Annotated in this window: 53 protein-coding genes and 2 riboswitches (2 of these 55 running past the window's edge); of the genes, 37 read left to right on the forward strand and 16 right to left on the reverse strand. The window is 71.4% G+C overall.

The genetic code is table 11. From position 1 onward, the window contains the following. Nucleotides 1–974, reverse strand: the 5' portion of a protein-coding gene (locus ACSU6M_RS23745) for an ABC transporter ATP-binding protein (protein WP_437072147.1). Its footprint begins 853 nt before the window's first position; the window shows 974 of its 1,827 coding nt (coding positions 1–974); it begins with the start codon at nt 972–974; the stop codon falls past the left edge of the window. Next, complete coding sequence (locus ACSU6M_RS23750) at nt 971–2,626, reverse strand: ABC transporter transmembrane domain-containing protein (RefSeq protein WP_437072148.1); 1,656 nt, start codon at nt 2,624–2,626, stop codon at nt 971–973. Before ACSU6M_RS23750 ends, ACSU6M_RS23745 begins: the two co-directional genes overlap by 4 nt. 337 nt (nt 2,627–2,963) lie before the next feature. Here ACSU6M_RS23750 and ACSU6M_RS23755 point away from each other — a divergent pair, with 337 nt between their 5' ends. After that, a complete protein-coding gene (locus ACSU6M_RS23755) occupies nt 2,964–4,253 on the forward strand; it encodes a hypothetical protein (protein ID WP_437072150.1) in 1,290 nt (429 codons plus the stop codon). Between the two features lie 109 nt (nt 4,254–4,362). Further along, nucleotides 4,363–5,634: a hypothetical protein gene (locus tag ACSU6M_RS23760; protein ID WP_437072151.1), complete on the forward strand. Its 1,272-nt coding sequence runs from the start codon at nt 4,363–4,365 to the stop codon at nt 5,632–5,634. 3 nt (nt 5,635–5,637) lie between these two features. On the opposite strand, the gene ACSU6M_RS23765 is transcribed toward ACSU6M_RS23760, so the two are convergent. The 6 genes from ACSU6M_RS23765 to glgX all read right to left on the reverse strand — a co-directional run bounded on the left by ACSU6M_RS23765 (nt 5,638) and on the right by glgX (nt 14,030). Beyond that, on the reverse strand, nt 5,638–6,846 hold the full coding sequence (locus ACSU6M_RS23765; protein WP_437072152.1) for an MAB_1171c family putative transporter: 1,209 nt from the start codon (nt 6,844–6,846) through the stop codon (nt 5,638–5,640). Continuing rightward, on the reverse strand, nt 6,843–7,397 hold the full coding sequence (locus ACSU6M_RS23770; RefSeq protein WP_437072154.1) for a hypothetical protein: 555 nt from the start codon (nt 7,395–7,397) through the stop codon (nt 6,843–6,845). Before ACSU6M_RS23770 ends, ACSU6M_RS23765 begins: the two co-directional genes overlap by 4 nt. A gap of 73 nt (nt 7,398–7,470) precedes the next feature. After that, nucleotides 7,471–7,965, reverse strand: a complete 495-nt coding sequence (locus ACSU6M_RS23775; protein ID WP_437072155.1) for a hypothetical protein — start codon at nt 7,963–7,965, stop codon at nt 7,471–7,473. Between the two features lie 61 nt (nt 7,966–8,026). After that, a complete protein-coding gene (locus tag ACSU6M_RS23780; protein ID WP_437072157.1) occupies nt 8,027–9,883 on the reverse strand; it encodes an ABC transporter ATP-binding protein in 1,857 nt (618 codons plus the stop codon). After that, the gene (locus ACSU6M_RS23785) at nt 9,880–11,697 is read right to left on the reverse strand and encodes an ABC transporter ATP-binding protein (protein WP_437072159.1); all 1,818 of its coding nucleotides are present in this window, start codon (nt 11,695–11,697) and stop codon (nt 9,880–9,882) included. The genes ACSU6M_RS23780 and ACSU6M_RS23785 overlap by 4 nt, the downstream gene beginning before the upstream one ends. A gap of 86 nt (nt 11,698–11,783) precedes the next feature. Continuing rightward, nucleotides 11,784–14,030 (reverse strand): glycogen debranching protein GlgX, encoded by a 2,247-nt coding sequence (glgX, locus tag ACSU6M_RS23790; protein WP_437072160.1) that lies wholly within the window; start codon nt 14,028–14,030, stop codon nt 11,784–11,786. A gap of 154 nt (nt 14,031–14,184) precedes the next feature. On the opposite strand from glgX, the gene ACSU6M_RS23795 reads away from it, so the two are divergent. From ACSU6M_RS23795 to ACSU6M_RS23820, 6 genes are all read left to right on the forward strand, one after another. Then, entirely contained in the window at nt 14,185–15,423 is a 1,239-nt protein-coding gene (locus ACSU6M_RS23795) for an Ig-like domain-containing protein (protein WP_437072161.1), read from the forward strand. A 141-nt stretch (nt 15,424–15,564) separates the two neighbouring features. Then, nucleotides 15,565–16,800, forward strand: a complete 1,236-nt coding sequence (locus ACSU6M_RS23800) for a L,D-transpeptidase (protein ID WP_437072163.1) — start codon at nt 15,565–15,567, stop codon at nt 16,798–16,800. A gap of 158 nt (nt 16,801–16,958) precedes the next feature. Then, complete coding sequence (locus ACSU6M_RS23805) at nt 16,959–17,726, forward strand: enoyl-CoA hydratase/isomerase family protein (protein WP_437072164.1); 768 nt, start codon at nt 16,959–16,961, stop codon at nt 17,724–17,726. Nucleotides 17,727–17,905: 179 nt separating this feature from the next. Then, nucleotides 17,906–18,514: an ATP-binding protein gene (locus ACSU6M_RS23810; RefSeq protein WP_437072165.1), complete on the forward strand. Its 609-nt coding sequence runs from the start codon at nt 17,906–17,908 to the stop codon at nt 18,512–18,514. Between the two features lie 576 nt (nt 18,515–19,090). Then, nucleotides 19,091–19,858 carry a polysaccharide deacetylase family protein gene (locus ACSU6M_RS23815; RefSeq protein WP_437072167.1) on the forward strand — a complete coding sequence of 256 codons (768 nt, stop codon included), beginning with the start codon at nt 19,091–19,093 and terminating at the stop codon, nt 19,856–19,858. Then, nucleotides 19,858–21,054, forward strand: coding sequence for a hypothetical protein (locus tag ACSU6M_RS23820; protein WP_437072168.1), 1,197 nt, complete (start codon nt 19,858–19,860; stop codon nt 21,052–21,054). The genes ACSU6M_RS23815 and ACSU6M_RS23820 overlap by 1 nt, the downstream gene beginning before the upstream one ends. 3 nt (nt 21,055–21,057) lie before the next feature. On the opposite strand, the gene ACSU6M_RS23825 is transcribed toward ACSU6M_RS23820, so the two are convergent. Continuing rightward, nucleotides 21,058–21,672, reverse strand: a complete 615-nt coding sequence (locus tag ACSU6M_RS23825; RefSeq protein WP_437075327.1) for a GNAT family N-acetyltransferase — start codon at nt 21,670–21,672, stop codon at nt 21,058–21,060. Nucleotides 21,673–21,864: 192 nt separating this feature from the next. Between ACSU6M_RS23825 and ACSU6M_RS23830 the strand changes: the two genes are divergently transcribed. Then, complete coding sequence (locus tag ACSU6M_RS23830) at nt 21,865–22,077, forward strand: EF-hand domain-containing protein (protein ID WP_437075329.1); 213 nt, start codon at nt 21,865–21,867, stop codon at nt 22,075–22,077. A gap of 61 nt (nt 22,078–22,138) precedes the next feature. Here the strand turns inward: ACSU6M_RS23830 and ACSU6M_RS23835 are convergent, their stop codons facing one another. Then, nucleotides 22,139–23,062 (reverse strand): AraC family transcriptional regulator, encoded by a 924-nt coding sequence (locus ACSU6M_RS23835; protein ID WP_437072170.1) that lies wholly within the window; start codon nt 23,060–23,062, stop codon nt 22,139–22,141. Between the two features lie 125 nt (nt 23,063–23,187). On the opposite strand from ACSU6M_RS23835, the gene ACSU6M_RS23840 reads away from it, so the two are divergent. Next, nucleotides 23,188–24,180 (forward strand): zinc-dependent alcohol dehydrogenase family protein, encoded by a 993-nt coding sequence (locus ACSU6M_RS23840; protein WP_437072172.1) that lies wholly within the window; start codon nt 23,188–23,190, stop codon nt 24,178–24,180. Between the two features lie 108 nt (nt 24,181–24,288). Next, nucleotides 24,289–24,951 carry an NADPH-dependent F420 reductase gene (locus ACSU6M_RS23845; RefSeq protein ID WP_437072173.1) on the forward strand — a complete coding sequence of 221 codons (663 nt, stop codon included), beginning with the start codon at nt 24,289–24,291 and terminating at the stop codon, nt 24,949–24,951. An 88-nt stretch (nt 24,952–25,039) separates the two neighbouring features. On the opposite strand, the gene ACSU6M_RS23850 is transcribed toward ACSU6M_RS23845, so the two are convergent. The 4 genes from ACSU6M_RS23850 to gcvT all read right to left on the reverse strand — a co-directional run bounded on the left by ACSU6M_RS23850 (nt 25,040) and on the right by gcvT (nt 29,345). Further along, nucleotides 25,040–26,407, reverse strand: a complete 1,368-nt coding sequence (locus ACSU6M_RS23850) for an L-serine ammonia-lyase (protein WP_437072175.1) — start codon at nt 26,405–26,407, stop codon at nt 25,040–25,042. Nucleotides 26,408–26,468: 61 nt separating this feature from the next. Next, nucleotides 26,469–27,731 (reverse strand): serine hydroxymethyltransferase, encoded by a 1,263-nt coding sequence (gene glyA / locus ACSU6M_RS23855; protein ID WP_437072176.1) that lies wholly within the window; start codon nt 27,729–27,731, stop codon nt 26,469–26,471. Between the two features lie 8 nt (nt 27,732–27,739). After that, on the reverse strand, nt 27,740–28,117 hold the full coding sequence (gene gcvH, locus ACSU6M_RS23860) for a glycine cleavage system protein GcvH (RefSeq protein WP_437072178.1): 378 nt from the start codon (nt 28,115–28,117) through the stop codon (nt 27,740–27,742). Between the two features lie 109 nt (nt 28,118–28,226). Beyond that, on the reverse strand, nt 28,227–29,345 hold the full coding sequence (gcvT, locus tag ACSU6M_RS23865; protein WP_437072179.1) for a glycine cleavage system aminomethyltransferase GcvT: 1,119 nt from the start codon (nt 29,343–29,345) through the stop codon (nt 28,227–28,229). Between the two features lie 38 nt (nt 29,346–29,383). Next, nucleotides 29,384–29,496, reverse strand: a riboswitch (glycine riboswitch). Then, nucleotides 29,497–29,590, reverse strand: a riboswitch (glycine riboswitch). 178 nt (nt 29,591–29,768) lie between these two features. Between gcvT and ACSU6M_RS23870 the strand changes: the two genes are divergently transcribed. From ACSU6M_RS23870 to ACSU6M_RS23915, 10 genes are all read left to right on the forward strand, one after another. Continuing rightward, nucleotides 29,769–30,440 (forward strand): AAA family ATPase, encoded by a 672-nt coding sequence (locus tag ACSU6M_RS23870; protein ID WP_437072180.1) that lies wholly within the window; start codon nt 29,769–29,771, stop codon nt 30,438–30,440. A 77-nt stretch (nt 30,441–30,517) separates the two neighbouring features. Further along, nucleotides 30,518–31,282 carry an enhanced serine sensitivity protein SseB gene (locus ACSU6M_RS23875; protein WP_437072181.1) on the forward strand — a complete coding sequence of 255 codons (765 nt, stop codon included), beginning with the start codon at nt 30,518–30,520 and terminating at the stop codon, nt 31,280–31,282. A 169-nt stretch (nt 31,283–31,451) separates the two neighbouring features. Continuing rightward, a complete protein-coding gene (locus ACSU6M_RS23880) occupies nt 31,452–32,243 on the forward strand; it encodes an enhanced serine sensitivity protein SseB C-terminal domain-containing protein (protein ID WP_437072183.1) in 792 nt (263 codons plus the stop codon). A 329-nt stretch (nt 32,244–32,572) separates the two neighbouring features. Continuing rightward, nucleotides 32,573–33,580: an ABC transporter permease gene (locus tag ACSU6M_RS23885; RefSeq protein ID WP_437072184.1), complete on the forward strand. Its 1,008-nt coding sequence runs from the start codon at nt 32,573–32,575 to the stop codon at nt 33,578–33,580. A 70-nt stretch (nt 33,581–33,650) separates the two neighbouring features. Beyond that, nucleotides 33,651–35,450, forward strand: coding sequence for an ABC transporter substrate-binding protein (locus ACSU6M_RS23890; RefSeq protein ID WP_437072186.1), 1,800 nt, complete (start codon nt 33,651–33,653; stop codon nt 35,448–35,450). A 109-nt stretch (nt 35,451–35,559) separates the two neighbouring features. After that, nucleotides 35,560–36,558 carry an ABC transporter permease gene (locus ACSU6M_RS23895; RefSeq protein WP_437072188.1) on the forward strand — a complete coding sequence of 333 codons (999 nt, stop codon included), beginning with the start codon at nt 35,560–35,562 and terminating at the stop codon, nt 36,556–36,558. After that, a complete protein-coding gene (locus ACSU6M_RS23900; protein WP_437072190.1) occupies nt 36,555–37,649 on the forward strand; it encodes an ABC transporter ATP-binding protein in 1,095 nt (364 codons plus the stop codon). Before ACSU6M_RS23895 ends, ACSU6M_RS23900 begins: the two co-directional genes overlap by 4 nt. Nucleotides 37,650–37,663: 14 nt before the next feature. After that, nucleotides 37,664–38,788, forward strand: a complete 1,125-nt coding sequence (locus ACSU6M_RS23905; RefSeq protein WP_437072191.1) for an ABC transporter ATP-binding protein — start codon at nt 37,664–37,666, stop codon at nt 38,786–38,788. A 65-nt stretch (nt 38,789–38,853) separates the two neighbouring features. Beyond that, nucleotides 38,854–39,528, forward strand: coding sequence for a trimeric intracellular cation channel family protein (locus ACSU6M_RS23910; RefSeq protein WP_437072193.1), 675 nt, complete (start codon nt 38,854–38,856; stop codon nt 39,526–39,528). Nucleotides 39,529–39,553: 25 nt separating this feature from the next. Beyond that, nucleotides 39,554–40,399, forward strand: coding sequence for a thioesterase family protein (locus ACSU6M_RS23915; protein WP_437072195.1), 846 nt, complete (start codon nt 39,554–39,556; stop codon nt 40,397–40,399). A gap of 140 nt (nt 40,400–40,539) precedes the next feature. Here the strand turns inward: ACSU6M_RS23915 and ACSU6M_RS23920 are convergent, their stop codons facing one another. Beyond that, on the reverse strand, nt 40,540–41,172 hold the full coding sequence (locus tag ACSU6M_RS23920; RefSeq protein ID WP_437072197.1) for a TetR family transcriptional regulator: 633 nt from the start codon (nt 41,170–41,172) through the stop codon (nt 40,540–40,542). 145 nt (nt 41,173–41,317) lie between these two features. On the opposite strand from ACSU6M_RS23920, the gene ACSU6M_RS23925 reads away from it, so the two are divergent. From ACSU6M_RS23925 to ACSU6M_RS23935, 3 genes are all read left to right on the forward strand, one after another. After that, nucleotides 41,318–41,485 carry a hypothetical protein gene (locus tag ACSU6M_RS23925; RefSeq protein WP_437072199.1) on the forward strand — a complete coding sequence of 56 codons (168 nt, stop codon included), beginning with the start codon at nt 41,318–41,320 and terminating at the stop codon, nt 41,483–41,485. A 19-nt stretch (nt 41,486–41,504) separates the two neighbouring features. After that, entirely contained in the window at nt 41,505–41,771 is a 267-nt protein-coding gene (locus ACSU6M_RS23930) for a DUF4190 domain-containing protein (protein WP_437072201.1), read from the forward strand. A gap of 455 nt (nt 41,772–42,226) precedes the next feature. Beyond that, nucleotides 42,227–43,396: a cysteine desulfurase family protein gene (locus ACSU6M_RS23935; RefSeq protein ID WP_437072202.1), complete on the forward strand. Its 1,170-nt coding sequence runs from the start codon at nt 42,227–42,229 to the stop codon at nt 43,394–43,396. Nucleotides 43,397–43,402: 6 nt separating this feature from the next. On the opposite strand, the gene ACSU6M_RS23940 is transcribed toward ACSU6M_RS23935, so the two are convergent. Beyond that, nucleotides 43,403–44,077 carry an N-acetylmuramoyl-L-alanine amidase gene (locus ACSU6M_RS23940; RefSeq protein WP_437072204.1) on the reverse strand — a complete coding sequence of 225 codons (675 nt, stop codon included), beginning with the start codon at nt 44,075–44,077 and terminating at the stop codon, nt 43,403–43,405. Between the two features lie 60 nt (nt 44,078–44,137). Between ACSU6M_RS23940 and mnmA the strand changes: the two genes are divergently transcribed. The 13 genes from mnmA to gatB all read left to right on the forward strand — a co-directional run. Next, the gene (mnmA, locus tag ACSU6M_RS23945) at nt 44,138–45,271 is read left to right on the forward strand and encodes a tRNA 2-thiouridine(34) synthase MnmA (protein WP_437072206.1); all 1,134 of its coding nucleotides are present in this window, start codon (nt 44,138–44,140) and stop codon (nt 45,269–45,271) included. A 65-nt stretch (nt 45,272–45,336) separates the two neighbouring features. After that, nucleotides 45,337–46,158: a hypothetical protein gene (locus tag ACSU6M_RS23950; protein WP_437072208.1), complete on the forward strand. Its 822-nt coding sequence runs from the start codon at nt 45,337–45,339 to the stop codon at nt 46,156–46,158. Between the two features lie 42 nt (nt 46,159–46,200). Beyond that, nucleotides 46,201–46,740, forward strand: a complete 540-nt coding sequence (locus ACSU6M_RS23955) for a TIGR00730 family Rossman fold protein (protein WP_437072209.1) — start codon at nt 46,201–46,203, stop codon at nt 46,738–46,740. A 16-nt stretch (nt 46,741–46,756) separates the two neighbouring features. Then, nucleotides 46,757–47,446 carry an SDR family oxidoreductase gene (locus tag ACSU6M_RS23960; protein WP_437072211.1) on the forward strand — a complete coding sequence of 230 codons (690 nt, stop codon included), beginning with the start codon at nt 46,757–46,759 and terminating at the stop codon, nt 47,444–47,446. After that, nucleotides 47,443–47,838 carry a hypothetical protein gene (locus ACSU6M_RS23965; protein WP_437072212.1) on the forward strand — a complete coding sequence of 132 codons (396 nt, stop codon included), beginning with the start codon at nt 47,443–47,445 and terminating at the stop codon, nt 47,836–47,838. Before ACSU6M_RS23960 ends, ACSU6M_RS23965 begins: the two co-directional genes overlap by 4 nt. A gap of 136 nt (nt 47,839–47,974) precedes the next feature. Further along, nucleotides 47,975–48,982, forward strand: a complete 1,008-nt coding sequence (locus tag ACSU6M_RS23970) for a methionine synthase (RefSeq protein ID WP_437072214.1) — start codon at nt 47,975–47,977, stop codon at nt 48,980–48,982. 15 nt (nt 48,983–48,997) lie between these two features. Next, nucleotides 48,998–51,190: an NAD-dependent DNA ligase LigA gene (gene ligA, locus ACSU6M_RS23975; RefSeq protein WP_437072216.1), complete on the forward strand. Its 2,193-nt coding sequence runs from the start codon at nt 48,998–49,000 to the stop codon at nt 51,188–51,190. 260 nt (nt 51,191–51,450) lie between these two features. Beyond that, nucleotides 51,451–53,760 (forward strand): putative bifunctional diguanylate cyclase/phosphodiesterase, encoded by a 2,310-nt coding sequence (locus ACSU6M_RS23980; protein WP_437072217.1) that lies wholly within the window; start codon nt 51,451–51,453, stop codon nt 53,758–53,760. A gap of 159 nt (nt 53,761–53,919) precedes the next feature. After that, on the forward strand, nt 53,920–54,411 hold the full coding sequence (locus tag ACSU6M_RS23985) for a cupin domain-containing protein (RefSeq protein ID WP_437072218.1): 492 nt from the start codon (nt 53,920–53,922) through the stop codon (nt 54,409–54,411). A gap of 84 nt (nt 54,412–54,495) precedes the next feature. After that, the gene (gene gatC, locus ACSU6M_RS23990; RefSeq protein WP_031117542.1) at nt 54,496–54,792 is read left to right on the forward strand and encodes an Asp-tRNA(Asn)/Glu-tRNA(Gln) amidotransferase subunit GatC; all 297 of its coding nucleotides are present in this window, start codon (nt 54,496–54,498) and stop codon (nt 54,790–54,792) included. 4 nt (nt 54,793–54,796) lie between these two features. Then, nucleotides 54,797–56,290 carry an Asp-tRNA(Asn)/Glu-tRNA(Gln) amidotransferase subunit GatA gene (gene gatA, locus ACSU6M_RS23995; RefSeq protein ID WP_437072219.1) on the forward strand — a complete coding sequence of 498 codons (1,494 nt, stop codon included), beginning with the start codon at nt 54,797–54,799 and terminating at the stop codon, nt 56,288–56,290. Further along, on the forward strand, nt 56,287–56,526 hold the full coding sequence (locus ACSU6M_RS24000; RefSeq protein WP_043504295.1) for a hypothetical protein: 240 nt from the start codon (nt 56,287–56,289) through the stop codon (nt 56,524–56,526). Before gatA ends, ACSU6M_RS24000 begins: the two co-directional genes overlap by 4 nt. A gap of 15 nt (nt 56,527–56,541) precedes the next feature. Then, nucleotides 56,542–56,818: the 5' portion of an Asp-tRNA(Asn)/Glu-tRNA(Gln) amidotransferase subunit GatB gene (gatB, locus tag ACSU6M_RS24005; protein ID WP_437072220.1), read on the forward strand. Its footprint extends 1,238 nt past the window's final position; the window shows 277 of its 1,515 coding nt (coding positions 1–277); the start codon lies at nt 56,542–56,544; its stop codon lies beyond the right edge, outside the window.

A 56,818-nucleotide genomic window follows, 5' to 3' on the forward strand; every position in this document is an offset into this window, starting at 1 on the left:
TGGTCCAGCGGATCGGCGAACCGGTACATGTAGAGGGCCGCCGCCACCACCGAGCCGAGGCTCACCGCGTCATGGGCGTGCAGCACACCGCCGAGCAGCAGGACGCCGGCCACGGGCAGGATGTACGACAGCTCCACCGCCGGGAAGAACACCGACCGCAGGAACAGCGTGTGCTCGCGGGTGCGGCGGGACTCTTCGAGCGCGTCCCGGCTCGCCGCGATGCGGTGGGCGGCGAGGCCGAACGCCTCGACCGTACGGGCGCCGGCCGCCGTCGCGGAGAGGACCTCGGCCACCTGCGAGTTGGCCGCGCCCTCCTTGAGGTAGGCGTCGCGGGCCCTTCTCAGGTACCAGCGCAGCGCCCAGTGGACCGGCCCGAGGCAGAGGATGCCGACGGCGCCGAGGAGGGGGTCCACGGCGAAGACCGCGCCCAGGATGAACAGCGCCTGCACGGCATTGACCAGCAGGTCCGGCCCGGCGTCCCGCAGGGTGGCGCCCACCGCGGCCACGTCCGCGGTGCCGCGTGCCGTCAGATCCCCGGTGCCGGCCCGCTCCACCGTCGAGGAGGGCAGCGCGAGTGCCCTGTCGACGAACTGTTCGCGCACCCTCGCCAGCGTGCGCTCCCCGAAGCGGTGGGCCACATAGCGGGCCCAGCGGGTCAGCAGCAGCTGGGCCACCGCGCACAGCAGGATGGCCAGCGCCAGGCGGTCCACCACCGATACGCCGGCTCCGCCCCGTACCTCGTCGATGATCCGGCCCAGGAGCCAGGGGGCGGCGACCGCGGCCGCCGCGGCCGCGGCGTTCAGGGCGAGGGTGGCGGCGAAGGCGCGCCCGTCCGCGCGGACGAGGTCGAGTGCGGCGCGGCGTACCTGGTGCGCAGTGGCTACGGGGAGGGGGCCTGTGCCCTCGGCCGTCTGCCGCGTGCCGGTCCGTCGTGCCCTGTCGCGCGGTTCCCCGTGTCTTTTTCCTGCCGTCATCTCGCCACCAACGCCCGGTATCCGGGCTCCGTCCTCAGCAGTTCCGTGTGGGTGCCGGTGGCCGCGGTCTTGCCGTCGACCAAGTAGTGGACCGTGTCCGCCTGGTCCAGCACCAAGGGGGACGTCGTCGTCACCACCGTCGTACGGCCCCGGCGGGCCGCCTTCACGCGTTCCGCCACCTTCGCCTCCGTGTGGGCGTCCAGGGCCGAGGTGGGCTCCACGGCCAGCAGGACCTCGGGGTCGGCCAGGAGCGCCCGCACCAGGCGGATCCGCTGACGCTGCCCGCCGGAGAGACTGCGGGCCTGGGCGTCGATCGCCGAGTCGAGGCCGTCCGGGAGGCCCTGCACGATGTCCTCGGCGACCGCCGCGTGGAAGGCCGCGGTGTCGTCGCCGCCCACGACCTCCCTCAGCGGCCCCGCGAACAGATCCGCCTCCGCGTCGGCGAGGAGGATGCGGGAGCGGACCTGGGGCAGCGGCACGTCGCACAGGAGCACGTCGCCCCAGGTGACGTCCGACGGCGTGTAGCGGGCCAGCCGTTCGACGACCTCCGCCGCGTCGGAGGGGCGCCCGCCCGCCAGTGCCGTCAGCCCGCCGGGTCGCACCGTCACCCCCGAGGCCGGGTCGTGCAGGGCCGCCGGTCCGGCGGGGGCGTCGGACGTGCCGGAGTCCGGCGCGGGCTCCAGGCGCAGGAAGCGGACGACGCGGTCGGCGGCCACCAGCGCACGGCTGATCTGCCCGCTGCACTCGACGAGGAACGACACCGGCCACATCAGGGCCGCCACATAGCCGTACACCGAGACCAGTTCGCCGACCGTGATCTCGCCCCGCGCCGCCAGCCGCGCCCCGAACCAGGTCAGCACCGCGACGAACAGCACCGGCAGCCCGGCCCCCAGGGACTCCATCCAGCTGGTCACCGCGCCCACCCGGTAGCCCTGCGCCCGCAGGGACCGGGAGTCACGGCGGAAGGCGCCCGCGACCAGCTCCTTGCCGCCCAGCCCGCCCAGCACCCGCAGCCCGCCCGCGAGGTCGGCGATCCGCGCGGTCAGCACCCCCTGGCGCTCGCGGTACTCGGACTCACGGCCCTGGAGCCGTCTCATCAGCGGCCCCACGACCAGCGCCAGCACCGGCACCCCGAGCAGCACCAGCACCGCCAGCGGCGGCGACACCGACAGCAGCAGCGCCGCGACGGCCGCGAAGGCGATCAGCGCGCCGAAGCCCGGCCCCACGGCGGTCAGCGACGTGGCGATCGTCCGGACGTCGCCCACGCCGATGGTCACCACCTCCCCCGCGCCGGTCCCCCGGCGCAGCTCCGCGCCCAGCCGCACGCAGTGGTCCACGAGCACCTGCACCGTGCGGAAGTTGGCGTCCATCCGCACCCGGGTCATCGTGCGGTGCCGCAGGATCCCCACCCAGGCGGTGAGCGCGGCCACCGCCACCAGCGCCCCGCACCAGCCGGCCAGCGCCCCGAAGTCGCCCGTCTCCAGCCCCTCGTCGATCGCCCGTGACATCAGATACGGCGTCGCGGCCAGCAGCGTCATCCACACGCTGGCCAGCACGGCCCCCGCCGCAGACCGCCCCGCCTGCCGCATCACCAGCCACCACAAGTAGCGCCCGGCACTTCGGCAGTCGGGTGTGCCCGGGTCCTCGTACACGTTCCTCCCCCGCCCGTAGATCCCCCGTGATCGTAAGCACTGGACCTCGCGAAGGGCGGGTACCAGGGCTCGGTGCGCACCGACGGATGACAGAAAACTGAAAAAACAGAGCTGGACGGAAGGCGTGGAGGGGCTGCTGAGCTGCCGCAATCCACCCACTGATGGCTGAAGAATCCGCATATATCGGGCAGCTGATCTGCGCCGGTCCGGTCGTGATGTGAGAGCGGTGGTTTCAATAAAGATTGACTCCGCGCGGAGATCGTGTGAATGATGCTGCCGTGACAAGCCGTCACATCGGCATCTGAGGTCACATCTCAGCAACCGGGGGGAACTCTTCATGTCCACCACTCATGCCCTGAACCGCGCGCTGGTCGTCGCGGCGGCCGCCATGCTGGTCGCCGGCGTCGCGGCCACCACACCGGCCGTGGCCGCGCAGAACGACCCCGCTCCGCCGTCCGCCGCGATCGCGGCCATCGACAAGGGCGGTGCGGGCCAGGGCCCGTCCGTCGCGACAGCCGAGACGGCCGCCGGGACGGAGATCAGCCGCAGTGAGGTGATCCAGCGAGCGGCCTCCTGGGTCGGCCTCGGGCTCGTGTACAACTGGAACGGGAGGTACCAGGGCTACCGCACCGACTGCTCCGGCTACGTCTCGATGGCCTGGAACCTCGCCGCTCCCGGACTCGACACCACCAGCTTCGTCCCGAACGGTGTCGCTTCCTGGATCACCAAGGACGACCTGAAGCCCGGCGACGCCCTGCTCAACGACGCCGCCCTCGCCAACGGCCACATCGCCCTCTTCGCGGGATGGACCGACTCGTCGCGCACCTCGTACCACGGCTACGAGTTCACCGGCACCGGCGTGCACTACCGGACCATCCCCTACCCGTACTTCCCTGGGTACGGCACCTTCAAGCCGGTCCGCAACAACAGCATCGTCGACGATGTGGTCGATCCGGGTCCGGACAATGTGGGTGTCTACCGGCCGTCGACGCATGAGTTCCATCTGCGCAATGACGACGGCAGTCTGCGGAAGATCGGTTGGGGCACGGTGGGTGACCGGCCGGTGTCGGGCAACTGGGACGGTGTCGGTCCGGACAACGTGGGCATCTACCGGCCGTCGACGCGGGAGTTCCATCTGCGCAATGACGACGGCAGTCTGCGGAAGGTCGGTTGGGGCACGGTCGGTGATGTGCCTGTGTCGGGCAACTGGGACGGTGGGAGTGCCGACAATGTCGGTATCTGGCGTCCGTCCACCCATCAGTTCCATCTCCGTAAGGACGACGGCTCGCTGCTCGCTCAGATCACGTGGGGTGATGACGGGGACATCCCGGTGTCGGGGAACTGGGACGGCGGTCATGCCGACAATGTGGGTGTCTATCGGCCGTCGACGCGGGAGTTCCATCTGCGGATGGACGACGGGAGTCTGCGCAAGGTCGGTTACGGCACGGTGGGTGATCTGCCGGTGTCGGGTGACTGGGACGGGACGGGGCCGGAGAACCTGGGTGTCTGGCGTCCGGGCTCGCACCAGTTCCACCTCCGTGCGGCCGACGGCAGCCTTCTGGACCAGATCACCTGGGGCGACGACGGCGACATCCCCGTCTCCGGCAACTGGGACGCACGCAGCTGAACCCCCCCCCGAGCGGCACTCCCCGGTGGCGCGACGGCCTGTCGCGCCACCGGCGATCCGTATGTGACGCCCTCTCACCGCACCCGCACCGGAAGCAGAGCTCCTCACCGTGAATCGCACTGTGCGCCACCATCTCGCCGCCGTCGCCGCCACCACCGCCCTCGCCGCCGGTCTTCTCACCGCGGCGCCGGCCGCCCTGGCCGACGACAGGGTCGACCTCTCCGACCCGACCGCCGTCACCGCCGTCCCGGACTACTCCTGCGGACCGGTTCACGACTCCGACCAGACCCTCGCGAACCAGCTGAACGGCACACTGACCGGCACCCTGCGCGGCTACATGACCTCCTACCGGGTCTCGTGCGCCCGCGCGATCGTCAAGGCCGTGCGCGCCCGCGGCCTGTCCGAACGAGCCGCCGTCATCGCCGTCACCACCTCGATCGTCGAGACCACCCTGCGCAACAACCCCAACATGGAGGACCACGACAGCGTGGGCCTCTTCCAGCAGCGGGCCAGTTGGGGCTCCTTCGAGGAGCGGATGGACCCGGCCTGGGCGACCAACGCCTTCCTCAAAGCGATGCTCGAGGTGAGCAACTGGCAGACCCGGCCGATCGGCGAGGTCTGCCAGGCCGTCCAGAACTCCGCGTACCCCGACAGATATCAGCCCCAGGCGGCCGACGGTGCACGCATCGTCAGCGCCCTGTCCGATCCGGGTCCGGACAATGTGGGTGTCTACCGGCCGTCGACGCATGAGTTCCATCTGCGCAATGACGACGGCAGTCTGCGGAAGGTCGGTTGGGGCACGGTGGGTGACCGGCCGGTGTCGGGCAACTGGGACGGTGTCGGTCCGGACAACGTGGGCATCTACCGGCCGTCGACGCGGGAGTTCCATCTGCGTAACGACGACGGCAGTCTGCGGAAGGTCGGTTGGGGCACGGTCGGTGATGTGCCTGTGTCGGGCAACTGGGACGGTGGGAGTGCCGACAATGTCGGTATCTGGCGTCCGTCCACCCATCAGTTCCATCTCCGTAAGGACGACGGCTCGCTGCTCGCTCAGATCACGTGGGGTGATGACGGGGACATCCCGGTGTCGGGGAACTGGGACGGCGGTCATGCCGACAATGTGGGTGTCTATCGGCCGTCGACGCGGGAGTTCCATCTGCGGATGGACGACGGGAGTCTGCGCAAGGTCGGTTACGGCACGGTGGGTGATCTGCCGGTGTCGGGTGACTGGGACGGGACGGGGCCGGAGAACCTGGGTGTCTGGCGTCCGGGCTCGCACCAGTTCCACCTCCGTGCGGCCGACGGCAGCCTTCTGGACCAGATCACCTGGGGCGACGACGGCGACATCCCCGTCTCCGGCAACTGGGACGCACGCGTGTGACCGTCAGGTGACCCCACCGCCGTCGCCCGGCGCGCCGCTCACCGGTGTGCCGGGCGCGGCGTACAGGCCGTTCGCCACGGCCACCACCGCCGGCAGCTCGATGACCGCCGCGACCTGGGCGAACCAGCGGATCTCGTCGTCCATGTCCAGCGCCTCCCGCACCTGGGGCCGGCCCTCGGGAACCCCCTCCCGGCCCGCCAGCTCGGCCGTCAGGGCGTAGCGCATCAGCGCCGCCTCGACAGCGGGGGCGAGGCGGTCACCGTCGATCCTCGCCGCACGCAGGCCCGCCTCGGCGGCGGGCGGACGGTCGGCGCCGATATGCCGTTCGAGGGCGAGTGCGCTGTCCCGGATCTCGATCACGTACCGGTACAGCCGCAGGCGGGGGTTGTTGCGCCGCAGTTCCTCCGGCAGCGGCAGGACCACCTCCGGCGTCGCGGTCCGCAGCAACTCCCACAGCGGCGCGATCCGGTCGGCCTGCCGGGCGGCCACCCGCTTGCTCCGGTACTCGGCGAGCGCGGGCCAGAGGACCGCGAGCGCGAACAGCAGCCAGGTGAGTGCCAGCAGGACCTGGGTGGTTCCGGTGATCACGGCGGACTCCGGGACCGGCCAGCCGAAGTGCTGGGCCGTCACATACACGAGCCGGTGCAGCAGATGGACCCCGTTGAGCACGAGAGCGACCCGCATCAGCCTCAGTGACGTCCGGGCCGGGCCGGGTGCCGCGTACCTCCCCTGGGTCCAGCACAGCCGCGCGGCCACCACCAGGCCGATCGCGTTGTACCCGGCCTGCATCGTCCAGTAGGCGTACCCCGCCGTCGAGCCCTGGCTGTAGGTCAGCAGCACGACCTCACCGCTCGGCCGCGGCATCACCGCGAACGCGGCGGTCAGCGTGGCCGCCCCGGCCGCCCATCCGGCCACGGTCCACCGCGAGATCCGTCCCCGGGCCCGTCCCGTCGCCTCCCGTACGAACTCCAGGACGGCCGCCGTCCCGGCCAGCCCCACCACATGCACCAGCAGATTGGTGACGCTGGCGACGCCGATCACCGCGTCGACCACCCGGCGCACCGCCGGTGTCCCCAGCGTCACCGCCGTCGCCCAGCACGCCCACATGGCCGACAGCACCCGGTGGAGCCGCGGCGCGGACCGCCACTTGCCGAGGCCGTACAGGGTGAGCAGCCACAGCAGCGGCAGCATCACCAGTTCATACGGCCTCAATCGGCCCTCCATTCGTAGGACTCGGCGAAGGTGCACATCACCAGCGAGAGGGTGTCGGCCGTCGCCCGAGAGGCGGTCGGCAGCGCGGCCGGCACGGCGTCGAAGTGCTGCCACATCAGCGAGGCCAGCAGCTCGGCCTCCTGCTCCTGGCCGGTGGACGCCCGGGTCCGGTCCCGGGCCAGCAGCCGGGCCGCCATGGCCGGGTCGAGGTCGGGGAACAAGCGCCGCAGCGCCTCCGGGTCCGGCTCACCCTCCTGCCAGTGGTCCAGCAGGATGTGGGCCAGCTCGTGCAGCACGATGTGCGTCTGGTGGACGGGACTCGTCACCACCGAGTAGTAGACGTGGTCGACGTCGGCGAAAGCGATCCACACTCCGCAGATCCCCGATCCGCCGCCCTCCTCCTCGGGCAGCGGAATCAGCCGCAGCGGCCGCCCGCGTCGCCGGGCCACCGCGTCGGCCACGCTCTCGATCGTGAACGGCAGCGGAACGTCCAGCTGCCGGATCAGGTCGTCGCAGCGCGCCTTGAAACGACGCCAGACCTGTTCCTCCATGCGCGCCCCCCGCGTCCGCACAGCCCCCTGCACGCGGCCCCGTCCGCGCGCTGTGCCGAGTCTATGCGAACGGTCAGGCGGGATCCGGCCCCGTCACCTGCGACGAGACCGCCTCTTCGGTCTCCGGCACACCGCTGCGTTCGACCAGCGAGCGCACCATGTCCACGCCCTGCGCCGACATGGTCGCCACGGTGGCCGCGCGCAGCGCCACGGACCGCACATCGTTGGCGCGCATCGCCGCGATCAGCGCGAGCTGCGCGGTGACCCGGTTCGCCACCTCGTCGTCGATGAAATACGCCAGCGGGACACCGAAGAAGTCACCCAGCGCCCGCAGCGTGCCGACGGTGGGGTTGCCCGCCCGGCCCTTGACCAGCGTCCACAGCCGCCCCACCGAGATCTTCGGGTCGCCCGGCCCGGCCGAGGCGCGGATCCCGTCGACCACCTCCTGCAGGGTGTAGCGGCGGCCGAGCGGCTGCACATACGTGAACAGGAACTCGATCCGCTGTGCGAGCCGCTCCGTCTCGGGATCAGGCCGCTCCTCCGCCTCGGTTCGGTCCCGCTCGCTCATGCCGATCATCCCTCCGCCCGCCGGCCGGTCATCCACACTACCGCCGCCGGGCGGACGCCCCTCATGCCAGGCTGTCCCGCCACGCCCGGTGCAGGTCCGAGAACCGCCCGGTGCCCGCGACGAGTGCGGCCGGGGTGCCGTCCTCGACGATCCGGCCGCCCTCCATCACCAGCACCCGGTCGGCGATCTCCACCGTGGACAGCCGGTGCGCGATCACCACGGCCGTGCGGCCGTGCAGGACCGTCGCCATCGCCCGCTGTACGGCCCGCTCTCCGGGGATGTCCAGGGAGCTGGTCGCCTCGTCGAGGATCAGTACCGCCGGATCGGCGAGCAGCGCCCGTGCGAAGGCGACGAGCTGCCGCTGGCCGGCGGAGATACGGCCGCCCCGCTTGCGTACGTCGGTGTCGTAGCCGTCGGGCAGGCCGCTGATGAAGTCGTGGGCGCCGATGGCCTTGGCCGCGCGCTCGATGTCCTCGCGGTCGGCGTCGGGGCGGCCGAGGGCGATGTTCTCGGCGACCGTGCCGGAGAACAGGAACGCCTCCTGCGTCACCATCACCACCCCGCGCCGCAGTTCGGGCGCGGCCAGGTCGCGCAGGTCCACCCCGTCCAGCAGCACCCGCCCCTCGGTCGGGTCGTAGAACCGGGCGAGCAGCTTGGCCAGCGTGGACTTGCCCGCGCCGGTGGAGCCGACCACCGCGACGGTCTGCCCGGCCGGCAGGGTCAGGTCGAAGCGGGGCAGCACCTCGCCGCCGGTGCGGTAGGCGAACCGGACACCGTCGAAGACGACCTCGCGGCCCGGAAGCCCGCCCTTCGACGCAGGCAGCTGCCGGGGCTGCGCCGGTTCCGGCACCGTCGGCGTCTGGGCCAGCAGACCGGCGATCTTCGCCAGCGAGGCGGCCGCCGACTGGTAGGAGTTCAGGAACATGCCGAGCCGGTCGATCGGGTCGTACAGCCGCCGCAGATACAGCACCGACGCCGCCAGCACACCCAGCGCGAGCCCGCCGTCGGCGACCCGGTGGGCGCCCCACAGCACGATCAGCGCGACGGCCGTGTTGGCGACCAGCCGGGAGCCGACCACATAGCGCATCATCTCCAGCAGCGCGTCGCCGTTGCTGCGCTCGTGGCGCCGGTTCAGCACCCGGAACTCGGCGTCGTTGACCGCCTCGCGGCGGAACGCGCGCACCGGGCGGATGCCGTTCATCGTCTCCACGAACTTCACGATCACCGCCGCGATCGCCGTCGACCGCTCCTCGTACACCCGCGCCGCCCGCCGCTGGTACAGCCGCACCAGCCCGTACAGCGGCACGAACGACGCGACCGCGACCGCGCCCAGCCCGAGGTCCAGCCACAGCAGCAGGGCCGAGATGTACAGGAAGGACAGCACGACGCCGACCAGTTCCTGCAGCCCCTCGTCCAGCAGCTCGCGCAGCGACTCCACGTCGGTGGTGGAGCGGGAGATCAGGCGGCCGCTCGTGTAGCGCTCGTGGAAGTCCAGGCTGAGCGCCTGCGCGTGCCGGAAGATACGGCCGCGCAGGTCCAGCAGCACATCCTGGTTGACGCGGGCGGAGGTCACGATGAACGCGTACTGCAGAGCGCCCGCGGCGAGCGCGCACAGCAGATAGCCGGCGCCGACCGCGATCAGCGGCCCGTGGTCGTCGGCGCGGAAGGCGGGCACGGCCTCGTCGATGGCGTACGCCACCAGCAGCGGACCCGCCTGCACCGCCGCCTGCTGGAGCAGCAGCACCAGCGTGGTCAGCGCGACGCGGGCCTTCATCGGGGCGAGCAGCGAGCGCAGCAGCGCCCCCACCGCGCCCGGCGGGGAGGGCAGGCTGTCGCTGTCGAACGGGTCGTCGGTGCGCAGTCGTTCCTCGTCGTGGCTCGTGTCCTTGGCCGTGGGGCTCGCGGCGGTCGCCGTCATCGGTGGGCCTCCTCGTCCGCTCCGGACATCAGATGCGCGTACTCGGCGTTCGTGCGCAGCAGTTCGTGGTGCGTGCCGACGGCGGCGATCCGTCCGCCGGACAGCAGGGCGACCCGGTCGGCGAGCAGCACGGTGGAGGGGCGGTGCGCGACGATCAGCGCGGTGGTGTCGGCCAGCACGCGGCGCAGCGCCGCCTCCACGGCCGCCTCCGTGTGCACGTCCAGTGCGGACAGCGGGTCGTCCAGCACGAGGAACCGGGGCCGCCCGACGACCGCCCGCGCCAGCGCCAGGCGCTGACGCTGGCCGCCGGACAGGCTCAGGCCCTGCTCGCCGACCTGGGTGTCGGTGCCCTGGGGGAGCGCGTGCACGAAGTCCGCCTGCGCGATCTCCAGGGCCCGGGCGAGGTCGTCGGGGCCCGCGGTGTCCGGGGCGCCCATGAGGACGTTCTCCCCGACGCTCGCCGAGAAGAGGGTGGGTTCCTCGAAGGCGACGGCGATGAGCGAGCGGAGCTCGTCCCGCGGGATGGCGGTGATGTCGACGCCGTCGAGGGTGATCCGGCCGCTGGTCATCTCGTGCAGCCGCGGGACGAGTGCGGTGAGGGTCGTCTTCCCGCTGCCGGTGGCTCCTACGAGGGCCATGGACTCGCCGGGACGGATGTGCAGGTCGATGCGGTCGAGGACGGGGGGCGAGCCGGGCGGGGCGTCGGGGTAGCGGAAGGTGACGGCGTCGAAGCGCAGGCCCGTCGCGGCGGTGCCCGGCGCCCGAGGCCCTGCCCGCCGGTTCCGCCCTGCGGAGCGACCGTCCGCGGCGGTACCGGCGTCCTCCGGCTCGGCGTCCATCACCTCGAAGTACCGCTCCGTGGCCGTCGCCGCCTCCTGGCTCATCGCCAGCAGGAAGCCGATGGACTCCACCGGCCAGCGCAGCGCCAGCGCCGTCGAGAGGAAGGCGACCAGCGTGCCCGCGGACAGCGCCCCGTCGGCCACCTGCACCGCGCCGACGACGAGGGCCGCGCCGACGGCGGCCTCGGGCAGGGTGACGATGACCGCCCAGATCGCGGCGAGCAGCCGGGCCTTGCGCAGCTCCGTGCCGCGGAGCGTGCCGGACAGTTCACGGAAGGCGCGCGCCTGGCTGCGATGGCGGCCGAAGCCCTTGATGATCCTGATGCCGAGGACGGACTCCTCGACGACGGTCGTCAGATCCCCGACCTGGTCCTGGGCGAGCCGGGCCACCTCGGCGTACCGCTTCTCGAAGACCACGCACATCACGATCACGGGCACGGCGGGCCCCAGGATCACCAGCCCCAGCGTCCAGTCCTGCGCCAGCATGATGATCACGCCCACCAGGATCGTCACCCCGTTGACCAGCAGGAAGGTCAGCGGGAAGGCGAGGAACATGCGCAGCAGCATCAGATCGGTGGTGCCCCGCGACAGCAACTGGCCGGAGCCCCAGCGGTCGTGGAAGGCGACCGGCAGCCGCTGCAGATGCCGGTAGAGATCGGCCCGCATCGCCGCCTCCACCCCCGCCAGCGGCCGCGCCACCAACCACCGCCGCAGCCCGAACAGCAGCGCCTCGGCGAACCCGAGCAGCAGCAGATACAGCGCGCCCAGCCACACGCCCGCCGGATCGGCGTCGGCGACCGGACCGTCCACGACCCACTTCAGCACGAGCGGGATCACCAGCCCCACACAGGAGGCGAGGATCGCGATGAACGCGGCGCTGAACAGCCGTACCCGCACCGGCCGCACGTACGGCCACAGGCGCAGCAGACTGCGGACGGCAGAACGGTCCTCGGTGGTTGCACGTGTCGTGGGCATCAGCAGCGAGCGTACGGAACGCCACTGACACTGCCCACCGAGTTTCGGCCGGGCCGCTCTCCGCCGCTGGTCCTACGACCTGCCGTTCAGCCCACTTTCAGCAGCAGCACCGCCCGTCCCGGCACGGTGATCGGGGAGCCCGCCGGATACGTGGTGCCGGGGGCCTCGGCCTGGTCCTCGCGCGAGGTGTCGACGACCAGCTCGTACCTCCGCGCCCACGGCGGCCCCGGCAGCGCGAACTCCACCGGCCGCTCGTCCGCGTGCAGGACGGCGAGGAAGCTCTCGTCGAGGATCGGGTCCCCGCGTCCGTCCCGGCCCGGGATGTCCCGCCCGGACAGATACATGCCGAGGGTGGCGGCGGGCGCGTACCAGTCGCGTTCGGTCATCTCGGTGCCGCGCGGGGTGAACCAGGCCAGATCCCGCAGCCCGTCCGCCGAGTGCGCCCGCCCCGAGAAGAACGCGCGGCGGCGCAGCACCGGATGGCGGTGGCGCAGCGCGATCAGCCGGGACGTCAGGTCGAACAGCGCCTTCCAGCCGGGGTCCGACGGCAGGTCCCAGTCCAGCCAGCTGATCTCGTTGTCCTGGCAGTAGGCGTTGTTGTTGCCCCGCTGGGTGCGCCCCATCTCGTCCCCGGCCACCAGCATCGGCACCCCGGTCGACAGCAGCAGTGTCGTCATCAGGTTCCGCAGCTGGCGCCGCCGCAGGGCCAGCACCGCCTCGTCGTCCGTCTCGCCCTCGGCGCCGCAGTTCCAGGAGCGGTTGTCGTTCGTGCCGTCCCGGTTGCCCTCGCCGTTGGCCTCGTTGTGCTTGTGCTCGTACGACACCAGGTCCCGCAGCGTGAAACCGTCGTGCGCGGTGACGAAGTTGACCGAGGCGTAGGGCCGCCGCCCGCCCCAGGCGTACAGGTCGCTGGAGCCCGACAGCCGGTAGCCGAGGTCCCGCACGTCCGGCAGCGCCCCGCGCCAGAAGTCCCGTACGGCATTGCGGTACCGGTCGTTCCACTCCGTCCACAGCGGGGGAAAGGCCCCCACCTGATAGCCCCCCGACCCCACGTCCCACGGCTCGGCGATCAGCTTCACCCGCCGCAGCACCGGGTCCTGGGCGATGACCGCGAGGAACGGGGAGAGCATGTCGACGTCGTGCATGGAGCGGGCCAGGGCGGCCGCCAGGTCGAAGCGGAAGCCGTCCACGCCCATCTCGGTCACCCAGTAGCGCAGCGAGTCGGTGATGAGCCGGAGCACATGCGGCTGGACCACGTGCAGGGTGTTGCCGCAGCCCGTGTAGTCGGCGTACCTCCGCGCGTCCGACTGGAGCCGGTAGTAGCCGCGGTTGTCGATGCCCTTCAACGACAGCGTGGGGCCGTACTCGCCCGCCTCCGCGGTGTGGTTGTAGACGACGTCCAGGATCACCTCGATGCCCGCCGCGTGCAGCGCGCGCACCATCCGCCTGAACTCGCCGACCTGCTGGCCTCTCGTGCCGGAGGCCGCGTAGGCGGCGTGCGGGGCGAAGTAGCCGATGGAGTTGTAGCCCCAGTAGTTGCGCAGGCCCCTTCTGAGGAGGTGGTCCTCGTGGGCGAACTGATGCACCGGCAGCAGCTCCACCGCCGTCACGCCCAGCTTCACCAGGTGCTCGATCGCGGCCGGGTGCGCGAGTCCGGCGTAGGTGCCGCGCAGTTCCTCGGGGATGCCGGGGTGCAGCTTGGTGAAGCCGCGCACATGCACCTCGTAGATCACCGAGTCGGCCCACGGGGTCTTCGGGCGGCGGTCGTCGATCCATTCGTCGTCGGGGGCGTCGTCGTGGACGACGACACCCTTCGGTACGTACGGCGCCGAGTCCCGGTCGTCGCGGACGGTGTCGGCGACATGCTGCTCCGGCCAGTCCCGCACATGGCCGTAGACCTCGGGCGGCAGCCGGAAGTCGCCGTCCACCGCGCGCGCGTACGGGTCGAGCAGCAGCTTGGCCGGGTTCCAGCGGGCGCCGGTCCACGGGTCCCAGCGGCCCCGCACCCGGTAGCCGTAGCGCTGTCCGGGCAGCACGCCCGGCACGAAGCCGTGCCAGATCTCATGGGTCAGCTCGGTCAGCGGGGCCCTCCTCTCGCGCCCCCGCTCGTCGAACAGACACAGCTCGACGGCCTCGGCCCCGCCGGCCCACAGCGCGAAATTGGTGCCGGCCACCCCGTCCGGGCCCACCCGGAACCGGGCGCCCAGCGGGGTCGGCGCGCCCGGCCACACCGGTACGGCCGGGGCCCGCGCCCCGCGCCGTGCTCCCTCCACGAGGGCGGCCGCCCGCCCGTTCTGGGCGGCCACCGTCTCCTGCTCGGCTGCGCTCGACACGTGTGGGCCTCCCGCGGCTCGTCGGCACGACACGGGAGGAGCGCGTCATGCCCGCGCCCTTCCCTCGGCTCGTGTCGTCCCTTCCCACTGTTCTGCCCAGAGGTTGGCTCGCACTCACGTTTCCCCAGGGCGGGCCCCGTCGTTGGGCACGGATGTGAGGCACGTACATGGGCGCGCGCGGCGCGCGGGGGCCGCACTGGCCGCCGTACTGACATGGGCAGGACTGCTGGCCGGGGCCGCCGGCTGCACCGACGGCGGCGGGATGGACCGTATGCTCGGCAAACCCCGGGCCCCCGAGGACGTCATCCGGGTCACCCCCGAGGACGGCAGCCGGCTGGTGCGGCCCGAGGAGCCGCTGGCCGTCCGGGTGCCCGACGGGCGCCTTGAGTCGGTGAGGGTCGTCCGGTCGCAGGACGCCCAGGAGACCGAGGTCCCCGGCCGGATCTCCGCGGACGGCCTGAGCTGGCGGCCCGACGAGGAGCGGCTGGCGCTGGCCGCCGAGTACAGCGTCGACGTGGTCGCCCTCGACGGCCACGGCCGCCGCTCGGCCCGGCACACCAGCTTCACCACGTACGTCCCCGAGGAGCGGTTCATCGGGTACGTCACCCCCGAGCACCGCTCCACGGTCGGCACCGGCATGATCGTCTCCCTGGAGTTCAACCGCGAGATCGAGGACCGCGCGGCCGTCGAGCGCGCCGTACGCGTCACGGCGAAGCCCGCCGTGGAGATCCGCCCCCACTGGTTCGGCAAGGCCCGCCTGGACTTCCGCCCGGAGCACTACTGGAAGCCCGGCACCGAGGTCACCGTCGACCTGCGGCTCAGGGACGTGCAGGGGGCGCCCGGCGTCTACGGGCTCCAGTACAAGACGTTCACCTTCACCGTCGGCCGTCACCAGGTCTCCCTCGTGGACGCCGCCCGGCACACCATGCAGGTGCGGCGCGACGGCGAGCTGCTGGCCACCGTGCCCATCACCGCGGGCGCTCCGAAGACCACGACCTACAACGGCAAGATGGTGGTCACCGAGATGTACGAGGTGACCCGGATGAACGGCGCCACGGTCGGCTTCACCAGGAAGGACGGCAAGGGCGAGTACGACATCCCGGACGTGCCGCACGCCATGCGGCTGACCGAGTCCGGCACCTTCCTGCACGGCAACTACTGGGCGCCCGCCTCCGTCTTCGGCACAACCAACGTCAGCCACGGCTGTGTCGGCCTGCGCGACGACAAGGGCGGCGGCTCGGACACCCCGGCGGGCTGGTTCTTCGACCGCACCCTGATCGGGGATGTCGTCGAGGTGGTCAACAGCAAGGACAAGAAGGTCGCTCCGGACAACGGCCTCGGTGGCTGGAACATGGGGTGGAAGGAGTGGAAAGCGGGCAGCGCGGTCAAATAACACCTCAAGGGCGTCCGGTTGGGACCGAACGGTGACAATCACGCGACCTCGGTGCTCCTGAACAGGCGGTTAATATGCGCCAATGTGCGCGTGTGACGCGCTGTTCGCGGGCCCCACCAGGCCCGGGGAGGGGAGAGGGACTTGAACGTGCGACCGATACCGGGGGCGTCGGTTGGCGGACGCCGGCGGCGGCTGGGGGCCGTGTTCGCCGGCGCGCTGCTGCTGGCCGTGACCGCCTGCGGTGGTGGGGGATCGGATTCCGGGAAGGGCTCGGGGGACGGCAAGGGCAAGAACGCGGCTCCGGCCGCGACGGGGCAGTCGGAGGCCGTCGTCACCATCGCGCCGAAGAACGGCGCGACCGACGTGGACACGAGCGGCGAGCTGAAGATCTCCGCCGCGAAGGGCAAGCTGACCGAGGTCGTCGTCGAGGACGACAAGGGCAGGAAGATAGACGGCTCGATAGCCGCCGACGGCAGCGGCTGGACTCCCCGGACGCATCTGGCGGCCGCCACCAGGTACCGGGTGCACGCCGTCGCCAAGGACTCCGAGGGCCGCACCGCCGCCGAGGACTCCAGCTTCACCACGCTGACCCCGGACAACACCTTCGTCGGCACCTTCACGCCCGAGGACGGCTCCACCGTCGGCGTGGGCATGCCGTTCTCGGTCCGCTTCACCCGCGGCATCACCAACCCGGACGACGTCGAGAAGGCCATCCGGATCAAGACGGAGCCGGCCGTCGACGTCGAGGGCCACTGGTTCGGCAACGACCGCCTCGACTTCCGTCCGGAGCAGTACTGGAAGGCCGGCACCAAGGTGACCGTCGAGCTGAACCTCGACGGCGTCGAGGGCCGCGACGGCGTCTACGGCGAGCAGTCCAAGACCGTCTCCTTCACCATCGGCCGCTCGCAGGTGTCGATCGTGGACGCCGAGAAGCACACGATGAAGGTCATGCGCGACGGCAAGCTCCTCAAGACGATCCCGGTGACCACCGGCAAGCCCGGCTACGCCACCTGGAACGGCAAGATGGTCATCAGCGAGAAGTTCGCGGTGACCCGCATGAACGGCGACACCGTGGGCTATGACGGCGAGTACGACATCAAGGACGTGCCGCACGCCATGCGCCTGACCACCTCCGGCACCTTCGTGCACGGCAACTACTGGGGCGGCGACGCCTTCGGCAACTACAACGCCAGCCACGGCTGCATCGGCCTGCGCGATGTGCGCGGCGGCTGGGACAAGGACATCGAGGCCGCCTGGTTCTTCGACAACTCGATGATCGGTGACGTGGTGGAGGTCAGGAACTCCACCGACCCGACCGTCGACCCGTCCAACGGCCTCAACGGCTGGAACATGTCCTGGGCGGAGTGGACGAAGTAGGACCCCCGATCGCCGCGGACCCGGTGCTGTGACCCAGGCACCGGGTCCGTTGCCGTTGGCGGACGTGCTGTGCCTGCCGGGGGATGCCCCCCGGACCCCCGGCCGGTGTGACCGACCGCACCGGACCGGTTCGCGTTAGTCCCCGTTAACCTGCCTGCATGACCGTGAATCTCGAAGTGGCCGAGGGCGTCGGCACCCTCCGCCTGGACCGTCCGCCCATGAACGCGCTGGACATCGCCACCCAGGACCGGCTGAAGGAACTCGCCGAGGAGGCCGCGCGCCGCGACGACGTGCGCGCGGTGGTGATCTACGGCGGCGAGAAGGTGTTCGCGGCGGGCGCGGACATCAAGGAGATGCAGGCCATGGACCACACCGCGATGGTCCTGCGCGCCCGCGCCCTTCAGGACTCCTTCACAGCGGTGGCCCGCATCCCCAAGCCGGTGGTGGCCGCCGTGACCGGCTACGCCCTCGGTGGCGGCTGCGAGCTGGCGCTGTGCGCGGACTACCGGATCGCCGCCGACAACGCCAAGCTGGGCCAGCCGGAGATCCTGCTGGGCCTGATCCCCGGCGCGGGCGGCACCCAGCGGCTGTCCCGGCTGATCGGCCCGTCCAAGGCCAAGGACCTCATCTTCACCGGCCGGATGGTCAAGGCCGACGAGGCGCTGACGCTCGGCCTGGTGGACCGGGTCGTGCCCGCCGCCGACGTGTACACCGAGGCGCACGCCTGGGCCGCCAGGCTCGCCCAGGGGCCCGCCCTCGCGCTGCGCGCCGCGAAGGAGTCGATCGACGTCGGTCTGGAGTCGGACATCGACACCGGCCTCGCGGTGGAGCGCAACTGGTTCGCGGGCCTGTTCGCGACCGAGGACCGCGAGCGCGGGATGCGCAGCTTCGTGGAGGAGGGTCCGGGCAAGGCGAAGTTCCTCTAGGGTCCGTGTGAAACGCGTCGCAGGCACTTGCAATTGACGGAGTGTCTGATCCGGGTCCCTCGATGGGGCGGTTTATGGGAGCCTTAAAGCAGCCTTAAGCCTGTTGTGTCGAGGGAGCCCGTCCGTTGCCTCTGAGTGCCTCGTCTTCGCAGGTCAACGCGGGTACGGAGACCTCCGAAGTGCCTGCGGCATATGCCGATCGGATCCCGCGGACCGGTGGCTTCCGGGGGGCGTATTCCTCGGGAACGGCCCCGAAGGGCGCGCTGGGCGGCCATGATGGGGGCATGGCGGGGCTGGAGGGCATCGAACAGCCGCGGGGAGACAGCCGTGCGACGGCGGCGCGCTGGTCGCCTGCGGTGGAGGACGAACGGGCGCTCAAGGCGCTGGAGTTGTTCGGCAACCCGACGGAGGGCGAGGTTCCGCTGCCCTCCCGCCCGGAGTCGGCGGCGACGGCCCGCCGGCTGGCGCAGGTGGTGGTGCTCCGGCACTGGGGGCTCACGCCCAAGCTGACCGAGGACGCCGTGTTACTCGTGTCCGAGCTCGTGGGGAACGCCGTACGGCACACCGGGGCGCGGGTGTTCGGGCTGCGGATGCACCGGCGGCGCGGATGGATCCGGGTCGAGGTGCGCGACCCGTCACGGGGGCTGCCGTGTCTGATGCCCGTGCAGGAGATGGACATCAGCGGGCGGGGCCTGTTCCTCGTCGACAAGCTGGCGGATCGGTGGGGGGTCGATCTGCTGCCACGGGGCAAGACGACGTGGTTCGAGATGAGGGTGGCGGATCGCTGACTTCCGCGTGCGCGTGACGCGCGTCCGGCCGCGCAGGCCCCCGGAGCGCGGGACGCCGGACGCCGCTCCGCTCCACGAGGCGCCCCTGCCGCTCGCCGACCCGGTTTGATTCACGAGGCACCCACTGCGGCTCGCCGGTCCGGTCTGATTCACGAGGCGCCTTCTGCCGTTCGCCGGTCCGGTCTGATCTACGAGGCACCCGCTGCGGCTCGCCGGCCCGGCCCGATCCACGAGGCGCCCTCTGCCGTTCGCCGGTCCGGTCTGATCTACGAGGCGTCCCCTGCGGCTCGCCGACCCGGCCCGATCCACGAGGCGTCCCCTGCGGCTCGCTGGTCCGGTTTGATTCACGAGGCGCCCCTGCCGCTCGTCGGCCCGGTCTGATCTACGAGGCATCCCCTGCGGCTCGCCGGTCCGGCCCGACCCACGAGGCGCCCCTGCCGCTCGCCGGCCCGGTCTGATCTACGAGGCGCCCCCTGCCGCTCGCCGGCCCGGCCTGATCCGCGGAGGCCCCCCTAGGGCGCCGTACCGGGCCACCGTTCGGAGCAATCGCCCTGATTGCCCGTAACCACCCCTTAAATGGTCCCCGTGACCTTCAGGGACCGCCGCTCGGCCCTCCGTACCACCGCCGGGCTCGTCGCCACCACCGCCCTCACCGCGGGCTGTTCCACCGCACAGCCCCCGGCCGCCCCCGAGGCGCCCCGCCCCTCCCCGCGCCCCGCCCCCGGCCCCCGCCGCTTCCCCGCCCAGCCCCCGCAGATCACCCACGGCCCCCGCGACCGCCCCCGGGTCGCCCTCACCTTCCACGGCGGCGGCGACCCGGCCACCGCCCACGCCCTGCTGACCGAGGCCGAACGCCACCGCGCCCACGTTACCGTGCTGGCCGTCGGCAGCTGGCTGGACGAGAACCCCGCGCTGGCCCGGCGGATCCTCGCCGGCGGGCACGACCTCGGCAACCACACCCAGCGCCACCTCGACATCAACGCCATGCCCGAGGCGGAGGCGCTGAACGAGATCACCCAGTGCGCCCGCCGGCTCAAGCGGCTCACCGGATCCATCGGCAGCTGGTTCCGCCCCTCCCGCACCGCGCGCGCCTCCCCGCTGGTCGAGACGCTGGCCCGCCGCGCGGGCTACCCGCACGTGCTGTCGTACGACGTCGACTCCCTCGACTTCACCGGCCCCGGCGCCCCCGCCGTCGCCCGCACCGTGCTCGGCGCGATCCGGCCCGGCTCCGTGGTGAGCCTGCACTTCGGACACGCCGACACCGTCGCCGCCCTGCCCGCCGTACTGGAAGAACTCGACCGCCGCGCCCTGCGCCCGGTCACCGTCACGGAGTTGCTGACCTGATGCGCCGAAACCACCTGCCCCTCACCCGCGCCCTCCTCGCCGCCGCCGGCCTCCTCGGGCTCGCCGCCGTCGCCGCCTGCGGCACCGAGACCCGGGACCGCGGCGCCGACACGCCGGCCACCAAGGCCGCGGCCGTCCCCGCGCCGCCGAAGAAGAAGCAGATCCAGGGCCTGCCCGGCATGCCGCCGGTGCTCGACCCGAAGGACGTCTACGCCGCCGACCGCCCGAACCGGCTCTCCCCGGTCGTCAAGGACTTCCCGTCACGGGTCTACGTCCCCAACACCGAGTCCGACACCGTCTCCGTCATCGACCCCAAGACCTACGAGATCATCGAGACCATCCCCGTCGGACGGCAGCCGCAGCACGTCGTGCCGTCCTGGGACATGAAGACCCTCTGGGTCAACAACAACCGCGGCCACACCCTCACCCCCATCGACCCGAGGACCGGCAAGGCCGGAAAGCCGGTGGAGGTGCACGACCCGTACAACCTCTACTTCACCCCGAACGGCAAGTACGCGGTCGTCATGGCCTCCCTCGACCGCGAGCTCGTCTTCCGCCACCCGCACACCATGAAGCGGATCAAGACCGAGCCGGTCACCTGCTACGGCGTCAACCACGCCGACTTCTCCATGGACGGCAAGTACTTCATCGTCTCCTGCGAGTTCAGCGGCGAGCTGCTGAAGGTCGACACGCAGAAGATGAAGGTCGTCGGGCAGCAGAAGCTCCCCTTCGAGGGCGCCATGCCGCAGGACGTGAAGATCTCCCCGGACGGCAAGAAGTTCTACATCGCCGACATGATGGCCGACGGGATGTGGGTGCTGGACGGCGAGACGTTCGACGAGCCGGAGCTGGTGCCCACCGGCAAGGGCTGCCACGGGCTGTACGTCAGCCGCGACTCGCGCGAGATGTACGTCTCCAACCGGGGCGAGGGCTCCGTCTCCGTCTGGGACTTCGCCCGGAACAAGGTCGCCAAGAAGTGGCACCTCCCCGACGGCGGCAGCCCCGACATGGGCGGCGTCTCCGCCGACGGCAAGGTGCTGTGGCTGTCCGGGCGCTACGACGCCGAGGTGTACGCCATCGACACCCGCACCGGCAAGCAGCTCGCCCGCATCCCCGTCGGCAGCGGCCCGCACGGGCTCGCGGTGTACCCGCAGCCCGGCCGCTACTCGCTGGGCCACACCGGCATCTTCCGCTGACCCCTACCGGGTGCGCAGCAGCGCCTCCGCGCCCACCTGACGGTAACCGGCCGCCTGGAACGCCCGTACGCTGCGGGCGTTCCCCGGCGCCACCTGGGCCCACAGGGGCTCGCCGGCGAGATGCCGGGCGGCCGTCACCAGGTTCCGCCCCAGCCCCCGGTGGCGGGCCTCCTCGTCGATCTCCACCGACACCTCCAGACGCCCGGCGACCCCGCGGCCCATCACCAGCACACCGCCCTGTGCCGTCCACGCCCGCACGTCGTCGCGGCGCCGGCGGGCGTACGCGATCCGGGGGTGGGCGGGGTCGGCGATCTCCTTCAACGGCAGCGGCGGCTCGCCCGCCAGCGGGGAGCCGACCAGCACGGCGTCCACGCACTCGGTGACGCGTCCGGTGCGCTGAAGCAGGGCCGCCAGGAAGCGCGGGTTCATCGTGGCGGCCAGCAGGTCGCAGTCCAGGGCGCGCAGAGTCTCGTACACCCATGCCGGGTCCTCGTCGGTGAAGACCACGGAGTGGGCCGTGAAGGCCATGACCCCGGCGTCCCGCGGCGACGGCTGCGGCACGACCGTCGTGCCGCCGTCCGGTGGCGGGAAGACGCCGTTCGCCGCCGCGTCGAGCATGTCCCGCAAGCTGTCGGCCACACCGGCTCCCCGTATCCGCACCCACTGCCCGTCGCACCCATGATCGGCGACCCCACCGCCGCGGCTCCGCCCTGGGGTGGGCGCCGCACCGCACGCTCGTCCGGGCCGTTAGTCTGACCTGCGCCAGTACGACTGGTACGACAGCAAGGTATGACGAAGAGGGGCGGATCGGTGGCCGACATCGAAGAAGCACGCAAGCAGTTCGACCGCATCGACACGGACGGTGACGGCCAGATCACGGCCGCCGAGTTCAAGACCGCCCTCGCCCAGGGCGGCGACTGGAACGTCACCGAGGCCGTCGCCGAGGCGATCATCGCCAGCCGCGACCTGGACGGCGACAAGCTGCTGTCCTTCGACGAGTTCTGGGCCCACCTGAACAAGTGACGCGTGCGCGAAGGGGCGCCCGTGCCGAGGCGGAAACGCCTGGCCGGGCGCCCCTTCGGGGTCAGGACGCCCTGCGCCGGTACTGCCCCGGCGCCACCCCGAACTGGCGCTTGAACGCCTTGGCGAAGGCGAACTCCGAGGTGTAGCCCGCGCGCTGGGCGACCAGGCGCAGCGGCGTGTCGTCCTCGCGCAGGATCCGGCCGGCCGTCGTCATGCGCCACCAGGTGAGGTACGTCAGCGGGGGCTGGCCCACCAGCGCGGTGAACCGGCGGGCGAAGGCCGCGCGGGACAGACCGGCCCGCAGGCCCAGCTCGCCGACCGTCCAGGAGCGGGCGGGGTCCTCGTGCATGGCGCGCAGGGCCGCCGCGATGCCGGGGTCGGCGAGGGCGGCCGCCCACCCGGTGGGGTGCCCCGGACTCTCCTGGCCGTCGCGCTGCCACCAGGCCCGCAGGATGTAGAGCAGCAGGGTGTCCAGCAGGTTGGCGACGATGGTGTCCGAGCCGGGCTGCGGGTCCGCCAGCTCGGCGCCCAGCAGCTCCACCGCCGTGCGCAGCGCGCCGTACGCCCCGACCCGCGCGGGCAGATGGACCACCTCGGGCAGCTCGGTCAGCAGCGGATGCGCGCGGCTGCGGTCCAGCAGATAGGCCCCGCACAGCATCACGGTGTCCGGCGCCGCGTCCCGGCGCGGGGTGGGCACCTCGGGCCAGTGGCCCTGCCCGTCCAGGCGTACGTCCTCCAGCGGCGCGTCCAGGGAGCTGGCGATGGCGTGGCCGCGGCCGTGCGCCAGGAACGCCACATCCCCCGGTCCCAGCGCGACCGGCTCGCCCTGGGCCGGTATCAGCCAGGCCGAGCCGCGCAGCACCACATGGAACCCGGCCCCGCCGGCGGCCTCGAACCGCAGCCCCCAGGGGGCGTACTTGTCCCGCAGTCCCGAGTGCGGCCGGCCGGTTCGTATCGCGGCGATCGCGTCACTGAGCACGTCCATGCCCGTAACGCTAGGCGACGCGGGGGCACGGGGGCCGGGCGCGTCGCGGGCCGGAGACGATCGGACAGGAACCCGAGACAGTGGGGCATGGTTCGTCTGCGGGGGCGCTGCCTAGCGTTGACGGCATGTCAACGACCGCACGTACGGTGCTTTTTCATGAGATCGGCGGACCCGAGGTTCTCCAGGTGGAGGAGGTCGAGCTGCCCGAGCCGGGGCCCGGCGAGGTCCTCGTCCGGGTGGAGGCGCTCGCCCTCAACCGGGCCGAGGCGCTCTTCCGCTCGGGCGGCTACTTCTACCCGGCGACCCTGCCGGCCTCCCGCAACGGCTACGAGGCCGCGGGCGAGGTGGAGGCGGTCGGCGCGGGGGTGACCGCCTTCGCGCCGGGCGACCCGGTGCTGTCGGCCGCCAACCACGAGCTGAGCTCCCTCGGGGTCTACGGCGAGCGCATCCTGATGCCCGAGACCTCCCTGGTCCCGCGTCCCACGGGGGTGGACGCGGTGACCGCGGCGGCGGTCTGGGTGACGTACTCCACGGCCTACGGGGCGCTCGTGGAGCGGGCCGGGATGAAGGCGGGCGACCATGTGCTGATCACCGGTGGGTCCAGCGGGGTGGGCACCGCCGCGATCCAGGTGGCGCGCCGGGCCGGTGCGCTGCCGGTCGTCACCACCCGCACCGAGGCCAAGCGGCAGCGGCTGCTGGACCTGGGCGCGGAGCATGTGATCGTCTCCGAGGGCGAGGACGTGGTCAAGGAGACGAAGCGGCTCACCGCAGGGCGCGGCGCCGAGATCGTCCTGGACGCGATCGGCGGCGCCGAGTTCGCCGCGCTGGGGGACGCGGCCGTGGAGGACGGCACGCTGATCTGCTACGGCTGGCTGAACGAGCAGCCCGTGCTGCTGCCCATGCAGTGGCCGCTGACCGTGCTCGGCTACAACAACTTCGCCCTCACCGGGACCGCCGAGGGCCGCCGCCGTGCCGCCCACTACATCGGCTCCGGCCTCACCGACGGCACCCTGAGGCCGGTCGTGGCGGACGTCTTCGACGGCCTGGACGCCGTCCGGGACGCGCACCGGCTGATGGAGTCCAACACGCACACGGGCAAGATCGTCGTACGGGTCTGACGTCCCCGGCACCGGGGCGGCGGTGAGGAATAGCCCGCGCCGGGCCGGGGTTGACGCCCCCGGAAGATAGATGCAAGTGCATCGATCCACTCGGAAGGGCGACCTGTCATGAAGATCGGCATCATCGGCGCGGGCAACATCGGCGGCAACCTCACCCGGCGGCTCACCGCCCTCGGCCACGAGGTCGCCGTCGCCAACTCCCGGGGACCGGCGACCCTCACCGCCCTCGCCGAGGAGACCGGCGCCACGCCGGTGCCGGTCGAGGAGGCCGCCCGGGGTGCCGAGGTCGTCGTCGTCACCGTCCCGCTCAAGGCGGTCCCCGACCTGCCGGAGAACCTGTTCGCCGGGGCCGCCGAGGGCGTGGCCGTCATCGACACCGGCAACTACTACCCCCAGCAGCGCGACGGGCGGATCGCCGCCATCGAGGACGAGGGCCTGACCGAGAGCCGCTGGACGGCCCGGCAGCTCGGCCACACCGTGATCAAGGCGTTCAACGGCACCTACGCCCAGGACCTCCTCGACCGCCACCGCCCCGCCGGCGCCCCCGACCGCATCGCCGTGCCCGTCGCCGGCGACGACGAGGCCGCCAAGGCCAAGGTCCGCGCCCTGATCGACGAGCTCGGCTTCGACACGGTCGACGCCGGCGGCCTGGACGACTCCTGGCGCCAGCAGCCCGACACCCCCGTCTACGGCCTGCGCGGCGACGCCGAGGCGGTGCAGAAGGCCCTCGCGGAGGCGTCCCCGGAACGCAAGCCGGAGTTCCGCGCCTGATCCGGAACACGGACCCGGAGCACCGGCACCCGTGCGACGCGCCGCGCGGAACGGCGCCGGCTCAGCGCGGCCGGCGCCGGCCGGGTGCTCAGCACTCGATGATGTTCACCGCGAGGCCGCCGCGGGCCGTCTCCTTGTACTTCACCGACATGTCGGCGCCGGTCTCCTTCATGGTCTTGATGACCTTGTCGAGGGAGACCTTGTGGGAGCCGTCGCCGCGCATGGCCATGCGGGCGGCGGTGACCGCCTTGACCGCGGCCATGCCGTTGCGCTCGATGCAGGGGATCTGGACGAGCCCGCCGACGGGGTCGCAGGTCAGGCCGAGGTTGTGCTCCATGCCGATCTCGGCGGCGTTCTCGACCTGCTCGGGCGAGCCGCCGAGCACCTCCGCGAGCGCGCCCGCGGCCATGGAGCAGGCGGAACCCACCTCGCCCTGGCAGCCGACCTCGGCGCCGGAGATGGAGGCGTTCTCCTTGAACAGCATGCCGATCGCGCCCGCGGCCAGCAGGAAGCGGACCACGCCGTCCTCGTCGGCACCCGGCACGAAGTTGATGTAGTAGTGCAGGACCGCGGGGATGATGCCGGCCGCGCCGTTCGTCGGGGCGGTCACCACCCGGCCGCCGGCGGCGTTCTCCTCGTTCACCGCCATCGCGTAGAGCGTGATCCACTCCATGGCCAGCGCCTGCGGATCGCCCTCGGAGCGCAGCTTGCGCGCGGTCGTCGCCGCCCGCCGCTTCACGCGCAGGCCGCCCGGCAGGATGCCCTCGCGGGACATGCCGCGCGACACGCACGCCTGCATCACCCGCCAGATGTCGAGCAGCCCCTCGCGGATCTCCTCCTCGGTGCGCCAGGCACGCTCGTTCTCCAGCATCAGCGCGGAGATCGACAGACCCGTCTCCTTCGTCAGGCGCAGCAGCTCGTCGCCCGTGCGGAAGGGGTACTTCAGGACCGTGTCGTCCAGCTTGATGCGGTCCTCGCCGACCGCGTCCTCGTCCACGACGAACCCGCCGCCGACCGAGTAGTACGTCTTGGACAGCAGCTCGGCGCCCGAGGCGTCGTACGCCCAGATCGTCATGCCGTTGGCGTGGTACGGCAGCGCCTTGCGGCGGTGCAGGATCAGGTCCGCGTCGAAGTCGAAGGCGATCTCGTGCTCGCCCAGGAGCCGGAGGCGGCCGCGCTCCTTGATCGACTCCACCCGCTCGTCCGCCGTCTCCACGTCCACCGTGCGCGGCGAGTCGCCCTCCAGGCCCAGCAGCACCGCCTTCGGGGTGCCATGGCCGTGGCCGGTCGCGCCCAGCGAGCCGTAGAGCTCGCAGCGGACGGAGGCGGCCTTCGCGAGAAGGCCCTCATTGCGCAGGCGGCGGGCGAACATCCGCGCCGCGCGCATCGGGCCCACCGTGTGGGAGCTGGACGGGCCGATGCCGATCGAGAACAGGTCGAAGACCGAGATGGCCACGTCGACTCCTCAGAACTGGGGTGGCGGGGCACCCGGGATCGCCGGGTACCCCACCGGGGACTTACTTGTTCAGGCCGGGGTACAGCGGGTGCTTGTCGGCCAGGGCCTTCACCCGGGCCTTCAGCGACTCCACGTCGTACGACGGCTTGAGCGCCTCGGCGATCACGTCCGCGACCTCGGCGAAGTCCTCGGCCGTGAAGCCGCGGGTGGCCAGGGCGGGCGTGCCGATGCGCAGACCGGAGGTCACCATCGGCGGCCGCGGGTCGTTCGGGACGGCGTTGCGGTTGACCGTGATCCCGACCTCGTGGAGGCGGTCCTCGGCCTGCTGGCCGTCCAGCTCCGACTCCCGCAGGTCGACCAGGATCAGGTGCACGTCCGTACCGCCGGACAGCACGTTGACCCCGGCCTCACGGGCGTCGGCGGCCGTCAGCCGCTCGGCGAGGATGCGCGCACCCTCCACCGTACGACGCTGGCGCTCCTTGAAGTCCTCCGAGGCGGCGACCTTGAAGGACACGGCCTTGGCCGCGATCACATGCTCCAGGGGGCCGCCCTGGAAGCCCGGGAAGACCGAGGAGTTCAGCTTCTTGGCGAACTCCTTCTTCGCCAGGATGATGCCGCCGCGGGGGCCGCCGAGCGTCTTGTGCGTGGTGGACGTCACCACGTCCGCGTACTCGACGGGGTTGGCGTGCAGACCGGCCGCGACCAGGCCCGCGAAGTGGGCCATGTCGACCCACAGGTACGCCTCGACCTCGTCGGCGATCCGGCGGAACTCCGCGAAGTCCAGCTCGCGCGGGTACGCCGACCAGCCGGCGATGATCACCTTCGGGCGGTGCTCCTTGGCGAGGCGCTCGACCTCGGCCATGTCCACCAGGCCCGAGTCGTCCACGTGGTAGGCCACCACGTTGAACTGCTTGCCGGAGAAGTTCAGCCGCATGCCGTGGGTCAGGTGACCGCCGTGCGCCAGGTCCAGGCCCAGGATCGTGTCGCCGGGCTGGGCCAGCGCGAACAGCGCGGCCTGGTTCGCGGAGGCGCCGGAGTGGGGCTGGACGTTGGCGTACTCGGCGCCGAACAGCTCCTTGATCCGGTCGATCGCGATCTGCTCGGTGACGTCGACGTGCTCGCAGCCGCCGTAGTAGCGGCGGCCCGGGTAGCCCTCGGCGTACTTGTTGGTCAGGACCGAGCCCTGCGCCTCCATGACGGCCAGCGGAGCGAAGTTCTCCGAGGCGATCATCTCGAGCGTGGACTGCTGACGGACCAGCTCGGCGTCGACCGCGGCGGCGACCTCCGGGTCGAGCTCGTGCAGGGGCGTGTTCAGGACGGACATGTCTCTCCTCAGCCGGCGATGAAGGCGTCGTACTCGTCGGCGGAGAGCAGGTCGGCCTGCTCGTCGGCGACGCGTACCTTGAACAGCCAGCCGCCCTCGAAGGGGGCGGAGTTCACCAGCGAGGGGTCGTTGACGACATCCTCGTTGACCTCGGTGATCTCACCGGTCACGGGGGAGTACAGCTCGGACACCGACTTGGTCGACTCCAGCTCACCGCAGGTCTCGCCCGCGGTCACCGTGTCACCGACGGACGGCAGGTCGACGTAGACGACATCGCCGAGCGCGTTGGCCGCGTGCTCCGTGATGCCGACCGTCGAGACGCCGTCCTCGGCGGCCGACAGCCACTCGTGCTCCTTGCTGTAGCGCAGCTGCTGGGGGTTGCTCATGGCCTGAATTCTCCTGTACGCGGAAACGTGCTGATGACGGGGGGACTGCTGGAAACGTGCGTGAGCAGCGGAAATGTGCGCAGGGTCACGCACCGGCCGCTGACAGTGTCTACTTCTGGCGCTTGTAGAACGGCAGAGCCACGACCGCGTACGGCTCGTGGGTCCCCCGGATGTCCACGCCGACGCCCTCGGTGCCCGGCGCCGCGTGCGCCGCGTCCACATAGGCCATGGCGATCGGCTTGCCGAGGGTCGGGGAGGGGGCGCCGGAGGTGACCGTGCCGATCACCTCGCCGCCCGCGACGACCGCGTACCCGGCGCGCGGGACGCGGCGGCCCTCGGCGACCAGGCCGACGAGCACCCGCGGCGGGTTCTGCGCGGCCCGTGCGGCGGCCTCGGTGAGCGCCTCGCGCCCCACGAAGTCGCCCTCCTTGTCGAACTTCACCACCCGGCCGAGCCCGGCGTCGAACGGCGTCAGCTCCGCCGTCAGCTCGTGCCCGTACAGCGGCATGCCCGCCTCCAGGCGCAGCGTGTCCCGGCAGGACAGGCCGCACGGGATCAGGCCGACGCCCTCGCCCGCCTTGGTCAGCGCCTGCCACAGCTCCACCGCGTGCTCCGGCTTCACGAACAGCTCGAAGCCGTCCTCGCCGGTGTAACCGGTGCGCGCGATCAGCGCCGGGACACCCGCGACCGTGCCGGGCAGACCGGCGTAGTACTTCAGGTTGTCCAGGTCGGCGTCGGTCAGCGACTTCAGGATGCCCGGGGACTGCGGTCCCTGGACCGCGATCAGCGCGTACGCGTCCCGGTCGTCGCGGACCTCGGCGTCGAAACCGGCGGCGCGCTCGGTCAGCGCGTCCAGCACCACCTGGGCGTTGGAGGCGTTGGCGACCACCATGTACTCGGTCTCGGCCAGGCGGTAGACGATCAGGTCGTCCAGGATGCCGCCGTCGGCCTGGCAGATCATGGTGTAGCGGGCGCGGCCCACGCCGACGGCGGCGATGTTGCCGACGAGGGCGAAGTTCAGCAGGTCCGCGGCCTGCGGGCCGGTGACGGTGATCTCGCCCATGTGGGAGAGGTCGAACAGGCCGGCCTTGGTGCGCACGGCCACGTGCTCGTCGCGCTCGGACCCGTAGCGCAGCGGCATGTCCCAGCCGGCGAAGTCGGTCATCGTCGCGCCCAGCGAGCGATGCAGGGCATCGAGCGCCGTACGGCGCAGTTCGGTACTGCTCATCGGTCGTCGTCTCCCAAGGACATGACAGGCGAGGTCGTTCCTCCCCATCTGTCATCGGAACCTGAGAGGTTCGCCATGACCACGCACGGTGGCCCTGGCTTGCACCTTGGGTGGGGCCACCGCACGGCGGCGGCCCGCTTTTCAGATGTGCCTCGCCCGCGCGGTAACGGGGCCTGAGAGATTCAAGGGAGGGACTTGCTCCTTCGGCGCCCCAGCCAGGCTGGGAACTCTCCCGCGCGGATTCAAACGGCCGGTATGCAGTTGGCGGGCCCATCATTGCACGCATCCGCCGAGCACGGCAGGCCGCATCTGTAACCGGCCTGTGGCAGTACGCACACGAAATCACCGGCTCCGCCGCATTACCGTCTCTTTACACTCGATGGGCAGGGTCCCGGTGACCCGCCCCAGGGGAGGACGATCACGGTGAACAGGACCACCCCGTCGTACGCCACGACCCCGGCCCTCGCGCTGCCCGGACAGCCCGCCGCGCAGGCCCGGCCGGCCTGCACCCCGCACCCCGCACCCGTCGTCCGTGATCTGCGCGAGCGCTCCGGGCGCAGCCCGCGCGCGCTGCTGTTCGGACCGCACGACCTCGTCGTGATCACCGGCCTGCCGGGCAGCGGCAAGTCCACCCTGATGAAGCGCGCGGTGCACGGCGTCCGCATCGACTCCCAGGACACCCGCGACCGCTGGGACGCCCGCATGCCCCGCCTCCTGCCGTACGCCGTCTACCGGCCCCTGGTCCGGCTCGCGCACTACGCCGGGCTGCGCCGGGCCCTGCGCGGCGGCGAGGGCGTCGTCGTGCACGACTGCGGCACCCAGGCGTGGGTGCGCGGCTGGCTGGCCCGCGAGGCCCGGCGCCGCGGCGGCACCCTGCACCTGCTGTTCCTCGACGTCACCCCCGAGCAGGCCCTGGCCGGCCAGCGCGAGCGCGGCCGCGGTGTCTCGGCCTACGCCTTCCGCCGTCACCGCGCCGTCGCCGACCGCCTGCTGCGCCGGGCCCAGCGCGGTGAACTGCCCCGCGGCTGCGGCTCGGCGGTGCTCCTCGACCGGGACGCGGCCGACGCCCTGCACCGCATCGGCTTCACCGGCTGACGGGCCGACGGGGGCCGCGCCCGTACGGGTTAGCCTTTTCAGCCACAAGCAGGTTCCCGGCACGCGGTAGGCAGCAGATGGACTTCCCGGCGCAGGCACACCCCCACCCGCACGGCGGCGGATGGCCCGGCAACGAACTGGAGGAGGTGCTCTCCGCCTCCCTCGGCGTCCCGTCCGCCGGCGGCCGGATCGTCGAGGTCCTCGGCCGCAGCTTCGTTTGGGTGCCGCTGCCGGGCGGCGGCGGCCCCGACAGCGCCACGCTCGACCTGCCCACCCTGGAGATCGACGGCCAGGCGTACGTGCCCGTGTTCAGCTCCGAGGAGCAGTTCCGCCTGGGCGCGGGCCCCGCCATGTCGTACACCGTCGCCCCCGCCGTCGAGTTCGCCCGCGGTCTGCCCCCGCAGGCGGGCATCGCCCTCAACCCCGGCGGCGTCGTCGGCGTCCCCCTGCCGCCGCCCGCGGTCGCCGAGCTGTGCCGCGCCGGGCGCACCCCCCTCGACGGCCCCGCGAGCGGCGGCCGCGTCCGTCTCTTCGAGCCCGACTGGCAGGAGGACCCCGTCGACTTCCTCTCCGCCGCCTCCGCCGAGTTCGAGGCCATCGGCATCGTCCTCACCGCCCGCCGCTGCCTCGCCGCCGTCGAGACGGCCGACCCGGCCCTCTTCGTCGGCGTCGAACTCTCCCAGTGGGAGGGCGACCTGCGCACGGCCCCCCTGGACGCCCTGGGCCGGGCGCTGGGCAAGGTCCCGGTGCGCTGGCCGGTCAACCTGATCCTGCTGGACGTGGCGCAGGACCCGGTGGGGGACTGGATGAAGGCGAAGGTCCGCCCCTTCTTCCAGAAGTAGGGGGCCGTCTGCTGAAGCAGGGGGCCTTCTTCCGGAAGCCGGGAGCCTTCTGCCGGGAGCGGGGAGCCCGGAACCGCCCTCGAACTCCCCCCGAGCCGACTCCGGTCCTCCCCCCGGACGACATAACCTGGTTTCATTACCCGGTCGAAGAAAGAAGGGGCGTAACACAGTGAGCGCGAGCGGCACCGCCGCGACCGGCACGGTCGAGCACACGCTGCGCCAGGTCACCCCGGGGCGTTACGACGCCTACGAGGCGCTTCTGCGTGCCCTCGCGACCCCCGCCTCCGGCCAGATCTGGATGCTCCTGTGGCACGGCCAGTCCGGCTCCCCGGACGCCCAGTACGGCCGCATGGAGGTGGACGGCCACGCCTACGTACCCTGCGTGACCTCCGCGCAGGAGCTCGCCGCCAGCGGCTGGAACCGCTCGTACGAGGTCGTCGACGGACTCGACGTCGCCCGGACCCTGTACCCCGACCACTACGGCCTGTGGCTCAACCCGCACGCCCCCGGCGGCGGCGTCGGCGTGCCCTGGCTCGATCTGCGCCGCATCGCCACGGGCCTGGACCGCCAGCCCGCCGGCCCCCTGCGCCTGGCGGAACCCGGTATCGAGATCCCGCAGTTCTACGCCCTCCTCGCGCAGAACGCCCACCGCACCCCCGCCGTGCGCACCCTGCGCCGCGCCTGGGTGCAGCCCGCCCTCGGCGAGCCCTACCTCGCCATCGGCCTGGACGTGTACGACACCTCGCCCGCCGCGGTGGACTCGGTGCGCGCGATGATGCACCAGTCGATCCCCGCCGTACCCGACGGGCTGCCCGTGTCGACCGTGGCGATGTCCGACGAGTACTGCCCGGTCGCGATGTGGATGCGGGCCAACGCCCGCCCCTTCTACGACCGTGAGGCCCACGCGGCGCCCGCCCCCGCGGCGGGGTACGGCTACCCGCCGGTCCAGGGCGCCTACTGACGCCGTCTCATCCCGAAGGCGATGTCCGGCCGGACATCGCCTTCTGCGCGCGTAGACACGGACGGTATGGCCGCACCTGTCCGGCGCGCCCCAACTCGTCCTCGTCCGGCCGCCGTTATCGGCTGTCCGGATAACGGATCCCCCAGGACAGCATCACGTTTACGCATCCATTCACCGTCAAGTCTGGCAACAGATCGCCAAAGCGTTGAAGACTCCCGCACCAGGGGTGTTCGCCTAGGTGTTCGCCTCTGGATGTACGACGGACTGACAACGCCGCTACAGCGGCAAGTGCGGGCCGGCTACCGCCGGTTGAGAGGGGTCCCTGCCAGATGACGGCACCATTGCACGAGCCGACCGCCGAAGCGGCCCCGAGCGCGACCGAGGAGGCCGCGGCAGTCAGCGGCGGCGCCAAGGCCGTCCAGGGCCGCTCCCTGGGCCGGATCGCCTGGGAGCGTCTCAAGCGCGACAAGCTCGCTCTGGCGGGTGGCGCCCTGGTGCTGTTCCTCATCCTGGTCGCCGTCCTCGCCCCCCTGATCACCGACCTCGTCGGCCAGGACCCGGAGTCCCATCACGAGGACCTGATCGACCCGCTGTTCGGCACGCCCAAGGGCTCCTTCGGCGGCATCAGCGGCGACCACCTGCTGGGCGTGGAGCCCGTCAGCGGCCGTGACATCTTCGCCCGCATCGTCTACGGCGCCCGCATCTCGCTGCTCGTCGGCTTCCTGTCCGCCGTCGTCGCCGTGGTCATCGGCACCGTCCTCGGCATCCTCGCCGGCTTCTTCGGTGGCTGGGTCGACTCGACCATCAGCCGGGTGATGGACGGCCTGCTGGCCTTCCCGCAGCTGCTGTTCATCATCGCGCTGGTCTCCGTGATGCCGAGCGAGATGCTGGGCCTGGAGGGCACGAACGTCCGGCTGTTCGTGATGATCCTGGTCATCGGCTTCTTCGGGTGGCCCTACATCGGACGCGTGGTGCGCGGCCAGACCCTCTCCCTGCGGGAACGGGAGTACGTCGAGGCCGCCCGATCGCTCGGCGCCGGGCGGTTCTACATCCTCTTCAAGGAGCTGCTGCCCAACCTGGTCGCCCCGATCGTCGTGTACACGACGATGATGATCCCCACCAACATCCTCACCGAAGCGGCACTCAGCTTCCTCGGCGTGGGCGTCAAGCCGCCCACCGCCTCCTGGGGGCAGATGCTGTCGAACGCGATCGACTACTACGAGTCGGACCCGATGTACATGGTCGTCCCGGGTGTAGCGATCTTCATCACGGTTCTGGCCTTCAACCTCTTCGGCGACGGCGTGCGCGACGCGCTGGACCCGAAGGGCTCGCGCTGAACTGCCGTACCACAAGCGACCCGTGGCACCGGACACGGGATCTGTCATCACAACCGGAGGATCCGAGATCGTGACTACCCTACGCACCTCAGGGCGGCGCAAGCAGGCCATGGCCGCTGCCGCGGTGGTCGCCGCGCTGCTGACCACGGCGGCGTGCGGCGGCGGCGACAGCGACGGCGACAACGGCGGTTCCAAGACCGGCGCGGCCGGCTTCGACGCCGCCAACAACAAGGTCGCCCAGGCCTCGCTGGCCAAGAAGGGCGGCACGCTGAAGTTCGCCGGTGCCCAGGACGCCGACTCGTGGGACACCACGCGCGGCTACTACGGCTTCATGTGGAACTTCGCCCGTTACTACAGCCGTCAGCTCGTCACGAACAAGACCGAGCCGGGCAAGGCGGGCGCCGAGCTCACCCCGGACCTCGCCACGGGTCTGGCGAAGGTCACGGACGACGGCAAGACCTACACGTACACCCTGCGTGACGGCATCACGTGGGAGGACGGCAAGCCGATCACGTCCAAGGACATCAAGTACGGCATCGAGCGCGTCTGGGCGCAGGACGTGCTGGCCGGCGGTCCGACGTACCTGAAGGAGGTGCTCGACCCCAAGGGCGAGTACCCGGGTCCGTACAAGGACAAGTCCAAGGACAAGCTGGGTCTGAAGGCGATCGAGACGCCGGACGACAAGACCATCGTCTTCAAGCTCCCGAAGGCCAACTCGGACTTCGAGGAGATGCTGGCGCTGATCTCCGCCTCCCCGGTCCGTCAGGACAAGGACACCAAGTCCAAGTACGGCCTGAAGCCGTTCTCCTCCGGCCCGTACAAGTTCGAGTCCTACGACCCGGGCAAGTCGCTGAAGCTGGTCCGCAACGAGAACTGGAAGCCGGAGTCGGACCCGATCCGCAAGGCGTACCCGGACGCGATCACGCTCAACATCTTCTCGAACGCCAACGAGATGGACCGCCGTCTGATCGCCGGCGACTACGACCTGGACATCAACCAGACCGGCATGTCCCCGCAGGGCCGCACCATCGCCCTGAAGGAGCACAAGGCCAACCTGGACAACCCGGTCTCCGGTTACATCCGTTACGCGGTGTTCCCGCAGAGCGTGAAGCCGTTCGACAACGAGAACTGCCGCAAGGCCGTGATCGTCGGCGCCGACCACGTCTCGCTGCAGAACGCCCGCGGCGGCCCCATCGCCGGCGGTGACATCGGCACCAACATGCTGCCGCCGTCCGTTCCGGGCTCCGAGGGCCAGGCGTACGACCCGTACCAGCTGGCCGGCAAGAACAAGAGCGGCAACGTGGCCGAGGCCAAGAAGCTGCTCAAGGCATGCGGCAAGCCGAACGGCTTCAAGACCACCATCGCCGTGCGCAACAACAAGCCGGTCGAGGTGGCCACCGCCGAGTCGCTCCAGGCGTCGCTGAAGAAGATCGGCATCCAGGCCGACATCGAGCAGTACGACGGCTCGCAGACCTCCGGCATCATCGGCAGCCCCTCGAACGTGAAGAAGAAGGGCTTCGGCATCATCATCATGGGCTGGGGTCCGGACTTCCCGTCCGTGCAGGGCTTCGGCCTGCCGCTGTGGCACAGCAAGTACATCCTTGAGTCGGGCAACAACAACTACGCCCTGATCAAGGACAAGGCGATCGACGGCCTGTTCGAGGACTACGTCAACACGCTCGACGACGCCGAGAAGACCAAGATCGCCACCGAGATCAACCACAAGGTCATGGAAGGCGGCTACTACCTGCCCTTCGTCTTCGAGAAGTTCATCAACTGGCGCGGCAGCCGGCTGGCGAACGTCTACACCTCGGACGGCTACAGCGGCATGTACGACTTCGTCAACCTCGGCCTGAAGTCCGCGAAGTAACCGGCACACCCGCCGAACGGCACGAAAGGCAGGTGAAGGCCGGCGAGGCGTGATCCGCGGGCCACGGGACGACCTCCCGTGGCCCGCGGTCCGCCGCGGGCCGAGAGCTGTGCTCACTTACCTCATCAGGCGGTTGTTCGCCGCCGCAGTGATGCTCGTGGTCATCGTCATGGTGGTCTTCTGCATCTTCTTCCTCGTCCCGAAGTGGGCGGGCGTCGACATCGCCTCGAGCTTCGTGGGCAAGCAGGCCGACCCTGCGGCCGTGGAGGCCGTACGGGCGAAGCTGGGTCTGGCCGAACCGATCTACGTCCAGGTCTGGGAGTTCTTCAAGGGCATCTTCGTCGGGCGCACCTACTCGGGCGGCGGTGACGTCACCCAGTGCTCGGCGCCCTGCTTCGGCTACTCCTTCCGCACCGAGCAGGCCATCTGGCCGGTGCTCACCGACCGCTTCCCGGTGACCCTGGGACTCGCGCTCGGCGCCGCCGTGCTGTGGCTGCTGCTGGGTGTCTCCGCGGGCGTGCTCTCCGCCCTCAAGCGGGGCACCCTGTGGGACCGCGGCGCGATGCTCGTCGCCCTCGGCGGCGTCTCGCTGCCGATCTACTTCACCGCCATGCTCGCCCTCGCGATCTTCGACCACGGACTCGGCTGGATCGACGGCGAGTTCGTGCCGATGGAGGACGACTTCTTCGCCTGGTTCCAGAGCATGCTGCTGCCCTGGGTGACCCTGGCCTTCCTGTACGCCGCGATGTACGCCCGGATCACCCGCGCCACCATGCTGGAGATCATGGGCGAGGACTACATCCGCACCGCGCGGGCCAAGGGCCTCACCGAGAAGGTCGTCATCTCCAAGCACGCGATGCGCTCCACGATGACCCCGATCCTGACCATGCTCGGCATGGACCTCGGCGCCCTCATCGGCGGCGCGATCCTCACCGAGACCGCGTTCAGCCTGCCGGGCCTCGGCCAGGCGGTGCTCAACGGCATCCGCACCCAGGACCTGCCCATCATCCTGGGCGTCACCCTGATCACCTCTCTCGCGGTGCTCATCGCCAACCTCGTGGTGGACGTCCTGTACGCCGTGATCGACCCCCGAGTGAGGCTCGCATGACCGAACTCAGCAAGACCGGAGCCGCCGTCGGCGAGCCGGTCACCGGCAACGCCCCTTCCGCCTTCCTGGAAGTGCGCGACCTGAAGGTGCACTTCCCGACCGACGACGGTCTGGTGAAGTCGGTCGACGGGCTCAGCTTCTCGCTGGAGAAGGGCAAGACCCTCGGCATCGTCGGCGAGTCCGGCTCCGGCAAGTCCGTCACCAGCCTCGGCATCATGGGCCTGCACACGGCCGGCCAGTACGGCAAGCGCAAGGCGCAGATCTCCGGCGAGATCTGGCTGAACGGCACCGAGCTGCTGTCGGCCGACCCGGACAGGGTCCGCAGGATGCGCGGCCGCGAGATGGCGATGATCTTCCAGGACCCGCTGTCCGCGCTGCACCCGTACTACACGATCGGCCAGCAGATCGTGGAGGCGTACCGGATCCACCACGACGTCGACAAGAAGACCGCCAAGCGCCGCGCGGTCGAGATGCTCGACCGGGTGGGCATCCCGCAGCCCGACAAGCGCGTCGACAACTACCCGCACGAGTTCTCCGGCGGTATGCGCCAGCGCGCGATGATCGCGATGTCGCTGGTCAACAACCCCGAGCTGCTCATCGCGGACGAGCCGACCACCGCCCTGGACGTCACCGTCCAGGCGCAGATCCTGGACCTGATCCGCGATCTGCAGAAGGAGTTCGGCTCGGCGGTCATCATCATCACCCACGACCTGGGCGTCGTCGCCGAGCTCGCCGACGACCTGCTGGTGATGTACGGCGGCCGCTGCGTCGAGCGGGGCCCGGCGGAGAAGGTGTTCTACGAGCCCCGCCACCCCTACACCTGGGGTCTGCTCGGCTCGATGCCGCGCCTGGACCGCGACCAGCAGGAGCGGCTGATCCCGGTCAAGGGCTCCCCGCCCTCCCTGATCAACGTCCCGTCCGGCTGCGCCTTCAACCCGCGCTGCCCGTACGCGGACCTGCCGAAGGACGACGTCACCCGCACGGTCCGCCCCGAGCTGACCGAGGTCGGCAGCAAGCACTGGGCCGCCTGCCACATGACGCAGGAGCAGCGGGAGCGTATCTGGACCGAAGAGATTGCGCCGAAGCTGTGAGTGACGAGAAAGCGGTGACGATTCCCGCGCAGGGCGAGGGCTCCGAGGCCGAGCGTGAGGTGCTGCTGCGGGTCACCGGCCTGCAGAAGCACTTCCCGATCAAGAAGGGGCTGCTCAAGCGGCAGGTCGGCGCGGTCCACGCGGTCGACGGCATCGACTTCGAGGTCAGGTCCGGCGAGACGCTGGGCGTGGTCGGCGAGTCCGGTTGCGGCAAGTCGACGATGGGCCGGCTGATCACCCGGCTCCTGGAGCCGACCGGCGGCACGATCGAGTTCGAGGGCAAGGACATCACGCACCTCGGGGTGGCGGGCATGCGCCCGATGCGCCGCGATGTGCAGATGATCTTCCAGGACCCGTACTCCTCGCTGAACCCGCGCCACACGATCGGCACGATCGTCGGCGCCCCCTTCAAGCTCCAGGGCGTCCAGCCCGAGGGCGGCATCAAGAAGGAGGTGCAGCGGCTGCTGTCGGTGGTCGGGCTCAACCCCGAGCACTACAACCGCTACCCGCACGAGTTCTCCGGCGGCCAGCGCCAGCGCATCGGCATCGCCCGCGCGCTCGCGCTCAACCCCAAGCTGGTCGTGGCCGACGAGCCGGTGTCCGCGCTGGACGTGTCGATCCAGGCGCAGGTGGTCAACCTGCTGGACGACCTCCAGCAGGAGCTCGGCCTGACGTACGTGATCATCGCGCACGACCTCTCGGTCGTCCGGCACGTCTCGGACCGGATCGCGGTGATGTACCTCGGCAAGATCGTGGAGCTGGCCGACCGCGACCTGCTCTACAAGGCGCCGATGCACCCGTACACCAAGGCGCTGATGTCGGCGGTGCCGATCCCGGACCCGAAGCGCAAGAACGCCAAGAGCGAGCGGATCCTGCTCAAGGGCGACGTGCCCTCGCCGATCTCGCCGCCGAGCGGCTGCCGCTTCCACACCCGGTGCTGGAAGGCCACGGAGATCTGCAAGAAGACCGAGCCGCCGCTCGTCGAGCTGCGCCCCGGTCAGCGGGTCGCCTGCCACCACCCGGAGAACTTCGAGGACCAGCAGCCGCAGGACACGGTGCTGCTGAGCGCCGCGAAGGAGGCGGCGGAGCTGGTGCCGGAGGCGGAGACCGCGGACGTCACCAAGTCTGACAAGAAGTGAACCTGTGACCGAGCCCCTGCCTTGCAATGCAAGGCAGGGGCTCGTGCATGGGTGAGAATGTAAGGGTGCTTGAGCAACTCTTCAGCCCGTCCGTCCAGCACACGCTCGACCTGATCGGCATCTTCGTCTTCGCCATCTCCGGCGCCCTGCTGGCCGTACGCAAGAACTTCGACGTCTTCGGCATCGCCGTCCTCGCCGAGGTCACCGCGCTCGGTGGCGGGCTCTTCCGGGACGTGATCATCGGCGCCGTGCCCCCCGCGGCCTTCACGGACCTCGGCTACTTCCTCACGCCTCTGCTCGCCGCGCTGCTGGTCTTCTTCCTGCACCCCCATGTGGAGCGCATCCAGACGGGCGTGAACGTCTTCGACGCGGCCGGGCTCGGCCTGTTCGCCGTCTCCGGCACGATCAAGGCGTACGAGTACGGGCTGAACCTCACCGCGTCCGCCGCCCTCGGCCTCGCCACCGCGGTCGGCGGCGGTGTGCTGCGCGATGTGCTGGCCAACGAGATCCCGTCGCTGCTGCGCTGGGACCGCGACCTCTACGCGGTGCCGGCGATGGTCGGCGCCGGCATGGTCGTCCTGTGCATCCGCTTCGACGCGCTCACGCCGGTCACCTCGGGGCTCGCGGTGGTCACGGCCTTCGTGCTGCGGCTGCTGGCGATGCGCTATCACTGGCGGGCGCCGCGGGCCTGGAACCGCCGCTCGACGGTGACCGAGGACGCGGAGAAAGCTACCGCTTAGTAGTTTGCTGTTGTACGGTACCGCCATGGCTCAGGCATCCCAGGCGATCATCGGTGACAGCGAGTTCGACCGAGACACCGCGCTCACCCGGCGCTCCGAGGGCGTCTACGACATCGAGCTCTCGGCCGGCTGGACCATCATCAGCGCGGTCAACGGCGGCTATCTGCTCGCCGTCCTCGGCCGCGCCCTCGCCGACGCCCTGCCGCACCCGGACCCGTTCACTATCTCGGCGCACTACCTGACGGCGTCCCAGCCGGGCCCCGCGGTCGTCCGCACCGACGTCGTCCGCACCGGCCGCACCCTCTCCACCGGCCAGGCATCCCTCTTCCAGTACGACGAGCGGGGCGAGGAGGTCGAGCGCATCCGCGTCCTCGCCTCCTACGGCGACCTGGCTTCCCTGCCGGACGACGTCCGGACGACGGCGAAGCCGCCCGCCATCCCGCCGATGGACCAGTGCTTCGGCCCCGAGGACGGTCCCGCCCCGGTGGACGGCAGCTCGGCCATCGCCGACCGCCTGATGCTCAAGCTGGACCCGTCCACCCTGGGCTGGGCCCTCGGGCAGCCCTCGGGCAAGGGCGAGATGCGCGCCTGGTTCGGCCTGGCCGACGGCCGCGACATGGACCCCCTGTCGCTCCTGCTGGCCGTGGACGCCCTCCCGCCGACCGCCTTCGAGATGGGCATCAAGGGCTGGGTCCCCACGGTGGAACTGACGGTCCACGTCCGGTGCCGCCCGGCCCCGGGCCCGGTGCGGGTGTCCATCACGACGCGCAACCTGGCGGGCGGCTTCCTCGAGGAGGATGCGGAGGTCTGGGACAGCGAGGGCCGCCTGGTGGCCCAGTCGAGGCAGCTGGCCAGGGTCAGGCTGAGCTGAGGGTCCGCTGGGGGCGCCGGGCGACTGCCGCGTAGTCAGGGGCGCGGGGCTGTATCGATGTGCGGCTCCGCCGCGTGGGCGCGACCAGCCGCGACGGACCCGCACCCGCCGACGCACGATCGAGTCACCTCGATGGGCGGTCAGTCCAGCCAGTGCGCCCGCCCCGTACTGATCAACCGCAACTGCCGCTCCGCGACCTGAGAGATGAGCCGCCGCTCCTCCTGCGAGGCCCGCCTCTCGTGGGCCTCCAGGAACAGCGACGCGGTGATCAGCATCTGGTCGACGTAGAGACCGGCCAGCATCAGCAGATCCTCGTCGCTCCAGCCCGCCGAGACCGGGTCCTTGGCCAGCTCGGCCTTCACCTCCTCGGTGAACCTGAGGAGTTGCCCCCGGATGGCCTCCCGTACCGACTGCACCCCGCCGTGCCGCTCACGGGCGATGAACCGGACGTGTGCGGGGTACGCGTCCACATGTCCGGCGATCAACTCCACGGTGCGGGCGATGCGTTCGTCGCTGTCGCCCGTCGTGGACACCGTCGCCCGCACCGTCGCGTGCAGGCTGCCCAGCGCCTCCTCGACCAGCGCCACGCCGAGGTCCGCGGTCGAGCGGAAGTGCCGGTAGAACGCGGTCGGCGCGACCCCGACCGCGCGGGTGACCTCGCGCAGTCCCAGGCTGCTCAGGCTCTGCCCCTCCAGCAGCTCCAGGGCCGCGTCCAGGAGGGCCTGACGGGTCTTCTGCTTCTGGGCCTGCCGGATGCCGAGGGTGTGACTCATGCCATGCAGTTAACAACTGTTCTCTGGAATTGGGAAGTCGTGAGATGCGTTAGACTCGAAAGTCAGTGAACAACTGTAACTACAAACGTTCACCGAAGCTTCGGGGGTCCGTCCCCCGGAAGCGTTCCGGAGGGGGAATCCGTCCATGCTGTTCCTCGTCGCCGCACTTCTGCTGCTCGGTGTCCTGACGGGCACCGTCGCCCACGCACCGCTCTCCTTCAGCCTCGTCGCGGCCGCCGTGATCGCCGTCTGGCTCGGCGTCTTCGCGCTGCGCGAGCGCCACGGCCGCCGTCATCACACCTCCACCCACTGACCTCCGGGAGCCGATCGTCATGCAGTTGACCGCACCGGCCACCGGCCGGAACACCGCCCGCGACCACGACGGCATGGCCGTCGCGTCCTTCGTCCTCGGCCTGGTGGGCCTGCTCGTCTTCAACGTCGTCCTCGGCCCGGTCGCGATCGTCCTGGCGGCCGTCGCCCTGCGGCACGGGACCGCCCGGCGGGGCCGGGCCCTCCTGGGGCTCGGCCTGGGCGTCGCCGACCTCGTGGTGCTGGCCGCGTTCATGCAGGCCGACAACGCGATCTCGTGGAGCTTCTGAGGCGCTTGCCGGCACGGCTTCCGGGCTGGTCGCCGGGGGAGCTGCCGAGTCGTCGGCCGGCGTAGCCTGCGAGTCGCTTGCCGGGGGAGTCCGCGAGCCGTTTGCCGGGGGAGCGTGCGAGTCGCTTGCCGGGGGAGCCTGCGAGTCGTGTGCAGGCTTGGCGTCCGACTTGCTTGCGGGGGCCTCCGAGTCGTCTGCCGGCTCAGCGTCCGAGCCGCTGCCGGGGGAGCCTCCCAGTCGTCTGCCGGCCCAGCGTCCGAGCCGCTGCCGGGGGCAGCCTCCCAGTCGTCTGCACCGGCCCAGCGCCCGAGTTGCTTGCCGGGGGAAACTCCCAGTCGTCTGCCGACTCGGCATCCGAGCCGCTTGTCGGCGTAGCCTCCGCGTCGCTTTCCGGCCGTGCGGCTGAGGCACCGCACGCCGGGCCCTCGGGCCCGCCCCGTAGAATCGGCGTCACCATGGCTTACCTCGACCACGCCGCGACGACCCCGATGCTTCCGGAGGCGGCAGAGGCCCTGACCGCCCACCTGGGGGTCACCGGCAACGCCTCGTCCCTCCACGCCTCGGGGCGCCGGGCCCGCCGCACGGTCGAGGAAGCCCGCGAGACGCTCGCCGAGGCCCTCGGCGCCCGCCCCAGCGAGGTCGTCTTCACCTCCGGCGGCACCGAGTCCGACAACCTCGCGATCAAGGGCCTGTACTGGGCCCGCCGCGACGCGGACCCGGCCCGCACCCGCGTCCTCGCCAGCCCCGTCGAGCACCACGCCGTGCTCGACGCCGTGCACTGGCTCGGCGAGCACGAGGGCGCCACCGTCGAGTACCTGCCCGTCGACCGCTACGGCCGCGTCCACCCCGACGCCCTGCGCGAGGCCGTCGCCCGCAACCCCGACGACGTCGCCCTCGCCACCGTGATGTGGGCCAACAACGAGATCGGCACGGTCCTGCCGATCCGTGAACTGGCCGACGTGGCAGGGGAGTTCGGGATCCCGCTGCACTCCGACGCGGTCCAGGCGTTCGGTCAGGTTCCGGTCGACTTCGCCGCCTCGGGCCTCGCCGCGATGACCGTCTCCGGCCACAAGATCGGCGGCCCGTACGGCATCGGCGCGCTGCTCCTCGGCCGGGAGTACAGCCCGGTGCCCGTGCTGCACGGCGGCGGCCAGGAACGGCACGTGCGCTCCGGCACCCTCGACGTGCCCGCCATCGCCTCCTTCGCCGTGGCCGGACGCCTCGCCGCCGAGCAGCGCGAGTGGTTCGCCCGTGAGATCGGCGCCCTGCGCGACGACCTGGTCACCGCGGTCCGTGCGGCCGTACCCGACGCGATCCTCGGCGGTGACCCGTCACCGGAGGGACGCCTGCCGGCCAACGCCCACTTCACCTTCCCCGGCTGCGAGGGCGACTCCCTGCTGCTGCTCCTGGACGCCCAGGGCATCGAGTGCTCCACCGGCTCCGCCTGCACCGCCGGGGTGGCCCAGCCCAGCCACGTCCTCCTCGCCACCGGCACCGACCCCGACCTGGCCCGCGGCACCCTGCGCTTCTCCCTCGGCCACACCTCCACCGAGGCCGACGTGGAGGCCGTCGCCAAGGCGATCGGACCCGCGGTGGAGCGGGCACGGGCGGCGGGGCTGACCTGAGCCGGGTCAGGCCCCGGCGGGCGCGGGTGCCGTGCGCGCTCTTCGCACGAGCGCCAGATACCGGTCCCAGTCCCAGTGCGGCCCCGGATCGGTGTGGTCCGTGCCCGGCACCTCCACATGCCCGATGATGTGCTCGCGGTCCACCGGGATGTCGTACCGCCGGCAGATCCCCGCCGTCAGCCGCGCCGAAGCCGCGTACATCGCGTCCGTGAAGTCCTGCGGGCGGTCCACGAACCCGGCGTGCTCGATGCCCACACTGCGCTCGTTGTAGTCGCGGTTGCCCGCGTGGTACGCCACGTCCAGCTCACGGATCATCTGGGCGATGCGGCCGTCCTGCCCGACCACGTAGTGGGAGGCGGCACCGTGCCCCGGGTCCTGGAACACCCTGACCGCGCTGTCGAAACTGCCCTGGGTGACATGCACGACGACCATGTCTATGGAGAAGTCGTCCGGCCGGTCCGCCCACCGGAAGTTCGCCGAGGAGGCCGCCACCCAGCGCGCACCCCGGAAGTCGACCGCACCCTCCACCCGCGGCTTGCGCACGCCGGGCACCCGGTACCACAGCCGCGACAGCTCGTCGCGCGCGAGCACGGCGCCCGTGCCCAGCGCGGCCGCCGCCCCGCCCACGATCAGCGAACGCCGCCCGAGCCGCCGGCCCGAGCCGCCCTTCGTCTCCTCCATGTGATCCACAACGGATACTCGCGGGCCACGGTTCCCGCGCCCCCGTACCCTGGAAGGGTTATGACTGACACCCCGCAGCGCCCCCGCCCCCTCCGCGTCCTCGCCGCCATGTCCGGCGGAGTCGACTCCGCCGTCGCCGCCGCCCGCGCGGCCGAGGCGGGCCACGACGTGACCGGCGTCCACCTCGCGCTCTCCGCGAACCCGCAATCCTTCCGCACGGGCGCGCGTGGCTGCTGCACCATCGAGGACTCCCGCGACGCCCGCCGCGCCGCGGACGTCATCGGCATCCCCTTCTACGTCTGGGACCTCGCCGACCGCTTCCGCGAGGACGTGGTCGAGGACTTCATCGCCGAGTACGAGGCCGGACGCACCCCCAACCCCTGCCTGCGCTGCAACGAGAAGATCAAGTTCGCGGCCCTGCTCGACAAGGCGCTCGCGCTCGGCTTCGACGCCGTGTGCACCGGCCACTACGCCAAGGTGATCGTCAACGCGGACGGCACCCGCGAGCTGCACCGCGCCTCCGACATGGCCAAGGACCAGTCGTACGTCCTCGGCGTCCTCGACGACAAGCAGCTCGCCCACGCGATGTTCCCGCTGGGCGACACGGTGACGACCAAGGAAGAGATCCGCGCGGAGGCCGAGCGCCGCGGCCTCGCGGTCGCCAAGAAGCCCGACTCGCACGACATCTGCTTCATCGCCGACGGCGACACCCAGGGCTTCCTGGCGCGTCGCCTCGGCAAGGCCGAGGGCGACATCGTCGACGAGTCCGGCACCAAGCTCGGCACCCACGAGGGCGCGTACGGCTTCACCATCGGCCAGCGCAAGGGACTGCGCATCGGCACCCCGGCCGCCGACGGCAAGCCGCGCTACGTCCTGGACATCTCCCCGGTGAACAACACCGTCACGGTCGGCCCCGCCGAGGCGCTGGACGTCACCGAGCTGCGCGCCATCAGGCCCCGCTGGTGCGGCGCCGCCCCCACCGGCCCCGGCACCTACACCGCCCAGCTGCGCGCCCACGGCGGCGAGACGGAGGTGACGGCGGAGCCGGTCGACGGCGAACTGCACGTCCGCTTCACCGAGCCGGTCCGCGGCGTCGCCCCCGGCCAGGCGATCGTGCTCTACGACGGCACGCGCGTGGTGGGCTCGGCGACGATCGCGTCGACCACGCGCGCGGGGGCGCTGTCCCACCCGTGATCTAGAGTGCCGGGCACCGGGCGGATCGTCGTCCGGTACTCACAGGCACACATCAGGGGTGGGACATGACTCTGCGGCACAGACTCCCGGCCGCGCGCCGCGCGGTGACCGTTCTGGCGGCCGCGGGCACGGCGCTCGCGAGCACGCTGATCACGGCGCCGGGCGCGCACGCGGCCGACAGCGACATCACGTTCTCGGACGTGGTCATCAACAAGGGCAAGCCGATCGTCCTCGGCACCGGCGCCCGGATCGAGGTGCCGCTGACGTACACGGTGAAGACCAAGGTCAGGCTGGACGACTGGCGGGTGTCGGTGTACCGGGGCACCTACGGCCAGAACTCGTACCACCTGGCCATGGGAACGATTCAGTGGGACTGCAGCCGGTCCAGCGCGGGCGGTTACACCTTCTACGACTGCGACGAGTCGCTCGAGGTCGACCCCGACCAGCTGCCCGGCGGCCGGAAGCTCGTCAACAGCGACGCCACCGTCTGGAAGACCGTCGGCCTCGGGATCAAGGTCGACGGCGGCTACGACGACGACCTGCTCTCCTACACCACCCGCCTCAAGCGCGCCTCCGTCATCGAGAGCCCCGACGCGAGCCCCGAGCCGGTCACCAAGGGCAGCCCGATCACCATCAAGGGCACCCTGAAGCGCGCCAACTGGAACACCCACCGCTACGACCTGTACGGCGGGCAGAAGGTCGTCCTCCAGTTCAAGGCCGCGGGCAGCGCGGCGTACTCCTACGTCAAGACGGTCACGACCTCCTCCACGGGCGCCCTGAGGACCACCGTCACCGCCGCCAAGGACGGCACCTGGCGCTGGTACTACGGGGGCAACTCCGTCACGGGCGCCAAGGCCACCACCGGCGACTACGTGGACGTCCGGTAAACCCCTCGGGCGGCGCAGGGGGCACCCCGTACGGTGTCGTACATGAACATCTGCGTCTTCCTCTCCGCCGCCGACCTCGACGACCGCTACACCCGCCCGGCCCGTGAGTTCGCCGAGCTGCTGGGCAAGGGCGGGCACACCCTGGTGTGGGGCGGTTCGGACGTCGGCCTGATGAAGGTCGTGGCCGACGGCGTGCAGGAGGCCGGCGGCCGGCTGGTGGGCGTCTCGGTGGACTTCCTGGCCGCGAAGGCCCGGCCGGGCGCCGACGAGATGGTGATCGCGCGGGACCTCGCCGAGCGCAAGAAGCTCCTGCTGGACAAGGCCGACGCCGTGGTCATCATGGTCGGCGGCACCGGCACCCTCGACGAGGCCACCGAGATCCTGGAGCTGAAGAAGCACGGCCGCACCGACAAGCCGGTCGTCCTGCTCAACACCGCCGGGTTCTACGACGGCCTCAAGGAGCAGTTCCGCCGCATGGAGACCGAGGGCTTCCTGCCCCGCCCCCTCACCGACCTGGTCTTCTTCGCCGAGGAGCCGGTGGGCGCGCTGGCCTACCTGGAGGAGAGCCAGGGCATCCGGTGATGCGAGCATGGCGGGCATGGCTACTCATGTGATCACCGGGGCCGGTTCCGGCATCGGCGCGGCCGTCGCCCGCCGGCTGCACGCGCGCGGGGACGACCTCGTGCTCCACGCGCGCGACGCGGGCCGCGCCAAGGAACTGGCGGCCGAGTTCCCCGGCGCGCAGACCCTCGTCGGCGACCTCGCCGACCCCGACAAGCTCAGCTGGGCCTTCTCCCACCAGACGCTGCCGGACCGGGTCGACACCCTGCTGCACATCGCGGGCGTCGTCGACCTCGGGCCGGTCGGCGACCTCACCCCGAAGTCCTGGCGCCACCAGCTCAACGTCAACCTGATCTCCCCGGCCGAGCTGACCCGCCACTTCCTGCCCCAACTGCGCGCGACACGCGGGCATGTGGTCTTCGTCAACTCCGGCGCCGGTCTCAACGCCCACGCCGACTGGTCCGCGTACGCCGCCTCCAAGCACGGCCTGAAGGCCCTCGCCGACTCCCTGCGCCACGAGGAGCACGCGAACGGCGTCCGTGTCACCTCGGTCTACCCCGGCCGCACCGCAAGCCCCATGCAGGCCAAGGTCCACCAGCAGGAGGGCAAGGAGTACGACGCGTCGAAGTGGATCGACCCGGAGTCGGTCGCGACGACGATCCTGATGGCCATCGACCTGCCGAAGGACGCCGAGGTCAACGACCTGACGGTACGGCCGGGCCGGTGAGCCTCGACTGGCTGCACGAGGCGACCGACGGCGAGGTGATCCGCGCCTGGCTGGACGAGGTGTGGGCGCGGACCGAGGCCGCGGTGATCCTGCGGGGCGGCGACGACGGGGGTCCGCTGGACCGCCGTGACGTCCTGGCCGAGCTCTACGACGCCGACGCCCTCGCCGAGCTGCGGAGTCTCACCACGTCCGGTGACTTCCTGGGCGACCGGTGCCGCTGCCACGGCCATCTGACCGTCGCTCTGCTGGACGCCTCGGGCGAGTTCGTCGGCCACGGCAGTTGGCACGGCCGTACCGACATCGCCTGGGCGGCCTTCGGGAACAACCTCCGGGTCGCCGACCCGGCCGGGATGATCGGCTTCCTGACGCGGCACGGTGCCCTCGGGGCGTAGGACCGTCCGGGGCGTGGCGCCCGCGCGTGGCGCCCGCGTGGCGCCCTCGCGGGGCGGCGCCTGCGGTGCCCGAGCGGTCCCGCGGCGCGGCGGCACTGCGGTGAAGCCGCGCCCCGGCGTTCCGTAGGCTGATCCGGTGAGCGAAGACAGCCAGTTCAGCTTCGGTGCGGCCACCGGTGTCGGGTCCATGCCCGGTGGGGACGCCAGGGAGGCCGCCAAGACCGTCACCGGATCCTTCGAGGACTTCCCGTATCTCGCGGAGCTGCCCGCGCGCGGGCCGGGCGCGGACATGATCGGGCGGACCGCCGGGATGCTCGTCGAGCTGTACGCGCGCGTGGAGCCCAGCGGCTGGCGCCTCGGCGACCGGCCCGGCCGGGACACCAAGCGGGCCCGCTCCTGGCTGGGGGAGGACCTCGACGCGCTGGAGGAGTTCACCCAGGACTACACGGGCCCGCTGAAGGTGCAGGCGGTCGGCCCCTGGACGCTCGCCGCGAGCCTGGAGCTCAGGAACGGCGAGGCCGCGCTGTCCGACCCCGGCGCCTGCCGCGACCTCGCCGCCTCCCTGGCGGAGGGCCTGCGCCTGCATCTCGCGGAGGTGGGGCGGCGCGTGCCCGGCGCGCGGATCGTGCTCCAGCTCGACGAGCCGTCCCTGACCGCCGTACTGCGCGGACAGGTCAGGACCGCCAGCGGCTACCGCACCCACCGCGCCGTCGACCGGCAGATCGTCGAGTCCGCGCTGCGGGACGTCATCGGGGTGCACGAGCCGGGCCGGACCGTGGTCCACTCGTGCGCACCCGACGTGCCCTTCGCGCTGCTGCGCCGGGCGGGCGCGGCGGGCATCTCCTTCGACTTCTCCCTCCTCACCGAGCGTGACGACGAGGCGATCGGTGAGGCCGTGGAGGCGGGCACCCGGCTGTTCGCCGGTGTCGTGCCGGGCACGGACGGCCCATTGTCAGACCCTGCCGGTAGCGTCATGGGTGTCAGGACGCTGTGGCGCAGGCTGGGGCTGCGTCCGGGACTGCTCCCGGAGGCGGTCACGGTCACCCCGGCATGCGGACTCGCGGGCGCGTCCCCCGAGTACGCCCGCCGGGCCCTCGCCCACTGCGCCCGGGCGGCGAGATCTCTCGCGGACAACCCTGAGTGACGGAAGGACGACACGGTGGCCGGCGACAAGCAGGCGGAGACGACGGTGCCCGCCGAGGCACGGGAGCAGCACGCGAAGCTCGCTGAGCAGATCGAGGAGCACCGCTTCCGGTACTACGTGAAGGACGCTCCCGTCATCAGCGACGCGGAGTTCGACAAGCTCCTGCGTTCCCTGGAGGCGCTGGAGGAGGAGCATCCCGAGCTGCGCACGCCGGACTCGCCGACGCAGAAGGTCGCGGGGGCGTACGAGACCGAGTTCACGGCCGTCCAGCACGTCCAGCGCATGATGTCCCTGGACAACGCCTTCGACGACCTGGAGCTGGCCGCCTGGGCCGAGCGCGTCCACAAGGACGTCGGCACCTCCGCGTACCACTTCCTGTGCGAGCTGAAGGTCGACGGCCTCGCCGTGAACCTCACCTACGAGCACGGCCGTCTGGTCCGCGCGGCCACCCGCGGCGACGGCCGCACCGGCGAGGACATCACACCCAACGTCCGTACGATCGCGGAGATCCCGGACCGCCTGAAGGGCGACCGCGTCCCGGACCTGGTGGAGATCCGCGGCGAGGTCTACTTCCCGATGGCGAAGTTCGCCGAGCTCAACGAACGGCTGGTCGCGGCCGGCGACAAGCCCTTCGCCAACCCGCGCAACGCCGCGGCCGGTTCGCTGCGCCAGAAGGACCCGCGCGTCACCGCCACCCGCCCGCTGCACATGGTCGTCCACGGCATCGGCGCCCTCGAGGGCTACGACGGCATGACCCGCCTCTCCGAGGCGTACGACCTGCTCAAGTCCTGGGGCCTGCCGACCTCCACGCACAACAAGGTGGTCGACGGCCTCGACGGCGTACGCGAGTTCATCGCCTACTACGGCGAGAACCGCCACTCGGTGGAGCACGAGATCGACGGCGTGGTCGTCAAGCTCGACGAGATCCGGCTCCAGGGCCGCCTGGGCTCCACGGCCCGCGCGCCGCGCTGGGCGATCGCGTACAAGTACCCGCCGGAGGAGGTCAACACCAAGCTCATCGACATCAAGGTGGGCGTCGGCCGCACCGGCCGGGTCACCCCGTACGCCCAGGTGGAGCCGGTCACGGTGGCCGGTTCGGAGGTCGAGTTCGCCACCCTGCACAACCAGGACGTGGTCAAGGCCAAGGGTGTGCTCATCGGCGACACGGTGGTGATCCGCAAGGCCGGTGACGTGATCCCGGAGATCCTCGGCCCGGTCGTCGACCTGCGGGACGGCAGCGAGCGCGAGTTCGTGATGCCGTCCGAGTGCCCCGAGTGCGGGACTGCGCTGAAGCCGATGAAGGAGGGTGACGTCGACCTGCGGTGCCCCAACGGCCGCACCTGCCCGGCGCAGCTGAGAGAGCGGGTGTCCTATCTCGCGGGGCGGGAGTGCCTGGACATCGAGCACTTCGGCGAGGTCGTCGCCGCCGCGCTGACCCGGCCCCTGGAGCCGGCGGACCCGCCGCTCGTCGACGAGGGCGACCTGTTCGACCTCACGGTGGAGAAGCTGCTGCCCATCAAGGCGTACGTCCTCGACAAGGACAGCGGGCTCCCCAAGCGCGACCCGAAGACCGGTGAGGAGAAGGTCGTCACCGTCTTCGCCAACCAGAAGGGCGAACCGAAGAAGAACACGCTTGCCCTCCTGGCCAACATCGAGGCGGCCAAGACCCGCCCGCTGGCGCGCTTCCTCAACGGTCTGTCCATCCGGCACGTCGGGCCGGTCGCCGCCGAGGCCCTGGCCCGCGAGTTCCGCTCGATCGACCGCATCGAGCAGGCGAGCGAGGCCGAGCTGACCGCTGTCGACGGCGTGGGCGCGATCGTCGCCAAGGCCCTCAAGGAGTGGTTCGCCGAGGACTGGCACCGGGAGATCGTCCGCAAGTGGAAGGCCGCCGGGGTCCGCCTGGAGGACGAGGGCTCCGGCGAGGACGAGGGCCCCCGCCCGCTGGAAGGGCTCACCGTCGTCGTCACCGGCACCCTGGAGCGCTTCACCCGCGACGGCGCCAAGGACGCGCTGCAGAGCCAGGGCGCGAAGGTGACCGGTTCGGTGTCGAAGAAGACCTCGTTCGTCGTTGTGGGTGACAACCCCGGATCGAAGTACGACAAGGCGATGCAGCTGAAGGTTCCCGTTCTGAACGAGGACGGTTTCGACGTCCTGCTTCGACAAGGGCCGGAAGCCGCCGCCGAAGTCGCACTTCCGACCGAGGAGTAGCGGTTGAAGGCCACCCGATCGGCGCATATCAGATGCATACGGGTGGCCCGGGCGCATTCGGGCAACCGTCGGCGACCGCTGCCCGAGGAAGCCTTCCGCGGCCTACTGTTGAGGTGTGCGCCTGCCGTGCCCAGCTGCGGTCGGGGCATTCCTCTGCTCCTGGGGAGCGGCGGGAAAGGGTTTTCCGACGCGGTGCCGTTGAAGGATGTCGGGCATCGGGCAACGTGGCGCGGGCACCGCCGGCTGTGAGAGGGACGGGAATGGAACCGACCGAGAGCGCCGCCCCGTACTCACGGCTGCGCCGGCTGGCCGGCGTCTGGCGCGAGGGCCGGGCGGCCCCGCGGGGCGCCTCCGGGCCGGACCACGCGGGCGGGCAGGCGGGCGCGGACCCGCTCGGCACGGCCCCGGTCGGGACGACCTCGCTGCGCAGCGGCTCGCGGGGGACCGCCGCGCCGGGCAACGGCTCACTGGGGGCCGGATCGCTGGGGAACGCGTCGCTCGGCGCCGGGTCCGCCGCCGCGGCCGGTGCCGACGCCGAACGGCACGCGTCCTGGCCCGCCCTGCCCGCCGCGGTCGTCGCGGCCGCCGCCTTCGCCCTCGGCGCCGGGTTCTACCGGGCCTTCGCCGGCAGCCACGCGCTGTTCCCGTCGGGCACGCCCGGCTGGTCGCTGGCCGTGCTGACCGGCATCATCGTCGGCCACCTGGTGATGCTCGGCCGGGCCCGCTGGTGGGGCGGCACGGGCTCGGGCGCCGCGCTCACCCTCGCCGTCCTGCTGCTGTACGGCTGGGTGCCCGCCGGGCTGGTCAGCCTGACCGTCGTCGTGCTGGTCGGCATAGCCCGCCGCCACCGCTGGCGGCAGGGGATACTGCACGGCGCGGTGGACGTCCTCGGCATCGGCGCGGGCGCGCTGGTGCTCCGGGCGTTCGGCCGGGTGCCGTCCGTGGAGAACCCGTGGAGCCCGGAGACCTGGGACCTCTACACCGCCCCCGAGGTGGTCCTGGCGGCCACCGCCTATCTCGCCGTCTCCCGCGTCCTGCTGTGGTACCTGCACGCGCCCCGCTCCGGCGGACTGCCCACCATCGCCCGTACCGCCCTGCTCAGACAGGGCCTGGTGGCGGTCGCGCTGCTCGGGATAGCCCCGCTGGTGTGCGTCGTCGCCGCGGCCAAGCCGATCCTGCTGCCGCTGTTCGCCATCCCGCTCGTCGCCCTCGACTCCACGCTGTGGATGGCCCGCGCCCGCGCCGAGGAGCAGCTGCGCGACCCGCTGACCGGGCTGCCCAACCGGCAGTGGCTGCTGGAGCGGATCTGGACCGCACTGGACGACGCCGACCGGATCGGCGCCCGCGCCGCTCTGATGCTGATCGACCTCGACCGTTTCCGTTCGGTCAATGACACTCTCGGCCATCTCGCCGGTGACCGGCTGCTGCTGCAGACCGCGGACCGGCTCCGGCTGGCCCTTCCCCGCGGCGCGGAGGTCGCCCGGCTCGGCGGCGACGAGTTCGCCGTGTTACTGCCGGTCGCCGACTCCACCACGTCCGCGACCCGCATAGCCCGCGGCATCGTCGCCGCCCTCAGCTCCCCGCTCGACCTCGACGGCCTCACCCTGGTCCTGGAGGCCAGCGCCGGAGTCGCCGTCTTCCCCGACCACGCGCTCGACGCCGAGGGCATGCTGCGCCGCGCGGACGTGGCGATGTACCAGGCCAAGCGGGACCGCACCGGCGTCGAGGTCTACGAGTCCAAGCGCGACTCCAACACCCCCGACCGCCTGGGACTGCTGGCCGACCTGCGCCGCGCCCTGGACGCGCAGGAGGTGCAGTTGCACTACCAGCCGAAGGTCCGCTTCGACGGCCAGGTGGCCGGGCTGGAGGCCCTGGTGCGCTGGGTGCACCCGGAGCGGGGCAAGGTGCCGCCCGACGAGTTCATAGCGATCGCCGAGTCCTCCGGGCTGATGCCGCACCTCACCGAGTACGTCCTGGAGACCGCGCTCGGGCAGGTCGCCAAGTGGCGCTCCCAGGGCCTGTTCGTGCCCGTCGCCGTCAATGTCTCCCCGCGTGACGTCCACACCCCCGGCTTCGCCGGCTCCGTCGCCGCCCGCCTGGCCCGCCACGGGGTACCGGCCGGGGCGCTCCAGCTGGAGATCACCGAACATGTGCTGCTGGAGGACCCGCAGCGCGCCGCCGACACGCTCGCCGGACTGACCGGGCACGGCGTGAAGATGTCCCTGGACGACTTCGGCACCGGCTACTCCTCGCTGGTGCATCTGCGCCGCCTGCCAGTGAGCGAGCTGAAGATCGACCGCTCCTTCGTGGCCCGCCTCGCCGTCGACACCGAGGACGCCGAGATCGTGCGCTGCACCGTCGACCTCGCCCATTCGCTCGGCCTCCTGGTGGTCGCCGAGGGCGTCGAGGACGACGAGACCTGGGAGCGCCTGCGCGACCTGGGCTGCGACGCCGTCCAGGGCTGGCTGGTGGCCGCCGCGATGCCGCCGGAGGAGACCACGGCCTGGCTGCGCGCCCGCGGGGCACGGGGCTGGGAGCGGCCGAAGGCGGCGCTGCCGACGGCGGAGTGAGCGCGGTCGGCGGCCGGGGATGTTTGGCCCCGACATCGGTCCGGGCCCGGTTTCAGGGTCGTGTCAGGGGCCGGGCGGAATCGAACCGGGCACGGTGATCGTTCTCCTGGTGAACGCACGGCGGGCGCCGTGCGCCGCACATCATCAGGGGGATGAGACATGTCGCTCTTCGTGCCCACGTTCGACGAGTCCGTGATCGTCCGGGACGCCGACGCCGAGGTGATCGGCGGTGACCCGGTGGCCGTGAAGCTGCTGGCGGACAGCAGCGCGTCCGGCGGGGCGCTGTCCACCGTCCGCGTCACCCTCGGCCAGGGCGCGGACGGCGCCAAGCCGCATCTGCACCGCAACTCCGCCGAGATGTTCTTCCTGCTGGACGGCGAGGCCGAGCTGCTGTCCGGGGACGACGTGGTGACCGCCGAACGCGGTGACCTGGTCATCGTCCCCCCGGGCCGGCCCCACGCCTTCGCCGCCGCCCCCGGCAGCACCGCCGACCTGCTCATCGTCATCACGCCCGGCGTCGAGCGGTTCGAGTACTTCCGTCACCTCCAGCGCATACGCCTCGGCGAGGCCGGCCCGGAGTCCCTCCTGGAGGTCCAGGAGCTCTACGACAACCACTTCCTGCGCAGCGCTGCCTGGGACGGCCGCAGGTGACCGCCGTAACCGTTTAACGGCTGGAGCCCCCCGCCCCCTAGGATTGGCCCCAAACCACACACACTCACCCCAGAGGATCGCTGCATGCCTGGCATCACGCGCGAGGAGGTCGCCCACCTCGCCCGGCTGGCGCGTCTGGAGCTGAAGCCCGAAGAGCTTGATCACTTCGCCGGCCAGCTGGACGACATCATCGGCGCGGTCGCCCGCGTCAGCGAGGTCGCCGACCAAGACGTACCGCCGACCTCGCACCCGCTCCCGCTGACCAACGTCATGCGCCCGGACGAGGTGCGTCCGTCGCTCACCCCCGAGCAGGCGCTCTCCGGCGCCCCGGCCCAGGAGCAGCAGCGTTTCAAGGTGCCGCAGATCCTGGGGGAGGACTGATCCCATGACGGACATCATCAAGCTCACCGCCGCCGAGATCGCCGAGAAGATCGCCTCCGGCGAGCTCACGGCGGTCGAGGTCACCGAGGCGCACCTGGCCCGCATCGAGGCCGTCGACGAGAAGGTGCACGCCTTCCTCCACGTCGACCGCGAGGGCGCCCTCGCGCAGGCCCGTGCCGTGGACGAGAAGCGCGCCAAGGGGGAGAAGCTCGGACCTCTCGCCGGCGTGCCGCTGGCGCTCAAGGACATCTTCACCACCGAGGGCGTGCCCACGACCGTCGGCTCGAAGATCCTCGAAGGCTGGATCCCGCCGTACGACGCGACCCTCACCAAGAAGCTGAAGGCCGCCGACGTCGTCATCCTCGGCAAGACCAACATGGACGAGTTCGCCATGGGGTCCTCCACCGAGAACAGCGCCTACGGCCCGACCGGCAACCCGTGGGACCTCACCAAGATCCCCGGCGGCTCGGGCGGCGGTTCCTCCGCCGCGCTCGCCTCCTTCCAGGCGCCGCTCGCCATCGGCACCGACACCGGCGGCTCCATCCGCCAGCCGGCCGCCGTCACCGGCACCGTCGGCGTGAAGCCGACCTACGGCGCGGTCTCCCGCTACGGCATGGTCGCCTTCTCCTCCTCCCTCGACCAGGGCGGCCCCTGCGCCCGCACGGTCCTGGACGCGGCCCTGCTGCACGAGGTCATCGCCGGCCACGACCCGATGGACTCCACCTCCATCGACGCCCCGGTCCCGCCGGTCGTCGAGGCCGCCCGCAACGGCAGCGTGCAGGGCATGCGCGTCGGCGTGGTCAAGCAGTTCCGCGGCGAGGGCTACCAGGCCGGTGTCATCCAGCGCTTCGACGAGTCGGTCGAGCTGCTGAAGGAGCTGGGCGCCGAGATCGTCGAGCTGGACTGCCCGTCCTTCGACCTGGCCCTGTCGGCGTACTACCTGATCGCGCCGTCCGAGTGCTCCTCCAACCTCGCCCGCTTCGACGGCCTGCGCTACGGCCTGCGGACCGGCGACGACGGCACGCACTCGGCCGAGGAGGTCACCTCCCTCACCCGTGAGGCGGGCTTCGGCCCCGAGGTCAAGCGCCGCATCATGCTCGGCACGTACGCGCTCAGCTCCGGCTACTACGACGCGTACTACGGCAGCGCCCAGAAGGTCCGTACGCTCATCAAGCGGGACTTCGACAAGGCGTTCGAGCAGGTCGACGTGATCGTCTCCCCGACGACCCCGACCACCGCCTTCGCGATCGGCGAGCGCGCCGACGACCCGATGGCGATGTACCTCGCCGACCTGTGCACCATCCCGACCAACCTGGCGGGCAACGCGGCCATGTCGCTGCCCTGCGGTCTCGCCCCGGAGGACAACCTCCCGGTCGGTCTGCAGATCATCGCCCCGGCGATGAAGGACGACCGCCTGTACAAGGTGGGCGCCGCCGTGGAGGCCGCCTTCGTGGAAAAGTGGGGCCACCCGCTGATCGAGGAGGCACCGTCGCTGTGAGCAAGCTGTCGAAGGCCAAGGGCTTCAAGAAGTCCAAGAACGGCCTGTACCTGTCCATGGCCACCACCGCGTTCGGCGCGTTCAGCGTCGCCAAGCAGGCGAAGCTCGCCCGTGCCGAGAGCGACACGCTCCGTCTGGTCGACGCCGCCGTGTCCGCCGCCGCCATCGTCACCGGCCTCGCCATCCTCTACCGCGAGCTGAAGCGGCTGGGCGACGACGACGTCCTGCTGGGCTGAGAGGGAAGTTTCACCGTGACCACCACGACCGACCTGGTGTCGTACGAGGACGCGCTGGCGTCGTACGACCCCGTCATGGGCCTTGAGGTCCATGTCGAACTCGGCACCAAGACCAAGATGTTCTGCGGCTGTTCGACCGCCCTCGGCCAGGACGCCAACACCCAGACCTGCCCGGTCTGCCTCGGCCTGCCCGGCGCGCTGCCGGTCGTCAACGCGACCGGCGTCGAGTCCGCCATCAAGATCGGCCTCGCGCTGAACTGCGAGATCGCCGAGTGGTGCCGCTTCGCCCGGA

It is taken from the genome of Streptomyces sp. enrichment culture, from assembly GCF_964272895.1.
GTDB lineage: Bacteria > Actinomycetota > Actinomycetes > Streptomycetales > Streptomycetaceae > Streptomyces.

Excerpts from the sequence above, each read along its gene's own strand:
- ACSU6M_RS23755 (WP_437072150.1), top strand. The coding sequence starts at position 2,964 with ATGTCCACCACTCATGCCCTGAACCGCGCGCTGGTCGTCGCGGCGGCC.
- ACSU6M_RS23770 (WP_437072154.1), bottom strand. The coding sequence starts at position 7,397 with ATGGAGGAACAGGTCTGGCGTCGTTTCAAGGCGCGCTGCGACGACCTG.
- ACSU6M_RS23775 (WP_437072155.1), bottom strand. The coding sequence starts at position 7,965 with ATGAGCGAGCGGGACCGAACCGAGGCGGAGGAGCGGCCTGATCCCGAG.
- ACSU6M_RS23780 (WP_437072157.1), bottom strand. The coding sequence starts at position 9,883 with ATGACGGCGACCGCCGCGAGCCCCACGGCCAAGGACACGAGCCACGAC.
- ACSU6M_RS23785 (WP_437072159.1), bottom strand. The coding sequence starts at position 11,697 with ATGCCCACGACACGTGCAACCACCGAGGACCGTTCTGCCGTCCGCAGT.
- ACSU6M_RS23805 (WP_437072164.1), top strand. The coding sequence starts at position 16,959 with ATGACCGTGAATCTCGAAGTGGCCGAGGGCGTCGGCACCCTCCGCCTG.
- ACSU6M_RS23815 (WP_437072167.1), top strand. The coding sequence starts at position 19,091 with ATGGTCCCCGTGACCTTCAGGGACCGCCGCTCGGCCCTCCGTACCACC.
- ACSU6M_RS23820 (WP_437072168.1), top strand. The coding sequence starts at position 19,858 with ATGCGCCGAAACCACCTGCCCCTCACCCGCGCCCTCCTCGCCGCCGCC.
- ACSU6M_RS23825 (WP_437075327.1), bottom strand. The coding sequence starts at position 21,672 with ATGCTCGACGCGGCGGCGAACGGCGTCTTCCCGCCACCGGACGGCGGC.
- ACSU6M_RS23835 (WP_437072170.1), bottom strand. The coding sequence starts at position 23,062 with ATGGACGTGCTCAGTGACGCGATCGCCGCGATACGAACCGGCCGGCCG.
- ACSU6M_RS23840 (WP_437072172.1), top strand. The coding sequence starts at position 23,188 with ATGTCAACGACCGCACGTACGGTGCTTTTTCATGAGATCGGCGGACCC.
- ACSU6M_RS23845 (WP_437072173.1), top strand. The coding sequence starts at position 24,289 with ATGAAGATCGGCATCATCGGCGCGGGCAACATCGGCGGCAACCTCACC.
- glyA (WP_437072176.1), bottom strand. The coding sequence starts at position 27,731 with ATGTCCGTCCTGAACACGCCCCTGCACGAGCTCGACCCGGAGGTCGCC.
- gcvH (WP_437072178.1), bottom strand. The coding sequence starts at position 28,117 with ATGAGCAACCCCCAGCAGCTGCGCTACAGCAAGGAGCACGAGTGGCTG.
- gcvT (WP_437072179.1), bottom strand. The coding sequence starts at position 29,345 with ATGAGCAGTACCGAACTGCGCCGTACGGCGCTCGATGCCCTGCATCGC.
- ACSU6M_RS23875 (WP_437072181.1), top strand. The coding sequence starts at position 30,518 with ATGGACTTCCCGGCGCAGGCACACCCCCACCCGCACGGCGGCGGATGG.
- ACSU6M_RS23885 (WP_437072184.1), top strand. The coding sequence starts at position 32,573 with ATGACGGCACCATTGCACGAGCCGACCGCCGAAGCGGCCCCGAGCGCG.
- ACSU6M_RS23900 (WP_437072190.1), top strand. The coding sequence starts at position 36,555 with ATGACCGAACTCAGCAAGACCGGAGCCGCCGTCGGCGAGCCGGTCACC.
- ACSU6M_RS23915 (WP_437072195.1), top strand. The coding sequence starts at position 39,554 with ATGGCTCAGGCATCCCAGGCGATCATCGGTGACAGCGAGTTCGACCGA.
- ACSU6M_RS23920 (WP_437072197.1), bottom strand. The coding sequence starts at position 41,172 with ATGAGTCACACCCTCGGCATCCGGCAGGCCCAGAAGCAGAAGACCCGT.
- ACSU6M_RS23925 (WP_437072199.1), top strand. The coding sequence starts at position 41,318 with ATGCTGTTCCTCGTCGCCGCACTTCTGCTGCTCGGTGTCCTGACGGGC.
- ACSU6M_RS23930 (WP_437072201.1), top strand. The coding sequence starts at position 41,505 with ATGCAGTTGACCGCACCGGCCACCGGCCGGAACACCGCCCGCGACCAC.
- ACSU6M_RS23935 (WP_437072202.1), top strand. The coding sequence starts at position 42,227 with ATGGCTTACCTCGACCACGCCGCGACGACCCCGATGCTTCCGGAGGCG.
- ACSU6M_RS23940 (WP_437072204.1), bottom strand. The coding sequence starts at position 44,077 with ATGGAGGAGACGAAGGGCGGCTCGGGCCGGCGGCTCGGGCGGCGTTCG.
- mnmA (WP_437072206.1), top strand. The coding sequence starts at position 44,138 with ATGACTGACACCCCGCAGCGCCCCCGCCCCCTCCGCGTCCTCGCCGCC.
- ACSU6M_RS23950 (WP_437072208.1), top strand. The coding sequence starts at position 45,337 with ATGACTCTGCGGCACAGACTCCCGGCCGCGCGCCGCGCGGTGACCGTT.
- ACSU6M_RS23955 (WP_437072209.1), top strand. The coding sequence starts at position 46,201 with ATGAACATCTGCGTCTTCCTCTCCGCCGCCGACCTCGACGACCGCTAC.
- ACSU6M_RS23960 (WP_437072211.1), top strand. The coding sequence starts at position 46,757 with ATGGCTACTCATGTGATCACCGGGGCCGGTTCCGGCATCGGCGCGGCC.
- ACSU6M_RS23980 (WP_437072217.1), top strand. The coding sequence starts at position 51,451 with ATGGAACCGACCGAGAGCGCCGCCCCGTACTCACGGCTGCGCCGGCTG.
- ACSU6M_RS23985 (WP_437072218.1), top strand. The coding sequence starts at position 53,920 with ATGTCGCTCTTCGTGCCCACGTTCGACGAGTCCGTGATCGTCCGGGAC.
- gatC (WP_031117542.1), top strand. The coding sequence starts at position 54,496 with ATGCCTGGCATCACGCGCGAGGAGGTCGCCCACCTCGCCCGGCTGGCG.
- gatA (WP_437072219.1), top strand. The coding sequence starts at position 54,797 with ATGACGGACATCATCAAGCTCACCGCCGCCGAGATCGCCGAGAAGATC.